41 protein-coding genes, 1 pseudogene and 1 riboswitch are annotated in these 49,926 nt (G+C 74.6%); of the genes and pseudogenes, 22 read left to right on the forward strand and 20 right to left on the reverse strand.

The window, feature by feature from the left end; translation table 11 throughout:
• Positions 1-122: 122 nt before the first annotated feature.
• The 3 genes from ACFVYI_RS36010 to ACFVYI_RS36020 are packed head-to-tail and all read right to left on the reverse strand — an operon-like array spanning position 123 to position 2,879.
• Positions 123-1,271 carry a bifunctional RNase H/acid phosphatase gene (locus ACFVYI_RS36010; protein ID WP_387893436.1) on the reverse strand — a complete coding sequence of 383 codons (1,149 nt, stop codon included), beginning with the start codon at positions 1,269-1,271 and terminating at the stop codon, positions 123-125.
• 4 nt (positions 1,272-1,275) lie between these two features.
• Positions 1,276-2,019, reverse strand: coding sequence for a zinc ribbon domain-containing protein (locus tag ACFVYI_RS36015; RefSeq protein WP_387893437.1), 744 nt, complete (start codon positions 2,017-2,019; stop codon positions 1,276-1,278).
• 23 nt (positions 2,020-2,042) lie between these two features.
• A complete protein-coding gene (locus tag ACFVYI_RS36020; protein ID WP_387893439.1) occupies positions 2,043-2,879 on the reverse strand; it encodes a Nif3-like dinuclear metal center hexameric protein in 837 nt (278 codons plus the stop codon).
• A gap of 529 nt (positions 2,880-3,408) precedes the next feature.
• Here ACFVYI_RS36020 and ACFVYI_RS36025 point away from each other — a divergent pair.
• From ACFVYI_RS36025 to ACFVYI_RS36050, 6 genes are all read left to right on the forward strand, one after another.
• Positions 3,409-6,585: a lanthionine synthetase LanC family protein gene (locus tag ACFVYI_RS36025; protein ID WP_387893441.1), complete on the forward strand. Its 3,177-nt coding sequence runs from the start codon at positions 3,409-3,411 to the stop codon at positions 6,583-6,585.
• Positions 6,582-8,582, forward strand: coding sequence for an alpha/beta hydrolase family protein (locus ACFVYI_RS36030; protein ID WP_387893443.1), 2,001 nt, complete (start codon positions 6,582-6,584; stop codon positions 8,580-8,582). Before ACFVYI_RS36025 ends, ACFVYI_RS36030 begins: the two co-directional genes overlap by 4 nt.
• Before the next feature lie 137 nt (positions 8,583-8,719).
• Complete coding sequence (locus tag ACFVYI_RS36035) at positions 8,720-8,863, forward strand: VenA family class IV lanthipeptide (RefSeq protein ID WP_153882823.1); 144 nt, start codon at positions 8,720-8,722, stop codon at positions 8,861-8,863.
• 210 nt (positions 8,864-9,073) lie between these two features.
• Positions 9,074-10,732 (forward strand): ATP-binding cassette domain-containing protein, encoded by a 1,659-nt coding sequence (locus ACFVYI_RS36040; RefSeq protein ID WP_387893445.1) that lies wholly within the window; start codon positions 9,074-9,076, stop codon positions 10,730-10,732.
• Between the two features lie 278 nt (positions 10,733-11,010).
• Positions 11,011-12,711 carry an ATP-binding cassette domain-containing protein gene (locus tag ACFVYI_RS36045; protein ID WP_387893447.1) on the forward strand — a complete coding sequence of 567 codons (1,701 nt, stop codon included), beginning with the start codon at positions 11,011-11,013 and terminating at the stop codon, positions 12,709-12,711.
• A 160-nt stretch (positions 12,712-12,871) separates the two neighbouring features.
• Positions 12,872-13,051, forward strand: a complete 180-nt coding sequence (locus ACFVYI_RS36050; RefSeq protein ID WP_387893449.1) for a hypothetical protein — start codon at positions 12,872-12,874, stop codon at positions 13,049-13,051.
• 126 nt (positions 13,052-13,177) lie between these two features.
• Here the strand turns inward: ACFVYI_RS36050 and ACFVYI_RS36055 are convergent, their stop codons facing one another.
• Positions 13,178-14,275, reverse strand: coding sequence for an alcohol dehydrogenase catalytic domain-containing protein (locus ACFVYI_RS36055; protein WP_387893451.1), 1,098 nt, complete (start codon positions 14,273-14,275; stop codon positions 13,178-13,180).
• Between the two features lie 154 nt (positions 14,276-14,429).
• On the opposite strand from ACFVYI_RS36055, the gene ACFVYI_RS36060 reads away from it, so the two are divergent.
• From ACFVYI_RS36060 to ACFVYI_RS36080, 5 genes are all read left to right on the forward strand, one after another.
• A complete protein-coding gene (locus tag ACFVYI_RS36060) occupies positions 14,430-15,833 on the forward strand; it encodes a M48 family metalloprotease (RefSeq protein WP_387893453.1) in 1,404 nt (467 codons plus the stop codon).
• Between the two features lie 105 nt (positions 15,834-15,938).
• Positions 15,939-16,592, forward strand: coding sequence for a class I SAM-dependent methyltransferase (locus ACFVYI_RS36065; protein WP_387893455.1), 654 nt, complete (start codon positions 15,939-15,941; stop codon positions 16,590-16,592).
• 236 nt (positions 16,593-16,828) lie between these two features.
• On the forward strand, positions 16,829-18,118 hold the full coding sequence (locus tag ACFVYI_RS36070) for a hypothetical protein (RefSeq protein ID WP_387893457.1): 1,290 nt from the start codon (positions 16,829-16,831) through the stop codon (positions 18,116-18,118).
• A 7-nt stretch (positions 18,119-18,125) separates the two neighbouring features.
• Positions 18,126-19,172, forward strand: a complete 1,047-nt coding sequence (locus ACFVYI_RS36075) for an N-acetylmuramoyl-L-alanine amidase (RefSeq protein ID WP_387893459.1) — start codon at positions 18,126-18,128, stop codon at positions 19,170-19,172.
• Between the two features lie 209 nt (positions 19,173-19,381).
• Entirely contained in the window at positions 19,382-20,326 is a 945-nt protein-coding gene (locus ACFVYI_RS36080; protein ID WP_387893460.1) for a hypothetical protein, read from the forward strand.
• 123 nt (positions 20,327-20,449) lie between these two features.
• Here ACFVYI_RS36080 and ACFVYI_RS36085 read toward each other — a convergent pair whose 3' ends face one another.
• The 3 genes from ACFVYI_RS36085 to ACFVYI_RS36095 all read right to left on the reverse strand — a co-directional run bounded on the left by ACFVYI_RS36085 (position 20,450) and on the right by ACFVYI_RS36095 (position 23,815).
• Complete coding sequence (locus ACFVYI_RS36085) at positions 20,450-21,529, reverse strand: prenyltransferase (protein ID WP_387893462.1); 1,080 nt, start codon at positions 21,527-21,529, stop codon at positions 20,450-20,452.
• Positions 21,526-22,377: a class I SAM-dependent methyltransferase gene (locus ACFVYI_RS36090; protein WP_387893464.1), complete on the reverse strand. Its 852-nt coding sequence runs from the start codon at positions 22,375-22,377 to the stop codon at positions 21,526-21,528. Before ACFVYI_RS36090 ends, ACFVYI_RS36085 begins: the two co-directional genes overlap by 4 nt.
• A 127-nt stretch (positions 22,378-22,504) precedes the next feature.
• Entirely contained in the window at positions 22,505-23,815 is a 1,311-nt protein-coding gene (locus ACFVYI_RS36095) for a glycosyltransferase family 4 protein (RefSeq protein ID WP_387893466.1), read from the reverse strand.
• 236 nt (positions 23,816-24,051) lie between these two features.
• Between ACFVYI_RS36095 and ACFVYI_RS36100 the strand changes: the two genes are divergently transcribed.
• The 7 genes from ACFVYI_RS36100 (at position 24,052) to ACFVYI_RS36130 (ending at position 32,591) form a co-directional block, all read left to right on the forward strand.
• Positions 24,052-24,684, forward strand: coding sequence for a TetR family transcriptional regulator (locus tag ACFVYI_RS36100; RefSeq protein WP_387893468.1), 633 nt, complete (start codon positions 24,052-24,054; stop codon positions 24,682-24,684).
• A 290-nt stretch (positions 24,685-24,974) separates the two neighbouring features.
• A riboswitch (cobalamin riboswitch) is annotated at positions 24,975-25,051 on the forward strand.
• Positions 25,052-25,160: 109 nt separating this feature from the next.
• On the forward strand, positions 25,161-26,450 hold the full coding sequence (locus tag ACFVYI_RS36105) for a prenyltransferase/squalene oxidase repeat-containing protein (RefSeq protein WP_387893470.1): 1,290 nt from the start codon (positions 25,161-25,163) through the stop codon (positions 26,448-26,450).
• A gap of 59 nt (positions 26,451-26,509) precedes the next feature.
• Positions 26,510-27,328 (forward strand): SCO2322 family protein, encoded by an 819-nt coding sequence (locus tag ACFVYI_RS36110; RefSeq protein ID WP_387893471.1) that lies wholly within the window; start codon positions 26,510-26,512, stop codon positions 27,326-27,328.
• 434 nt (positions 27,329-27,762) lie between these two features.
• On the forward strand, positions 27,763-28,893 hold the full coding sequence (locus ACFVYI_RS36115; RefSeq protein WP_387893473.1) for an energy-coupling factor transporter transmembrane protein EcfT: 1,131 nt from the start codon (positions 27,763-27,765) through the stop codon (positions 28,891-28,893).
• Entirely contained in the window at positions 28,890-30,500 is a 1,611-nt protein-coding gene (locus ACFVYI_RS36120) for an ABC transporter ATP-binding protein (RefSeq protein WP_387893474.1), read from the forward strand. The genes ACFVYI_RS36115 and ACFVYI_RS36120 overlap by 4 nt, the downstream gene beginning before the upstream one ends.
• Positions 30,497-31,405, forward strand: coding sequence for an ECF transporter S component (locus ACFVYI_RS36125; RefSeq protein ID WP_387893475.1), 909 nt, complete (start codon positions 30,497-30,499; stop codon positions 31,403-31,405). Before ACFVYI_RS36120 ends, ACFVYI_RS36125 begins: the two co-directional genes overlap by 4 nt.
• A 190-nt stretch (positions 31,406-31,595) precedes the next feature.
• Complete coding sequence (locus ACFVYI_RS36130) at positions 31,596-32,591, forward strand: RICIN domain-containing protein (RefSeq protein WP_387893476.1); 996 nt, start codon at positions 31,596-31,598, stop codon at positions 32,589-32,591.
• An 80-nt stretch (positions 32,592-32,671) separates the two neighbouring features.
• Here ACFVYI_RS36130 and ACFVYI_RS36135 read toward each other — a convergent pair whose 3' ends face one another.
• From ACFVYI_RS36135 to ACFVYI_RS36145, 3 genes are all read right to left on the reverse strand, one after another.
• Positions 32,672-33,082, reverse strand: coding sequence for a hypothetical protein (locus tag ACFVYI_RS36135; protein ID WP_387893478.1), 411 nt, complete (start codon positions 33,080-33,082; stop codon positions 32,672-32,674).
• A gap of 166 nt (positions 33,083-33,248) precedes the next feature.
• Complete coding sequence (locus ACFVYI_RS36140; protein WP_387893479.1) at positions 33,249-33,404, reverse strand: hypothetical protein; 156 nt, start codon at positions 33,402-33,404, stop codon at positions 33,249-33,251.
• On the reverse strand, positions 33,401-33,592 hold the full coding sequence (locus ACFVYI_RS36145) for a hypothetical protein (RefSeq protein ID WP_387893480.1): 192 nt from the start codon (positions 33,590-33,592) through the stop codon (positions 33,401-33,403). Before ACFVYI_RS36145 ends, ACFVYI_RS36140 begins: the two co-directional genes overlap by 4 nt.
• A gap of 778 nt (positions 33,593-34,370) precedes the next feature.
• Between ACFVYI_RS36145 and ACFVYI_RS36150 the strand changes: the two are divergent.
• Positions 34,371-35,143: pseudogene (locus ACFVYI_RS36150) on the forward strand (helix-turn-helix domain-containing protein).
• Between the two features lie 16 nt (positions 35,144-35,159).
• Here the strand turns inward: ACFVYI_RS36150 and ACFVYI_RS36155 are convergent.
• The 3 genes from ACFVYI_RS36155 to ACFVYI_RS36165 form a co-directional block, all read right to left on the reverse strand.
• Positions 35,160-36,056, reverse strand: coding sequence for a helix-turn-helix domain-containing protein (locus ACFVYI_RS36155; RefSeq protein ID WP_387893482.1), 897 nt, complete (start codon positions 36,054-36,056; stop codon positions 35,160-35,162).
• 260 nt (positions 36,057-36,316) lie between these two features.
• Positions 36,317-36,649, reverse strand: a complete 333-nt coding sequence (locus tag ACFVYI_RS36160) for an antibiotic biosynthesis monooxygenase family protein (RefSeq protein WP_387893483.1) — start codon at positions 36,647-36,649, stop codon at positions 36,317-36,319.
• A 94-nt stretch (positions 36,650-36,743) separates the two neighbouring features.
• Positions 36,744-37,154, reverse strand: coding sequence for a cupin domain-containing protein (locus tag ACFVYI_RS36165; protein ID WP_387893485.1), 411 nt, complete (start codon positions 37,152-37,154; stop codon positions 36,744-36,746).
• A 61-nt stretch (positions 37,155-37,215) separates the two neighbouring features.
• On the opposite strand from ACFVYI_RS36165, the gene ACFVYI_RS36170 reads away from it, so the two are divergent.
• Positions 37,216-37,719 carry a MarR family winged helix-turn-helix transcriptional regulator gene (locus tag ACFVYI_RS36170; protein ID WP_387893487.1) on the forward strand — a complete coding sequence of 168 codons (504 nt, stop codon included), beginning with the start codon at positions 37,216-37,218 and terminating at the stop codon, positions 37,717-37,719.
• Positions 37,720-37,757: 38 nt separating this feature from the next.
• On the opposite strand, the gene ACFVYI_RS36175 is transcribed toward ACFVYI_RS36170, so the two are convergent.
• Positions 37,758-39,833, reverse strand: coding sequence for a DHA2 family efflux MFS transporter permease subunit (locus ACFVYI_RS36175; RefSeq protein ID WP_387893489.1), 2,076 nt, complete (start codon positions 39,831-39,833; stop codon positions 37,758-37,760).
• 321 nt (positions 39,834-40,154) lie between these two features.
• Here ACFVYI_RS36175 and ACFVYI_RS36180 point away from each other — a divergent pair, with 321 nt between their 5' ends.
• Positions 40,155-41,225, forward strand: a complete 1,071-nt coding sequence (locus ACFVYI_RS36180) for a hypothetical protein (protein ID WP_387893491.1) — start codon at positions 40,155-40,157, stop codon at positions 41,223-41,225.
• Between the two features lie 90 nt (positions 41,226-41,315).
• On the opposite strand, the gene ACFVYI_RS36185 is transcribed toward ACFVYI_RS36180, so the two are convergent.
• From ACFVYI_RS36185 to ACFVYI_RS36200, 4 genes are all read right to left on the reverse strand, one after another.
• A complete protein-coding gene (locus ACFVYI_RS36185) occupies positions 41,316-41,903 on the reverse strand; it encodes a TMEM165/GDT1 family protein (RefSeq protein WP_387893493.1) in 588 nt (195 codons plus the stop codon).
• A 208-nt stretch (positions 41,904-42,111) separates the two neighbouring features.
• Entirely contained in the window at positions 42,112-42,891 is a 780-nt protein-coding gene (locus ACFVYI_RS36190) for an ABC transporter permease (protein WP_387893494.1), read from the reverse strand.
• 3 nt (positions 42,892-42,894) lie between these two features.
• Positions 42,895-44,520: a dolichyl-phosphate-mannose--protein mannosyltransferase gene (locus ACFVYI_RS36195; protein WP_387893496.1), complete on the reverse strand. Its 1,626-nt coding sequence runs from the start codon at positions 44,518-44,520 to the stop codon at positions 42,895-42,897.
• A 150-nt stretch (positions 44,521-44,670) separates the two neighbouring features.
• Complete coding sequence (locus ACFVYI_RS36200) at positions 44,671-45,966, reverse strand: MFS transporter (protein ID WP_387893498.1); 1,296 nt, start codon at positions 45,964-45,966, stop codon at positions 44,671-44,673.
• 158 nt (positions 45,967-46,124) lie between these two features.
• On the opposite strand from ACFVYI_RS36200, the gene ACFVYI_RS36205 reads away from it, so the two are divergent.
• A complete protein-coding gene (locus ACFVYI_RS36205) occupies positions 46,125-46,685 on the forward strand; it encodes a MarR family transcriptional regulator (protein ID WP_360628675.1) in 561 nt (186 codons plus the stop codon).
• Positions 46,686-46,893: 208 nt separating this feature from the next.
• Here the strand turns inward: ACFVYI_RS36205 and ACFVYI_RS36210 are convergent, their stop codons facing one another.
• Complete coding sequence (locus ACFVYI_RS36210; protein WP_387893500.1) at positions 46,894-48,702, reverse strand: glycosyl hydrolase family 18 protein; 1,809 nt, start codon at positions 48,700-48,702, stop codon at positions 46,894-46,896.
• Between the two features lie 299 nt (positions 48,703-49,001).
• Positions 49,002-49,646 (reverse strand): hypothetical protein, encoded by a 645-nt coding sequence (locus tag ACFVYI_RS36215; RefSeq protein ID WP_387893502.1) that lies wholly within the window; start codon positions 49,644-49,646, stop codon positions 49,002-49,004.
• Between the last annotated feature and the right edge of the window lie 280 nt (positions 49,647-49,926).

Here is a 49,926-nt window from a genome sequence, read left to right on the forward strand (position 1 = left end):
TGTTTCTTTTTTTTTTTTTTATACGCCCGCGCCCCGCGGGGGGGGGGGGGGGGGGGGGGGGCCCCCCCCCCCCCGGGGGGGGGGGGGGGGGGGGGGGGGGGCCCCCCCCCCCCGCCCGGACGTCAGCGCAGGTGGCCGGTGTCGTTGAGCAGCCGCACCGAGGCGTTGCCGTCCGCGTAGTACTGGACGGCGCAGAGCGAGGCGGCGGACAGCTCCATCCGGTAGAGCGAGTCCGGCGGGGCGCCGAGTGCCAACCGCACCAGGGTCTTGATCGGGCTGACGTGCGACACCACCAGGACGGTCCGGCCGTGGTGGCGGGCCAGGATCTTGTCCCGCGCGACGCCGATCCGGTGGGTGAGCGTGGCGAAGCTCTCGCCGCCGCCGGTCGGCTTGGCCTTGGCGGAGCCGAGCCAGGCGTCGAGGTCGGCCGGGTGGCGTTCCTGCACCTCGGCGAAGGTCAGCCCCTCCCACGCGCCGAAGTTCACCTCGCGCAGCCCGTCCTCGTAGCGGACCTCCAGGCCCAGGCGGGCGGCGACGGTCTCGGCGGTCTGCCGGGTGCGCAGCATCGGGGAGCTGACCACGGCCTGGACGGAGCCGCGCGCGGCCAGCGCCTCGGCGACGCGCTCGGCCTGCCAACGGCCCTTCTCGGAGAGCTCCGGGTCGCTGCCGCCACTGCCGGAGAAGCGCTTCTCCGGGGTGAGGTGGGTCTCGCCGTGGCGGAGCAGGACGAAGGTGGTCGGCGTCCCGAGGTCGGCGGCGGCCGCCCAGCCGGCCTTGGGGGCGGTGGTCTCCAGCGGGGGCTCGTCGACGGCCGCGGGCGTGTCGGCCTTCGGCACCCTGGGCTCCCACTGGCGGCCGGCCTTGCCCGCGTCCATCGCCTCGTTGGCGAGCCGGTCGGCGTCCTTGTTCCGCTCGCGCGGGATCCAGGTGTACTTGACCTGGCCGCGCGGCAGCACGGCCCGGGCCTCGGCGGCGAGCGGCTGCATGTCGGGGTGCTTGATCTTCCAGCGCCCCGACATCTGCTCGACCACCAGCTTGGAGTCCATCCGGACGTCCACCGAGGCGTCCGGGTCGATCTCCCGGGCCGCCTTCAGACCGGCGATCAGGCCCTTGTACTCGGCCACGTTGTTGGTGGCGTGGCCGATGAACTCGGCGGCCTCGGCGATGATCAGGCCGGTGTCGCCGTCCCGGACCACCGCGCCGTAGCCGGCCGGCCCCGGGTTGCCCCGGGAGCCGCCGTCGGCCTCGACGACGAACCTGCGCCCCGCCATCGGATCAGATGCCCGACTCGGCGGTGCGCACCAGGATGCGGCCGCAGTTGTCGCAGCGGACGACCGCGTCCTTCGGCTCGGCCTTGATGGCGTTCAGGTCGGAGACGGCGAACTCGACCCGGCAGCCCTCGCAGCGGCGCTGGTAGAGACGGGCCGCGCCGACGCCGCCCTGCTGCTCGCGCAGCCGGGTGTAGAGCTTCAGGAGGTCGGCGGGGACGACGGCGACGACGGCCTCGCGGTCGCGCTTGACCTTCTCGGCCTCGGCGTCGATCTCGGCGAAGGCGGCGTCCCGGCGGGACTCGGCCTCCGTCAGCACGACCGTGGAGTGCTCCAGGCGCGCGGTCAGCTCGGTGACCCGGGTCTGGGCGGACTCCAGACGCTCCATGATCTCCAGGACGACGTCCTCCAGGTCCCCCTGGCGCTTGGCCAGCGAGCCGATCTCGTGCTGGAGGTTCTCCAGGTCCTTCGGCGAGGTGATCGCGCCGGAGTCCAGCCGCTGCTGGTTGCGGGCGGACCGGGCACGGACCTGCTCGACGTCCTGCTCGGCCTTGGTCAGCTCGCGGGTGGTGTCGCCGTGCTGGGCCTGGGCGGCCACCACGAGGTCCTTGAGCGCGGTGTGGTCGGCGGTGGCCTTGTCGATCTCGGCGTGCTCGGGCAGGCTGCGACGCCGGTGGGCCAGCTGGTCGAGCTTCGAGTCGATGGCCTGGAGGTCGAGCAGGCGGATCTGGTCGGCGGGCGCGGCGTTCAAGCGGAGGGCTCCTGTGAATCGGGTCAGGCGGTGAAGGACATGGGGGCGTGCGCGGTCCACGGGTCGGTGACCCGGTGGGAGACCTTCGTCTCCACGGCCCAGCCCCGCTGCTCGGCGGCGCCGTGCAGCGCCCGCTCGGCCAGGGTGAGCCAGGGCCACTCGGTGGCCCAGTGCGCGGCGTCGACCAGCGCGACCGGCGACGCTTCGGCGGCCTCGGAGGCCGGGTGGTGGCGCAGGTCGGCGGTGACGTACGCGTCGACACCGGCCGCCCGCGCCTCGGCGAGGAAGCTGTCACCGGAGCCGCCGCACACCGCGACCCGGCTGATCAGCCGGTCCGGGTCACCGGAGACCCGGACGCCGGCGGCGGTGGCCGGCAGGCCCTCGGCGACCCGGGCGGCGAACGCGGCGAGGGTCAGCGGGGGCTCCAGCAGGCCGATCCGCCCGCTGCCGCGCCGGCCCAGCGGGTCGGTCGGGTCCGGCACCAGCGGGCCGGTGACGCGCAGGCCGACGGCCTCGGCCAGCGCGTCCGAGACACCCGGGTCGGCGTGGTCGGCGTTGGTGTGCGCCACGTGCAGGGCGATGCCGCCGCGGATCAGCGTGTGCACGACCCGGCCCTTGAACGTGGTGGCCGCGACGCTGGTGGTGCCGCGCAGATAGAGGGGGTGGTGGGTGACCACCAGGTCGGCGCCCCACTCGACGGCCTCGTCGACGACCGCCTGCACGGGGTCGACGGCGAAGAGCACGCGGCGGACCTCGGCCTGAGGGTCTCCGCAGACCAGGCCGACGGCGTCCCAGGACTCCGCCCACTGCGGCGGGTAGACCTCTTCGAGCGCGGTGATGACGTCGGACAGTTTCGGCACCTGTCGAGACTACCGTGCGCGCGGGGGCGCCCGGGCCGCCCGGGCCGGGCCCGGGGGTGCGCGGCCGGGCGTCAACCTGCGGTTCCGGGCGTTCGAGAGGCCGCCGGGGCGCGCTGCCGGGCTCGTCCGGCGCCCTCGGGGCGCCCGCCGGGGCGGTCGCGGGCCGGGACGCGGGCCGTGCGGGCGTCGCGGACCCCCGGGTACGCGGGGGCGCCGCTCACAGCGGGCCGCTCGCACATATTCGAAACCGCGCCCAGGTCACCCTTACGAGTGAAGTGACCCGCTACGCGTTGAGCCCGCCCGGAAACCGAAAGTAACTTCACTCCTGCGAACGGGAGTTGCCTCGACCGGGGGGTCGGGAAGGCACTCCGCCGGCATGCGGGCCCAGGCAGGACGGGCCGTCGGCGGACGCGGCCGAGGCCGCGCTCCCGTACTTCCGAGGAACCGATCAGGCCGTCGGCGTGCGCCGCGGGTGCCGGAGCAGTGGGCACCCGCGGACGCCGGCCGAGACGAAGGGATGTGAATGCGGATGGGGGCGGGCACATCGCTGCGTACGGCCGGGGGGAACGGATCGGCGGGCCACCGGCCGGGTGCGGCCGGCGGATGGCCGGAGGTGGCGCGGGCGGCGCTGACCGGCGCCGGAGGCCGGGGAGGCGGCGGCGACTGGAAGGTCACCGCCGAGGGCTTCTGGTGCACGGTCGGGCCGTCCGCGGCGGAACTGGCCGCGGAGGGCTGGAAGATCCATGTGAGCGCGGCCTCGGCGGTCGGCGGCGCCGTCCTGGCCGCCGTCGCCGAGGTGTTGGCCGACGACCCGTGCACCTTCAAGTTCGCCGCCGGACCGGAGCAGTTGCACGAGATCAACTCGCGCAACAGCGACCGGGGTTCGGCGGGCAAGTTCATCACCGTCTACCCGGAGGGCGAGGAGCAGTTCCGGCGGCTGGCCGCCGCGCTGCACCGGGCGACGGACGGTCTGCCCGGGCCGGTGGTGCTCTCCGACCGCCCCTACCGGCCCGGCAGCCGCGTGCACTACCGGTACGGCGCCTTCGCGGCCCGCGCCGAACTGGGCAACGACGGCGGCTACCGGTCGATGCTGCGCGGCCCGGACGGCGAGCGGGTCGAGGACGTGCGCGGCGCCTCGTACCGCTGCCCGCCGTGGGCACGCGACCCGCTGGCCGACGGGCCCGGGGGGCCGACGCAGGCGGTCCGCGGGGAGGCGGCGCAGGGCCGCGGACCCGGGGCGGCCCGGCCCCCGGCACCCAGGCGCGGCTCCGGCGGGGTGCTGCTGGCCGGGCGGTACACCGTCACCGGGGCGATCCGGCACAGCGCCAAGGGCGGCGTCTTCCTCGGGCGGGACACCGAGGGCGGCGCCGAGGTGGTGGTCAAGCAGGCCCGCGCGCACATCGAGGTGGACCGGTCCGGCACCGACGCCCGGGCGGCGCTGCGGCACGAGGCCGCGCTACTCGCGCGGCTGGAAGGACAGGACCTGGCCCCGCGGCCGGTCGAGCTGATCGAGCAGGACGACTCGCTGTTCCTGGTGCAGGAACGAATCGCCGGACAGCCGCTCGGCAGCTGGGTGGCGGCCCGACTGCGCCGTGACGGCAGCCCCGATGTGGACTGGGCCGAGGCCGGACCGCTGGTGCGGGCCCTGTTCGACCTGGTCGAGCGGGTGCACGGGCTGGGGCTGGTCCTGCGCGACCTCTCCCCCGGCAACGTGCTGGTGCGGCCCGACGGGTCGCTGCGGCTGGTCGACCTGGAGCTGGCCGCCGAGGCCGGGCGGGCGGCCGGCTCGGCCGGCACCCCCGGCTACCGGGCTCCCGAGCAGGGGCCGGGGCGCCTCGCGCTGGTCACGGGCGGCGCGACCGGCACGGGCGCGGACCGGTCGGGCCGGGACGGGTCGGCCTGTCCCGGCCCGGGGAGGGACGCGCTCGGCCGGGACAACCTGATCGGCACCCGCGTACTGCCGGAGGGCACCTGCGTGGCCGAGCCGGCGGTCGACCTGTACGCCCTCGGCGGGCTGTTCTTCCTGCTGGCGACCGGCCACGATCCGCTGCTGCCCGAGGACCTGCCGCAGGCCCGGCCGGTCGCCGACCGCCTGGGCCGCTGGCTGACCCTCGCCGCCCGCTCGGGCGGCACCGCGCGGCGGCTCGCGCCACTGGTGCTCGGGCTGCGGGCCGAGGAGCCGGAGCGGCGCTGGAGCCTGTCCCGGGCGCGGTACGCCCTGGTCGGCGCACCCGACGACACGGACGCGGGCGCGACGGGCGCGGGCGACACGGGCGCGGGCGCGGGCAGCACCGCCGGCACGGCGGCCCCGGACCCGGCACGGGCGGGCGAAGGCACCGCGGCGGGCCCGACCGGTCCCACCGCCCTCGTCGACCGGGTCCTGCACGACGGGCTGCACCACCTCGCGCTCACCGCCACGCCGCTGCGGCGGGACCGGCTCTGGCCCGCCGTCCCGGCCGGGCAGTGGTCCGACCCGTGCAACGTGCAGCACGGCGCCGCCGGCGTCCTCGCCCTGTTCGCCCGGGCCGCGCTGACGGACGGGCTGCCCGAGGAGGTCCGGGAGGAGTCCCGCCGGACGGCTCGGACGGCCGTCGAGTGGATCGAGCGCCGGTGCGCCGCCGAACCGGTCGTCCTGCCGGGGCTGCACTTCGGCCGCTCGGGCGCCGCCTGGGCGCTGCTGGACGCCGCCGAGGCACTGGGGGACCGTGCGCTCGCCGAGCGCGCCGCCGCCCTCGCCCGCCGGATAACCGTCGAGTGGCCCAATCCGGACGTCTGCCACGGCGCGGCCGGCGCGGGCTTCCTCCACCTGCGCCTCGCCGCCGACCCGCCGGCGGGCGGCGGGGAGTTCCTGGACCGGGCCGCCCGCTGCGGGCACGGCCTGCTGGCCGCCGCCCGGCCCACACCGGAGGGCGTGGTCTGGCCGGTACCGAAGGAGTTCGACTCGGCGCTCGCCGGGATCACCCACCTCGGGTTCGCCCACGGGGTCGCGGGCGTCGGCGCCTTCCTGCTGGCCGCCGCCGGGGCCACCGGCGACCGGGCACTGCTCGACGGCGCGACCGAGGCCGGGCGCACCCTCGCGGCCACCGTCCGCCGCGAGCACGGCGGGCGCTACCGCGGGCAGCACAGCGGGCCGTTCGACGGGCCGAACGACGGCTGGTACGGCGAAGGGATCGCGGCCGGGGGCGACGCCGACGCCCGCCCGACGGCCTGGTGGCCGCAGGGCGCGGGCGACCCGGAGCACGTCCGGCTGGCCCACTGGTGCAGCGGGTCCTCCGGCGCGGGGACCTTCCTGCTCCGGCTCTGGCAGGCCACCGGTGACGACACCGCGCACGAGCTCGCGCTCGCCGCCGGCCGGGCGGTCCTGGCCGGACGCTGGCACTGCGGCGTCAGCGCCTGCCACGGACTGGCCGGCAACGGCGAGTACCTGCTGGATCTGGCCGCCGCCACCGGCGAGCCGGAGTTCCGCACCGGAGCCGAGGAGTTGGCCCAGCTGATCGCCGCCAGGTCGGCCCTGCGCGACGAGCTGCTGGTGCTGCCCGACGAGACCGGCACCGGCTGCGCGGCCGCGTACGGGACGGGCACGGCGGGTGCGCTGGCCTTCCTGCTGCGACTGCGCCACGGCGGCCCCCGGCTCTGGGTGGACCCGGTGCCGCCCACCCGGCCCGGCGAACTGCCGCCCGGGGCCGGCGGGGTGAGTACCTCATGAACGTGGCCGTCCGCTCCGCGACGCAGGCCCTGCGCCGCCTCAGCTTCACCTTCGCCACCGACGGCAGCCATGCCGCCTGCCTCGCCTCCGCCGCCGACGGCGGCTGGTACGCGGAGAGTTGGGCCCTGCCGGCGTCCGGTCCGGCCACCCCGACCGCACTGGCGCTGCCCGGTCACCGGTCCGAGAGCCTGCGCTGCCAGCTGATCGCCCTGCCGGACGGCTCGGTGCTGGTCTGCCGGCACGACGGCGAGCGGCACGACCTGGTGGAACTCTCCGCCGCCGCGCCCGGGAGTGGACCAGCCACCGTGGAACGGCCGTTGGGCACGCTGCGGCGCCCCGGGCTGCGCCTGCTGCCGCTCCCGGCGGCGGCGTCCGACGGCACCCGCACCCCGGTCGCGCTGGCGCTCGGCACCGACACCCGGCCGGGCACCACCGCCTGGCTGGTGTACGCCGACGGCGGCGAGCCCCGACAGGTCGCCGAGATCCCCGGCCTGCACGGCGGCGGCGTCTGGCTGGACCGCACCGGCGCCCTGCTGGCGCTCGACCGGGTCGACGCGGGCATCGTCCGCAGTGTCGTCCTGGACCTGCGCACCGGCGCGGTCACCCCCCTGCTGGAGATCGGCGAGCGCAGCAACGACCGGCTGGTCCTGTTCGATCCGGAGAGCCGCTTCGCGATGGTGCGCAGCGACGCCCCCGGGGTCGACCGGCTGGGCTGGGGCGTGCTGGGCGGCGGCGAGCCTCTGCGGTTCCCGGAGTGCCTGCACGTGGCGGGCGTGTTCCTGCGGCCGGTGGCACTGCGCGCCACCCCGGACGGGGCGCGGGTGGTCGTCCAGATCGACCACGGCGCCGGCTCGGCGCTGGCACTGTGGCGGCCGGCCGCCGGGCGACTGGATCCGCTGCCGGTGCCGCCCGGTCGACTCGGCGCGGTCGGACACTGGTCGGACGCGGGGCTGCGCATGCCGTACTCCTCGCCCGAGCACCCGGCGGCGCTGGCCACCCTGGACGTGGACACCCTGCTGGCGAACGCTCCGACCGCCGCGGCGCCCGGACCGGTGCCGCTGCCACTGCAGTTGGCGCCGCTCGGCTCCGGCCTGCCCGGCCCCTGGCGGGACACCGTGCTGCCGTGGCAGCCCGGCGGGCCGCGGGTCTCCCGCACCGCGCCCCCCGGCTGGCAGCTGGACGGCAGCTCCCCACCGGGGGACGGCGGGCGCTGGCACTCCGCGCAGAGCATCGAACTCGCCGGACCGGCCGGCCCGTTGGAGGCCGTGGTGTACGGCGGGGACGCCTGGCTGAGCAGCCCGCACCTGGTCCTCGCCCTGCACGGCGGACCGGCCGACGCCTGGCGGCTGGAGTTCGACCCCGCCCTGCAGCGGATGGCGGCCGAGGGCCTGGCCGTGATCGCGCCGAACCAACGCGGCTCCACCGGCTACGGGGTGGCGCACGCGATGGCCATCCGCGGCGCCTGGGGCGGACCGGACCTCGACGACGTCCTGTACCTGCTGGACGGCATCGCGGGCCAGCGCGCCGCACTCGGCCTGGAGGCGCCGGCCCTGTTCGGCGTCAGCTACGGCGCGTTCCTCGCACTGCTGGCGGCCGCGCACGCGCCCGCCGAGCAGGTCGCGCGCTGCGCGGTGGTCGCACCGTTCCTGTCCGGCGCCCGGCTGCTGGCCGAAGCCGCCGCCCCGGTACGGGCGTTGACCACCCGGCTGGGCGGCGGCGAACCGATCGCCGACGCCCGCGGCCCGCGCGACGTGCTCCAGCTCGCGCACCGGCTCCGCGCACCCCTACTGGTGGTGCACGGGGACCGGGACGAGACCGTCCCGGTGAGCCAGTCCCGTGCGCTGCGCCACGAGTTGCTGCGGATCGGCCGCACCGAGGGCGCCGACTTCCGGTACGTGGAGGCCGCCGGTGCCGGGCACGAGGTGCTGGCCGAGGACGGCGCCGCAGTGCTGCACGAGCTGCTGGCCGGCTTCCTGCGCACCGGCCGGCCGGGCTGACGCCCCGGCCCACAGACTCCCGGGCCGCTACGGCCCGGGGCGGTACCTGCGACGGCGGATGGAGGCCGTCGCGGGGAGAACACCCGACGCCCGTACCGCAGATCGCGGCGGGCGGAACATCAGGGGAGGACCCGATCATGGAGAACATGGTGGACTTCGAGACCGACCTCGCGGCGCTGCAGGAGCTGCCCGAGACCGAGTCCGTCGAGCTGACCGGCCACGGCGGCGGCTGCCAGTACACCTGCCTCATCCTGACCTGTCTGATCTTCACGATCAGCTAGTCGCGGGGCCGGTCGACCGGTGAGACCGCGGGCGCCGCTCCCGCCTGTCCGGACAGGCGGGGGCGGCGCCGCCCTTTCCCCGCGCGCCGCCCCTTCTGCCGCGCGATGCCCTCTCCCCTTACTACTGCTTACTACTGCCCCCGGTCGTCCGACCGCCTCCGACGCCCCACCCACCCACCGCCCGATCTCCGCCCCGACGGGAGCCCGCCCATGCCCCGCCGCCCCACCGACTGGACCCTCGCCCTGGCCGTCGCCCTGCCCGTCGAGGCCGTCACCGCACTCGCCCTGCCCGCGGCACTCGCCGGAGCCGTCGACGCCGCGCTCGACCGGAGCGCCGGACGCTCGGCGGTCCTCCTGCTCGCCCTCGTCCTCGGCGCCGCCGCCGGCGCCAACGCGCTGGCCGCCGCGGCCGGTCCGGCCTGTGCGGCCGAGGCCACCGCCGCCCTGCGCGGGCGACTGGTCCGCCATCTGCTCTCCCTCGGGCCCGGCGGCCGCGTGTGGCTGAGCGGCCCGCCACCCGGCGACCTGACCGCACGGCTGGCGGGCTCCGCGGCCGACGCCGGCGGTCGGCTGCCCGCCCTCCTCGGCGCGGCCACCGCGCTGCTCACCTCGGTCGGCGCGATCGTCGGGCTCGGGGTCCTGTCCCCGTGGCTGGCGCTCGCCTTCTTCGGCGGTGTGCTGCCCGGGGTGGTGCTGATCCGGCTGTTCCTGCGGGAGGCCGGGCAGGTCTTCGTCCGTTACCAGGAGGTGCAGGCGGACCTCGCCGCCCGGCTGACCGGCGCGCTGACCGGGCTGGGCAGCATCCGGGCGGCCGGTGCCGAACGGCCCGAGGCGGCCCGGGTCCTGGCGCCGCTGCCCGCGCTGTCGGCGGCCGGGCACGCGCTCTGGTCCGCGCAGCGGCGGACGGCCTGGCAGGCGACGCTGCTGATCGCCGTGGTCGAGGTGGCGGTGCTGGCGACCGCGGGCACCCTGGTGGCCACGGGCACGCTGGCACCCGGGGCGCTCGCCGCGGCGGCCGGCTGGGCGGCCCTCGGGGCGGGGCTCTTCGAACAGGTCGAGGCACTGGTCGGGGTCGCGCACGCGGGCGCCGGGCGGTCCCGGGTGGACGAACTGCTGGCGCTCACCCCCGCCCCGGCCGGCACCTCCGCCCTCCCGGCGGGCGGCACGGGCGAACTCGCCTTCCGGGGCGTGCTGGTACGGGAGGGCGACCGCGTCCTGCTCGGGCCGCTCGACCTCACCGTGCCCGGCGGCGGCACCGTCGCCCTGGTGGGTCGCTCCGGCAGCGGCAAGTCGCTGCTGGCCGCGCTGCCCGGACGGCTGCGCGACCCGGACGAGGGCCGGGTGCTGATCGACGGCGTGCCGGTGACCGAGCTGACCGCCCCCGAACTGCGCCACGCCGTCGGCTACGCCTTCGAACGGCCGGCGCTGGTCGGACGGACGGTCCGCGAGGCGCTCGACGGCGCCGGCCCCGACGAAGCGGTGTCCGCCCGGGCGGACTCCTTCCTCCGGGGGCTGCCCGCCGGGTGGGACACCCCGCTCGACGACCTTCGGCTCTCCGGTGGCGAACTCCAACGACTCGGCCTGGCACGGCTGCTGGCCGCGCCGGTCCGCCTGATGGTGCTGGACGACGCCACCTCGGGCCTCGACCTCGCCACCGAGTACCACGTCACCGAGGCGCTGGACCGGGCCACCCGGGGGCGGACCCGCCTGGTGGTCGCCCACCGCGAGGCCGCCGCCGCCCGCGCCGACCTGGTCGCCTGGCTCGACGGCGGGCGGCTGCGGGCCCTCGCCCCGCACACCGACCTGCTCGCCGATCCCGACTACCGCGCCACCCTGGCCGGCGCCGCGCTCGAAGCGGCCGGCGCCTGATGGGCCGCCACAGCGCCCGGCCCGGCGCGCCGAAGGCCGACCCGCCGCTCCCCGACCCCTCCCTCCCCCGCCCGTCGCGCCCCGAGCCGCCACAGGCCGACCGGTCCCTTCCCGACCCTCCGCAGGTCGGGCCCTTCGAGACGGCCGCACCTCCACCCCACGCACAAGGTCGGCCCCGTCGACCTCCCACTCCTCGGTGGTCGCCCGGCTGGGTCCTGCTCGGACGTCGACTCGGCGCCGCCCGGGGGCCGTTGTGGCGGCTGCTGGCCTGGTCCGGGGTGGAGGCGCTGCCGGCGCTGCTGTCCGGGCTGCTGGTCTCGGCCGCCGTCGACCAGGGGTTCCTGGCCGGGCGGCCGGGCGTGGGAGCGGCCTGGCTGGCCGCCTTCGGGGCGGTCACCGCCGCGCGCGCGTACGCGGCGCGGGCCGGGTTCCCGTACCTGGCGGCCGTGGTGGAGCCACTGCGGGACGCCCTGGTGGAACGCGTCGTCCGGGGCGCGCTCGCCCGCCCGCACGCGGACCCGGCCGAGGTCGCACGGCTGACCGAACAGGTCGAGTCCGCACGGCAGTTGACCGCCACCCTGCTGCGCACCCTGCGCGGTGTCGGGGTCACCCTGGCCGCCGCGCTGGTCGGCCTCGCCCTCCTCGCGCCTCCCGTCCTGCCACTGGTGCTGCTCCCCCTGCTCGCCGCCGGTCTCCTCTTCGCCCGGCTGCTGGGCCCGCTGGTCGACCGGCGCCGAGCCGTCGTCCTCGCCGAGGAACGGCTGACCGCCGAGGCCGGCGGCGCCCTCCACGGGCTGCGCGACATCCAGGCGACCGGCGCGCAGCAGCGGACGGCCGAGACGCTCGCCGTCACCGCCGAGGACAGCGCCGCCGCCTCCCGCGCCCTCGGCCGCGCCGCCGCGCTCCGCGCCCTGGTCGTCGCGCTGGGTGGGCGGCTGCCCGTCCTGGCGGTGGTCGCGGCCGCACCCTGGCTGCTCGGCGACGGCGGCCTCAGCCCGGGCGAGCTGCTCGGCGTGGCCACTTATCTGCTGCAACAACTCGACCCGGCGGTCCGGACCTTGGCCGGCACCGTCGGCGGCTGGCTGCTGAACCTGACCGTCGTGCTCGACCGGCTCGCCACCAGCTACCCGGAACCGGAACCGGCCCCGGTACAAGACCCGGACCCCGGCCCCGGGCATGAGCCCGTCGGCACCGAGCGGCCGGGGCGCGCCCCCACCATCCGCCTCACCGCCCTCCGGTACGCCCACGGCCCGTACGCCGCCCCCGTCCTCGCCGGTCTCGACCTCACGACCGCCCCCGGCGAGCACCTGGCCGTGGTCGGCCCGAGCGGCACGGGCAAGTCCACCCTCGCCGCGCTGCTCGCCGGCCTGCTCACCCCGCTCGACGGCGAGGTCACCGTCGACGGCGTCCACCCGCACCTCCTCCCCGGCCCCGAGCGCGCCCGCCTGGTGGCCCTGCTCCCCCAGGAGGCGTACGTCTTCCCGGGGCCGGTCCGGGCCAACCTGTGCTGGCCCGGCCCGCCCGACGCGACCGGCCCCAGCGACACCCGGCTCCTCGACACGGCGGCCCTGCTGGGCGCGGACGAGCTGGTCACCCGGCTCGGCGGGCTCGACGGCGTGATCGCCGATCCGGGCACGCTCTCGGCCGGCGAACGCCAACTGCTGGCGCTGGTCAGGACGTACCTCTGCACCGCGCCCGTCGTGGTGCTCGACGAGGCCACCTGCCGGCTGGACGCCGCCGCGGAGGAACGGGTCGAGCGGGCCTTCGCCGCCCGCCCCGGGGCGCTGGTCGTGGTGGCGCACCGGATCAGTTCGGCGCTGCGGGCCGACCGGGTCCTGATGCTCGACGGCGGCCGGGGCGTGCTCGCGCGCCACGGCGACCTGCAGGTCCTGTCGCCCCGTTACCGCGAACTGGTCGGCCACTGGCTGGGCTCGGCGGGCCCGCGGGCAGCCGAGCCGTTCGCCGGGCGCCCGTCGTGATCTCGATAGGATCTCGCCCGTCCCGGCCGTTATGGTGGCCGGGGCACGGGCCGCGATCACCGGCTCTGGCGCAGCTCAGGCGCCTGATCACGGGCCCGACCGCGCCCGCGGTGCCAGCCGGCGCCGAAGCACCCGCACCCTCGCACGGAAGACGATTTTGATGTCCCACACCCTCACCGACACCACCGGACCCGCGACCGCCGGGACCGACGCCGACGGGACCACGGCCGGGGACACCGCGTCGCACGGTCGCCACCGGGGCCCTTCCGCCGCCGACGACAGGCCCGAGGCCGACCCGCACGGCCGGCACCGCCTCGGCCTGGGCCGCGAGCAGGGCTGACGCCGCGTTCGTAGTCCTTCACGGCAGGGCCCGCCGGGTGCACCGGCGGGCCCTGCCGCGTCCCGGCCGGCGCCCGCGGCGCCCTCCCGACCGACCCGACCGACCCGGGCGCCTTCCGCCCGGCGCTCAGTCCAGCGTCACGACCGTCCGCAGCGCCTCGCCGCCCCGCATCTGCGCGATGGCCTCGTTGACGTCCGCCAGCCCGACCCGGTGCGTGACCATGCCCGCGAGGTCGATCCGCCCGGCCCGCCACAGCTCCACCACCAGCGCGATGGTGCGCGGCACCGGCGCGCCGCCGTACAGCGAGGGCAGCAGCCGCTTCTCGTTGAAGAAGAGCTCGCCCATGGTGAACTGCGCGAGGTCGTCCTGCGCCCCGGCGCCGATCACCACGACGGCGCCCCCGCGCCGCGTCGCGTCGTACCCGGCCCGCACGGTGGCCGCGCGGCCGACCGCCTCGAAGACGTAGTCGAACCCGCCGCCCGGCAGGGCCTTCGCGGCGGCCTTCAGCTCCTCCGGCGCGAGCGCCTCGGTGGCGCCGAAGGCCAGCGCCCGCTCGCGGCGCGAGACCACCGGGTCCACCACGGCGATCCGGCCGGCGCCGCAGACCCGGGCGCCCTGCACGGCCGCGACGCCCACCCCGCCCGCGCCGATCACCGCGACCGAGGCCCCCGGCTCCACCCGGGCGGTGTGCACGGCGGCTCCGATGCCGGTGGTCACCCCACAGCCGATCAGCGCGGCCAGCTCGTACGGCAGGTCGGCGGGGACGGTGATGACGGCGTCGCGATCGACCACCACCTCCTCGGCGAACGTGCCGGTGCCGTAGAAGCCGGAGGCCTCCACGGGCCCGCCGGCCGACTCCCCGCCGCCGAACCGGAACCCGGGCGCGCCGAGCCGGCGCAGGCTGGCGACACAGAGGTGGCCCCGGCCGCGCTCGCAGTGGGCGCAACGGCCGCAGGGAGCCATCCAGCAGAGCACCACGCGGTCCCCGACGGCGACGCCGGTCACGCCCTCGCCGACCTCCACCACGTCGCCGGCGCCCTCGTGGCCGGGGACGAACGGCGCGGGCTGCGGCAGGACGCCGCTCATCGCCGACAGGTCGGAGTGGCAGAGGCTGGCCGCCCGCAGACGGACCCTCACCTTGCCGGGGCCGAAGCCGGTCGCGACCACGTCGTCGCGGACGTCGAGCGTGTCCTGGCCGGTCTTGTGCAGGATGGCTGCGCGCATGGAGCTTGCTCCCGGTTCGCCTCGGGTCGGTGGTCGGGGCCGATTCTGACACGACCCACCCGGGGGGAGTAGAACACGTTCCATTCGCCTCCTCGGCCTCCGGCCCGTGTAACGGCTGGTCACCGGGGCCGCCGCACTGGCATGATCACCCGCCGTGTCCACACCTGTCAGACCCACCCCAGCCCCGGTCACGCTCACCGCCACCGCCGCAGACGCGCCCGCCACCACCGGTGCCGAACCGCAGGACTGCCCGTGCTGCGGCGCCCGGATCGACGCCGACCCCCGGTTCGCCATCTGGTGCCCGCAGTGCGAATGGAACCTCTCCCCCGAGCCGGCGGACGTTCCCGCCGCCGGCTCCCGCCGGGCCGCCGCCGCGGACGCCCGGCACGAGGCGGCCGCGATCGCCCGGACCGACCGGCTCTACGAGGACATCGCGGCCGGCCGACCGGCCGGCGTCGGGCTGCGGGCCTGGCTGGCCGCCTCGGCCATCGCCGCCGTGGTCCACCTGACCACCGCGGCCCTGTGCGCCTGGGGCCTCTGGCTGCTCGTCACCGGCAACACCCCGCTGCGCTGCCTCGGCGCGCTCGCCCTCCTCCTGGTCGTCCTGCTCCGGCCCCGGCTCGGCCGGACCCCGCGCGGCGAGGACGTGCTGGACCGTGCCGAGGCGCCCGCCCTCTACGCGCTGGCGGACCGCGTCGCGGCCGAGGTGGGGGCCGGGCCGGTCGGGGTGATCCGGGTCGACTGCGCGTTCAACGCGACCATGGGCGCGGTCGGGCTGCGCGGACGGTCGGTGCTCACCCTCGGTCTGCCGCTCTGGGAGGTGCTCGACGATCAGGAGCGGGTCGCCCTGCTCGGGCACGAGTTCGGCCACCGGGTCAACGGCGACCACCGGCAGGGGCTCTGGCTCGGCTCCGCGATCCACGCGCTCGCCCACTGGTACGACCTCGCCCGCCCGCGCGGCCACTACCGGCACGCGGTGGGGCTGCAGCTGCTGTTCCAGCTCACCGACCTCGTCCTCGCTGTGCTGCTCGGCGGCGTCGCCCGGCTGCTGCTGGCGGTGGTCCGGCTGCTCGACCGGCTGACCTCACGCGCCGGGCAGCAGGCCGAGTACCACGCCGACGCACTGGCCGCCCGCACCGCGTCGACCGGGGCGGCGCGGCGCCTGCTGCGGACCCTGATGCTCGGCCCGGCCGTCGGCACCGCGACGGCCCGGGTGCGCGCGGAGCTGCGGAGCCGGCCCGCGTCGCGCCGCGGCCCGCGGCCCGCTCCGGGGGCGCCGTCCCCGCAGACGACCGCCGCCGAGGCGTTCTGGGAGCGGCTGCGCGACCAGGTCGCCGGCGTCCCGGCGCTGGAACACGAGCGTCTGCTGCGCCGCTCCGCCCTGGAGCGGGGCGCGGTGGACCCCACCCACCCGCCGACCCACCTGCGGCTCGCCCTCCTCGACCGGGGCCCCGACCTGCCCGCCGCCGTCACGGCGACTCCCGCCGAGGCCGCCGCCATCGCCGCCGAGCTGGCGCCGCACCGCACCCGCATCGCGCACACCCTCCTGGCCGGCTGAGGGATCCGCCCCGCCCCGGGCCCGGGGCGGGCGCCGCGGTCTACCGTCCAGTAGGGTCCGACGGCGAACACGAGCGCCACAACCACCCGGCAAGGGAGCCGCACCATGTCCGACCTCCTGGAGAACCCGCGCCCCGCACCCGAGGTGCTGGCGGCCTTCGAAGGCGCGACCGGGTTCATGCCGGTGGACGAGGGGCTCGCGCTGTACGCGGCGGCGCTGACGGCGGCGCGGCGGACGGGGCTGCCGGTGCTGGAGATCGGCACGTACTGCGGGCGGTCGGCGATCCTGCTGGCCGCGGCCGCCCGGGAGGCGGGCACGGTGGCGCTCACCGTCGACCACCACCGGGGCTCCGAGGAGCAGCAGCCCGGCTGGGAGTACCACGACCCGACGCTGGTGGACCAGGAGGTGGGCCGGATGGACACGCTCCCCCGGTTCCGCCGCACCCTGCACGCGGCCGGGCTGGAGGACCACGTGGTCGCCCTGGTCGGCCGGTCGCCGCAGATCGCGGCGCTCTGGGGCGGGCGGCTCGGCCTGGTCTTCATCGACGGCGGCCACACCGACGAGCACGCCACCGGTGACTACGAGGGCTGGGCCCGGCACCTGGCCCCCGAGGGCGTGCTGGTGGTGCACGACGTCTTCCCCGACCCGGCGGACGGTGGCCAGGCGCCCTACCGGGTCTACCTGCGGGCGCTCGCCGAGGGCTTCGAGGAGGTCTCGGTGACCGGCTCGCTGCGCGTCCTGCGCCGGGCCTCCGTCTGATCCGACCGGGCCCGAGCCCCTCCCTCGAACGGCGTGCTCGAACGCCGCGCTCGAACGGCGCGGCGGCCCGACGAGATCACCGGACCCGCCCCACAGCCGATCACGGATGCTCTAACGTCGTGCCGGGGCTGTCGGGCGGGGGTTCGAACGGTACGGTGTCCGCGCGGCGCACGCGCGCCGGGGACAGCGGCACAGCGCCACGCAGAGCGACCGGGCAGACGGTGGGGGCCAGCACGATGAGCGACCAGCAGAACACCGCTCCGGCGGTCTGGGACCCGACCGCGCGCGGCGGCGCCGGCGGCTGGGTGCGCGGCCCGCAGCAGCCCGCCCCCGGAGCGGCCCAACCCCACGCTGGCCAGCCCCCTGCGGCCCAACCGGTTCCACCCGCACCCGACCGGCCCGGCGAGGCCCCGCAGCCGCCCGCGGCGGGCGGTGTCGGCGACCAGGGCCCGCCCCTGGCCGCCCGCCCGTACCTGGCCGCCGGCGGCCAGGGCTACGACGCCGCGACCGCTCCCGCCTTCCCGGCCGCCGCACCGCCGCCCGCCGGCCCGCGGCCGGCGGCGCCGCCCGCGCCGGGCTTCCCGGGCCACGCGACCCCCCAGGGCCCGGCCGGCTACGGCTACCCGCCGGCGCCCCCGGCCCAGCCCCAGCCCGCCCAGCCCCCGTACGCCGCCGCCCCGTACCCCCAGCAGTACCCGGCCCAGCCAGCCCAGCCGTACCAGCAGCCGTACCAACCGGAGTACCAGCAGCCCTACCAGCCGGACTACGCGGCGGGCTACGAGGACCTGGACGCCGAGGACCGCCCGGCCAACCGGCGCGCGCCGCTGCTGATCACCTTCGCACTGCTGTTCGTGCTGGCCCTGGGCGGCGGCATCCTCTGGGCGGTCAAGGGCAAGGGCGACTCGGCCGACCAGGCCGCCGCCCCCACCTCCTCGGCGACCACCGCCGACCCCGGCACCACCGGGAACCCGCCGCCCGCCCCGGCCCCCGACGGAACGACCGGCACCCCGAGCCCCACCGACACCGCGTCCGCCACCCCGAGCCCGACCGCCGGTGCGGCCGGCCCCAACGCGCAGGCCCAGGCCAAGGCCCTGGACGAACTGCTGACCCAGGGCGAGAGCGCGAAGGCCCCGATCGGCAGCGCGGTCGCCAAGGTGAGCAGCTGCCCCGCGAAGGCCGACATCGACAGCGCCGCCCAGGTCTTCGACAGCGGCGCCAAGCAGCGCGACCAGCTGATCGCCAAGCTCGCCACCCTGACCGTCACCGACCTGCCCGGTGGTGCGGACGCGGTGCAGTCGCTGAAGTCCGCCTGGCAGCTGTCCGCCGACATCGACCGGGCGTACGCGAGCTGGGCCCGCGCCGTCTCCGCCCAGGGCTGCTCGGGCTCGGCCCCGAACACCGCCGACAAGAAGCACGCGGACGAGCTCAACCCGCAGGCCACCCAGGCGAAGAAGGACTTCGTGGCGAAGTGGAAGACGATCGCCGACCCGTACGGCCTGACCGCGCGCACCCAGGACAGGATCTGAACCACCCGTGACCCGCACCACCTCCGGTCCGCACGACGAACCGCCCCGCCGCTCCCGCCTGCTGCGCGCCACCACCCTGGCCGGCGCCCTGGTGCCGCTCTGCCTGGCCGGCTGGCTGGGCTGGCAGGCCGTCGCCGACCACGGCCGGGACGACAGCGCACCGGCCCACGCCGCCGAGGCCGCCGCCCCGCCGTCGGGACCGCTCGCGGCATCCTCCTCGACACCGTTCTCGGCATCCTCCTCGACGCCGGTGGACGCCTCCCCCTCGGCCGACGCCCCGGCGGCCTCGCCGAGTGCCGGCCCGTCCGCCCCGGAGACCGCCGCCCCGGGCACGACGACCGGCACCGCGACCGCCTCCTCCACCGCCGGCGCGGCCTCCACCGTGATGGCCGGGCGCACCGTCCTGCTCGACCCCGGCCACAACCCCGGCAACGCCGCCCACAGCGCCGAGATCAACCGCCAGGTCGACATCGGCAACGCCCGCAAGGAGTGCGACACCACCGGCACCTCGACCAACGCCGGCTACAGCGAGGCCGAGTACTCCCTGGACGTCTCCCGCCGGGCCCGCGCGATCCTGACCGCCCGGGGCGCCACGGTGGTCCTGGCCCAGGACGGCGACCGGCCCTGGGGCCCGTGCGTCGACGAACGCGCGAGGGCGGGCGCCGCCGCGCACGCCGACGCGGCGGTCTCCGTGCACGGGGACGGCGGCCCGCCCGGCGGCAGTGGCTTCCACGTGATCATGCCCGCCAAGGTGGTCGCCGGTAAGGCGAACAACGCCGCGATCGTCGAACCCTCGCACCGGCTCGGCCTGCTGCTGCGCGACAGCTTCCACGCGGCGACGGGCGAGCCGTACGCCGACTACATCGCCAGCCAGGGCCTGGACACCCGGTCCGACCTCGGCGGGCTGAACCTCTCGGCCGTGCCCAAGGTGTTCATCGAGTGCGGTAATATGCGCAATTCGACCGACGCCAAGCGGATGACGGACCCTCAGTGGCGCCAACAGGCCGCCCAGGGGATCGCCGACGCACTGACCGCGTTTCTGACCACGCGGTAGGCGGTCGGGGCCGAGCCGCCCGCCCCGCCGGAAGGTGGACAGCAAGGGGTCGGGGCCGCGCAGTTTGCAACGACTTCGCCCCATTCCCGAGCCCGCTGTGCACCCGCGAGGCGGTTGGCCCTAGGCTTCTGGTCCGTTCGGAGTTTTCCGGGCCGGTCAGCCGACCGCGAAAAACCGCCGTCCACGACACACCAACGAGGGGAACGTTAGTGAATCTGCGCGCTCTCACCAGGGGAGACGCCGCCGTCGCAGGTGCGGCCGTCCTGCTCTTCATCGCCTCCTTCCTGCCGTACTGGACCGTGGACTGCAGTGGCAGGTACTGCGGTGACACGTCGCAGAACGCCTGGGACAGCGTCCTGTTCCCCGTCCTGCCCTCGGTCTTCCTGCTCGGCATCCTCGCCGCCGTGCTGATCCTGGTGCAGCGCTTCCAGGGCGCCGCCGCCGCCACCCGCCAGGTGCTCGGCCTGCGGCTGGACCAGTGGGGCACCGCGTTCGCCGTGGCCGCGCTCTGGACCTCGATCTGGTCCCTGGGCGGTGGCCCGAAGGGCCTGGACCACGGCTTCGGCGCCTGGCTGGCCGTCATCTCGCTGCTGGTGCTCGCCGGTGCCGCCGCGGCCGGCCCGCTGGTGCCCGCGCTGAAGGCCCCGCTGGTCACCGACAAGCCGGCCGTCCCGCAGGGCTACCCCGGTGGCTACCCGGCCCCGCAGGCGGGCCAGCCCGGCCAGTACGGCTACCCGGCCCCGGGCCAGGACCCGCAGCAGGTGCAGTCGCCCGCGTTCGGCGGCCAGCCCGGCGGCTACGGCTACCCGGCCCCGCACGCCGGCCAGCCGCAGGACGCCGCCCAGGCCGCGGCCCAGCAGGCCGCTCAGCACGCCGCTGCGCAGCAGGCCGCCCACCAGGCGCCGGCTCCCACCCAGGCGCAGCCCGCCCAGGCCCAGGCGGCCCCGGCGCCCGACTTCGCGCCGTTCTGGTTCGCCGTCCCGGCGCCGCGTCAGCTGGCCCCCAAGGACAACCCGGCCGGCGCTCCGGTCGGCGAACTCGTCCCGGGCACCTGGTACCTGGCGGTCGAGCAGCGCGGTGCCGCGCTGGTCGCCCAGCTCCAGGACGGCTCCCAGGGCGTGCTGGTCGACACCACCGGTATCCAGCGCGGCTGACACACCGGCAGGCAACACCGAAGGGGCGGGACCGGATCACTCCGGTCCCGCCCCTTCGTCGTCGGTTCGCCCCGTTCGCCGGTTCGCCCCGGCCGGTGGTCCGCCCCGTTCGCCGGGCGGGCCTCAGCAGCAGTCCTGGACCACCAGCCCGGTGGGCAGTTGGTCGCCGCCGAAGACCGTCACCGTGGCCGGGTCGCCACCGAGTGCGGCGACGGCCAGCAGCAGCGCTCCCGCCGTCCAGGTGGTGCGCTCCTCGGGCCAGATGGCGTCGTCCTCGAAGACGTAGCCGGTCCAGTAGGAGCCGTCACTGTGCCGCAGGTGCTTCTGGATCCAGCGCAGGATCTCGACCGCGCGGTCGGACTCGCCGACCGCCCAGAGCGCCATGGCCAGTTCGGCGCTCTCGCCGCCGGTCACCCAGGGGCGGTCGCTGACGCAGCGCACCCCGAGGCCGGGGACGACGAAGCGGTCCCAGTCCCGCTCGATCCGCTCCAGCGCGGCCGGGCCGCGCAGCGCGGTGCCGAGCACGGGGTAGTACCAGTCCATCGAGTAGCGGTCCTTGTCCAGGAACCGCTCGGGGTGGTGCGCGATGGCGTGCCGCAGCCGGCCGGCCGCCAGCTCCCAGTCGGGCTGCGGCTCCTCCAGGTAGTCGGCGACGGCCAGGCCGCAGCGGAGCGCGTGCAGGATGCTGGAGGAGCCGGTCAGCAGCGCCTCGTCGGGCGCCTCGCCGTGCTCGTCGACCCGCCAGGAGATCGGGCCGCCCGGCAGCCGCAGGCCGACGATGAAGTCGAGGGCGCGCCGCACGACCGGCCAGATCCACTCCAGGAAGGCGTCGTCCCCGGTACTGAGGTGGTGGTGCCAGACGCCGACGGCCACGTAGGCGCAGAAGTTGGTCTCCTTGGCGTGGTCCGTGACCGCGCCGTCGGTGCCGCCCTGGCCGTACGCGTAGGCGGCGTACCAGGAACCGTCGGGGTTCTGGCGGGCCGCCAGCCAGCGGTAGGCGGCCTCGGCGGCGGCGTGCTCGCCGGCCGTGTCCAGCGCCATCGCGGCCTCGGTGTGGTCCCACGGGTCCAGGTGGTGACCGGTGAACCACGGTATCGCGCCGTCGCTCTGCTGCTCGGTGAGGATGCTGCGGACGGTCCGGGCGGCCTGCTCGGCGTCGAGCACCCCGTCCAGCAGCAGCACCTCGGGGACGGCGGCGGTCACTCTCCGGCCCGCCCGGCCTCGGTCTGCGTGGCCTCGGTCTGCCCGGCCTCGATCAGCTTCGACTCGGTCTGCCCCGACTCGGCGCGGTCCGGCGTGGCCTCGGCGCGGTCCGGCGCGGGTTCGACGCGGTTCGGCTTGGAGGCGTAGGCGACGAAGCTCTTGCCGATCACCGGGTTGAGCGCCTTCTCCGCGGCCTTGGTGAGCTTGCTGATCACCGGGGTGCCGACGATGTCCCAGACCAGCAGCTGGTGGTAGGCCTTGACCGGCAACGCCTTGTCGTTGTCCACCCCGACCGCGCACTTGATCCACCAGTACGGCGAGTGCAGGGCGTGCGCGTGGTGGGTGCCGTACGGCTCCAGGCCGGCGTCCTTGAGCTTGTCGAGCAGCTCGTCGCCCCGGTAGATCCGGATGTGACCGCCCTCGACCTCGTGGTACTCGTCGGAGAGGGCCCAGCAGATCTTCTCGGGAAGCCAGCGCGGCACGGTGACGGCCAGCAGCCCGCCGGGCTTGAGCACCCGGAACATCTCGTTGAGCACGCCCTTGTCGTCGGGGATGTGCTCCATCACCTCGGAGATGATGATCTTGTCGAAGTACTCGTCCTCGAACGGCAGGGCCAGCGCGTTGCCCTCCATCGCGACCGCCGACGCGCCCTCGGGAGCCTCGCCGGCCTCCGCCATGGCGGCGAACCACTTCTTGACCTCGGCGATCTCGTCGGCGCTCTGGTCGAGGGCGGTCACATTGGCCCCGCGCCGGTAGCACTCGAACGCGTGCCGCCCCCCGCCGCAGCCCAGGTCGAGCACCCGGTCGCCGGGGGCGAGCGGGAAGCGCGAGAAATCAACGGTCAGCACTGCGGGCTCCCATTCCTCTGGTACCAAACGTTTGTGACGCCGAGCCGGACCCGACCGGGCCGGCGGAGTCCGAGAAGCGTCGGATCCACCCGCGGGCAGGTCCGACCAGGACGGGTCCGACGACCCGTCAGGCCACGTACCGCCAGCCCGGGCCGGACCGGGCCCGCCGCCCGACTCCGGTGGCGATCGCCGCCCGGTAGCTGTCGGCGGTCAGGGCGGCGGCCCGCTCCCAGGTGAACCGTGCGAGCACCCGCTCGCGCCCGGCCTCACCGAGCGTGCCGCGCAGCCGCGGATCGTCCAGCAACCGGCCCAGCGCCGCGGCCAGAGCGCCCGCGTCACCCGGCGGCACCGCGAGACAGGTCTCGCCGTCCGGCCCGGCCACCTCGGGGATCGCCCCGCCGGTGGTGGCCACCAGCGGGGTGCCGGTGGCCATCGCCTCGGCGGCGGGCAGCGAGAAGCCCTCGTACAGCGACGGCACGCAGGCCACCTCGGCCGAGCGGTACAGGTCGACCAGCTCGTCGTCGGTCAGGCCGTGGCGGAACTCGATGAACTGCTCCAGGCCGAACCGGCGCACGGCCTCGGCGACCGGCCCGTGCTCCTTCTGCGGCTTGCCGACCACGACCAGGTGCGCGTCCCGCTCGGTGCGAACCTTGGCCAGTGCCTCGACCAGGTGGACCAGACCCTTGAGCGGGACGTCGGCGCTGGAGGTGGTGACGATCCGACCGGGCACCCGGGCCACGCGGTCGGACGGCGACCAGAGCCGGGTGTCGGCACCGATCGGCACCACCGAGATCGCGCCCGGCGCGGTGCCCAGGTGCTCGGCGATCTCACGCTTCGAGGTGCCGGAGACGGTGATGATGTGGTCCAGCCGGGCGGCCACCCGGCGCTGCATCCGGGTGAAGGCGTACCAGCGGCGCAGCGAGAGGCGGCGGCCCAGGCTCGGGGCGGCGTCCAGTTCCAGCTGCCGGTCCACGGTGATCGGGTGGTGGATCGTGGTGACCAGCGGGAAGCCGTGCCGCGCGAGGCCGAGCAGGCCGTACCCGAGGGTCTGGTTGTCGTGCACCACGTCGTAGCGGCCCTTGTGCAGGGCGAGGTACCGGCGGGCGCGGAGCGAGAACGTCAGCGGCTCGGGGAAGCCGCCGGTGCGCATGGTGGCGACCTCCAGCACGTCCACCGGGCCCCGGTACTCGGCCAGCCCCGGGGTGCGGAACGGGTCGTCGGCGCGGTAGAGGTCCAGGCTGGGCAGCTCGACCAGGCGGACCGAGCCGGGGCCCTCGACCTCGTCCAGCACCGGGTACGGCTGGGAGCCGATGACGTCCACGTGGTGGCCCAGGCGGGCCAACTCGCGGGAGAGGTGCCGTACGTAGACGCCCTGGCCGCCGCAGAACGGGTCGCCGCGGTACGACAGCAGGGCAATCCGCAGCGGCTGCGCGGTCATCGACGGCTCCTGTCCTTGCTGAAGTCTGTGCTGCCGGTCGCTAAAGTAGATCAGGTTTCAGTGTGGTGTGGAGTTCGCCAGTGACCATGTGAACAATGAGAGACCTCGAAGATACCGGCCCGTAGCGACTCCTCAGGTGCCAGGGCTGGTGATTCACGCCACGCCGGGACCACCTGCCGGAGCACCGGCCGGACCAGCCGGAGCACCCCCGTCACTCTCGCGCCCCGGGAGCACCCTTGCCACCGCCCGCCACCTCCGTGCCCGCCGCCGCCCCAGGCTCCGCCGGGCAGCCCGCCGACCCTCCGCTGACCGCCCGCCAGGCCGAACGGCGGCGGCGGATCCTGCGGGCCGCCACCGGGCTGGCCGCCCGCGGCGGGTACGAGGCCGTGCAGATGCGGGAGGTCGCGGAGGGCGCGCAGGTCGCGCTCGGCACCCTGTACCGGTACTTCCCCTCCAAGGTCCATCTGCTGGTCGCGGTCATGCTGGAGCAGTTGCAGGGCCTCCAGGAGCAGGTCCGGCGGCACCCGCCGGCCGAACGGGACGAGGCTTCGAGGGTCGCCGAGACGCTCACCCGGGCGTTCCACGCGCTCCAGCGCGAGCCGCTGCTGGCCGAGGCGATGGTCCGTGCGCTCTCGTTCGCGGACCGCTCGGTCAGCGCCGAGGTGGACCAGGTGAGCATCGCCACCGGGCAGCTGATCCTGGACGCGCTCGGCCAGTCCGGGCCGCCGACCGACAACCAGCGTGCCGCCGTCCGGGTGATCGAGCACACCTGGCACTCGGCCCTGGTCTCCTGGCTCTCCGGGCGCGCCTCGATCGCCGAGGTCCGCGCCGACCTGCACACCGCCGCGCGGCTGCTCACCCTGCCCTGAGCGCGCACCCGGCCGGGACCGGAGGTGAAGTGGAACCTGTTCTCGGTTGCGCCCGCGTTCTCGGCGGCGTGCCGTGTCCCGGTGCCTCGGGTGCGGTGGCTGGGGTACCGGCGGCTCGGGCCTGGCGGCTCGGGTACCGGCGGCTCGGGTACCGGCGGCTCGCGGGTGCGGTGGCCGGGGTGCGGTGGCTCGGGTACCGGTGGCTCGGGCGTGGCGGCCGAAGTCACGGCGGCTAGAGTCGCGGCGGCTAAAGTCGACGGGCAGGACAACTCCATCCCGCTTCTCCTCCGGGGAAAGCCGGTGCGAATCCGGCACTGACCCGCAACCGTGAGCCCGGCGCTGGACGGCCGGGGCAGTCGGAATGCCCGGGGCGAGGCGAGCGGCCTGACCGGGCACACCCGTACCCGGCACCGTCGAGGTCTACGGAACGGCTCACCCGGGCCACCACACCGCTCATCGAAAGGCTCATCCCCACCATGCTCACCGCCGCCCGCCTGGGCGCCGCCGCCCTGTCCGCCGCCCTGCTGGCCGGCGCCGCCGCCGCACCGGCCCTCGCCGACAGTCCCTCGACCGGCGCCACCGCGCCCGTCCCCGAGGGCCTCTACGGCAAGGGCGACCCGACGTACGACGGCGTGTGGCGTCAGTCCCTCGCCCTCACCGCGCTGGCGGGCGCCAAGGTGACCCCGGCCGACTCCGCCGTCTCCTGGCTCACCGGCCAGCAGTGCGCGGACGGCGGCTGGCCGTCCTACCGCGCGGACGCCTCGGCCGCCTGCGACGCCAAGACCGAGGACAGCAACGCGACCGCCGTCGCCGTCCAGGCCCTGGTCGCGCTCGGCGGCCACCAGGACACCGTCGACAAGGGCGTCCAGTGGCTCAAGGCCAACCAGAACGCGGACGGGAGCTGGGCCTACAACCCCGGCAGCCCCGGTGACGCCAACTCCACCGGCCTGGCCGTGAACGCCCTGCTCGCCGCCAAGCTGGACCCGGCGGGCGTGGCCAAGTCGGGCCGCAGCGCCTTCGACGGGCTGGCGCTCTTCCAGCTCGGCTGCGCCGCCCCCGCCGACCAGCGCGGGGCCTTCGCCTACCAGCCGGACCCGGCCGGCGCGCTCGCCCCGAACGCCCTGGCCAGCGCCCAGGCCTCGCTCGCCGCGGCGGGCGGGAAGCTGCCGGTGACGAACACCAACCGGACGGATGCCGCGCCCAAGGCGCTGCCCTGCGCGAACGGCTCCACGGAGCCGCTCGTGCCGCGCGCCGACTCCGCCGAGGCAGCCGGCGCCTACCTGACCGCCCAGCTCGCGGCCGGCGGCCAGCACCTGACCCTGAACATGCCCGGCGCCACCCCCACCCCCGACTACACCGCCACCGCCTGGGCCGCGCTCGGCCTGATCCAGGGCGGCCACCCGCAGCAGGCCGCCGGCGCGGTGGACTGGCTGGCCAAGGAGGGCGGCACCTGGACCAAGGGCGGCACCGACGCCTCCGCCACCGCCACCCTGCTGCTGGTCGCCCAGGCCGCCCAGCGCGACCCCGCCACGTTCGGCGGCGACCTGGTCGCGCAGCTGACCGCGCTCGGCCCGGCGCCCAAGGCGACCGCCCCGGCCTCCGCCACCGCCTCCACGGCACCGGCCGAGAAGAAGAAGGACGACGGCCTCAGCCAGTGGTGGCCGATCGGCATCGGTCTGCTGATCGGCGTCGGCGGTGGCCTGGTTCTGAGCCTGCAGCGCAAGCGGGGCCAGGCGCAGGGCCAGAAGCGGGGCCAGAAGCGGTGACCGGTCCCGGCACCCCCCGGGGCGGGTCGGCGGGCGCCGGCGGGTCCGCGGACGCGGGCGTGCCGGTGCCCACCGGGCCGGGCGCGACCGACGTCGCCGCGCCTCGCCGCAGTGGGGCGGCGAGCGGTGGGGCGACTGGTAGGGCGGCGACCAGTGGGGCGGCGGGCGGCACCACCCGTCGTGCCCGCTCGGCCGGTCGTCTCTGTGCCGACCCCCAGCGGCGCCGGCGGGCGCTGGCCGCGGCCGCCCGGTTCGTCGCCGGACTGATCGCCGGGGTGTTGATCCTGCTGGTGCTCGGAGCGGCGCCCGCACAGGCCGCCGGGTACCGGTACTGGTCGTTCTGGAAGTGGTCCGACGGCGCCTGGGCCTACCAGCAGCAGGGCCCGGCCGTGTACGTGCCGCAGGACGGCGGCGTGGACGGCTGGCGCTTCGCCGTCAGCCCCGACGGCGGCCAGGACGCCGCGCGGCCCGGCCCCGCCGGGGACTTCGCCGCCATCTGCGGCGGTACCGCCGAACAGCCGGGGCGCAAACGCGTCGCCGTGGTCCTGGACTTCGGCACCGCCGCGGACTCGCCCGGCGAGACCCCGCCCGAGCCCCGCACCGCCTGCGCGGTCGTGCCGGGCAATGCCAACTCGGCCGAGGTGCTGGCAGCCGTCGCCCCACCCTTGCGGTACGACACCAACGGGCTGCTCTGCGCCATCGCCGGCTACCCGCGGGCGGGCTGCGGCGACCAGCTCGGCGCGGCCAACCGGCCGGCCACGACCGGGGCCGACGACGGCAACCACAGCAGCGGCCCCGACATCGGACTGATCGCGGGGGGCGCCCTGGTCGCCGTCCTGGCCGGCGGCGCGATCTGGCAGGCGCGCCGTCGCCGCTAAGTTCAGGCCGAATATGTAGACCGATCCACCTATGTAGACCGGTCTGCATATTCGGAGCCCGGTCCACAGTCCCACCCGCGGCCCATGCACGAACCCGCCGACAGCACCACTGATAGCCCCGGTCCGTCGAAGGGCCAAGCTCTCTATACCGACCGGTCTACATACGAACTGTCCCTCTATACCGACCGGTCTACTTATACCGACCGGTCTACAGACAACGCGCCACCCAGAGCAGGAACAGCAACAGGAACAGCCCCGAAGGAACACCGGGAGCAGGAAGTCGGCCCACCCGACTTCCCACTCCCCACCACCAGCTCCACACCTCTCGACCCGCGCCACCCCCAATCCGACCGGGCCCCCGCCCCACCCCCGCCCGGCCCCAACTCAGCCCGCCCGGCCCACCCTCGCCCGCCCCGACCTGGATCCCCCTCCCCGTGACCACACCCCGCGCCGCCAGCCCGCCCCGAACCCCGCGTTCCCGCCGCCCCCCGCTCGGCCCCCGCCAGCTGCACCCCGGGGCCTGGTGGCTGTGGGCACTCGGCCTCGGCGCGGCGGCGACCCGCACCACCAACCCGTTGCTGCTGCTCCTGCTCGCCGCCGTCGCCGGCTACGTCGTCGCCGCCCGCCGCGGGGACGCGCCCTGGTCACGCTCGTACGGCGCGTTCCTCCGCCTCGGCCTGCTGGTGCTCGGCATCCGCCTGGTCTTCGCGGTCCTGCTCGGTTCCCCGATCCCCGGCACCCACGTCCTCTTCACCCTGCCCGAAGTGCCGCTGCCCGCCTGGGCCCAGGGCGTACGGATCGGCGGCCGGGTCACCGTCGAGGGCGTGCTCGCCGCGTTCTACGACGGGCTGCGGCTGGCCACCCTGCTGGTCTGCGTCGGCGCCGCGAACGCCCTCGCCAGTCCGACCCGCCTGCTGCGCGCGCTGCCCGGCGCGCTCTACGAGGCGGGCGTGGCCGTGGTGGTGGCGATGACCTTCGCGCCCAACCTGGTCGCCGACGTGCAGCGGCTGCGCGCCGCCCGCCGTCTGCGCGGGCGCACCGACCGGGGCGTGGCCGCCGTGCTGAGCGTCGGGCTGCCCGTCCTGGAGGGCGCGTTGGAGCGTTCGGTGGCGCTCGCCGCCGCGATGGACACCCGCGGCTTCGGCCGCACCACCGATGTCCCGCCGCGCCTCGCCCGCACCACCGCGGCGCTCACCCTGGCCGGCCTGCTCGGGATCTGCCTCGCCGCGTACGGGCTGCTCACCGCGGGCGGCGCCGGCTGGGCGCTGCCCCTCCTGCTGCTCGGCCTGGCCGCGGCCTTCGCCGGCCTGCTGCTCGGCGGCCGACGCTCCCCCCGGACGCGCTACCGCCCCGACCCGTGGGCCCTGCCCGAGTGGCTGACCGCCGGATCGGGCGCCGCCGTGGCCGCGTTGACGATCTGGCTCTCCGCCCGCGATCCCGCCGCCTTCGCCCCGACCGTCGTCCCGCCGACCGCCCCCGCCCTGCCGCTGACCGCCGTCCTCGCCGTACTGGTCGGCCTGGTACCGGCGTTCGCCACCCCGCACCCGCCCCGGAGGGCCTCGTGATCACCTTCGAGCAGGTCTCCGTCCAGTACGCCGACACCGAGGCCCCGGCGCTCAGCGGCGTCGACCTGACCGTCCCCGAGGGAGAGCTCTGCCTGCTGGTGGGCCCGTCCGGCTCCGGCAAGTCCACCCTGCTCGGCACCGTCAGCGGCCTCGTCCCGCACTTCACCGGCGGTGTGCTGCACGGTCGGGTCACCGTCGGCGGGCGCGACACCCGGGAGCACCGCCCGCGCGAGCTCGCCGACCTGGTCGGCACCGTGGGGCAGGACCCGCTCGCCCACTTCGTCACCGACACGGTCGAGGACGAACTCGCCTACGGCATGGAGTCGCTGGGCCTGGCGCCGGACGTGATGCGGCGCCGGGTCGAGGAGACCCTCGACCTGCTCGGCCTCGCCGACCTGCGGGACCGCGCGCTCGGCTCGCTCTCCGGCGGCCAGCAACAGCGCGTCGCCATCGGCTCCGTGCTCACCGTCCACCCGCGCGTGCTCGTCCTGGACGAGCCCACCTCGGCACTCGACCCGGGCGCCGCCGAGGAGGTGCTGGCCGTCCTGCAACGCCTGGTCCACGACCTGGGCACCACCGTACTGATGGCGGAGCACCGGCTGGAGCGGGTCGTCCAGTACGCCGACCAGGTCCTGCTGCTGACGCCCGGCGCGCCGCCGGTCCTGGGCGAGCCGGCCGAGGTGATGGCGCACTCGCCGGTCCATCCGCCCGTGGTCGGACTCGGGCGGCTCGCCGACTGGCGGCCGCTGCCGCTCTCCGTGCGCGACGCCCGCCGCAAGGCCGCCCCGCTGCGCGCCCGACTGGACGGCCTGCGTCCCCCCGCCACCCCGAGCACCACCGGCGCCCCGATCGCCACCACCGAACGCCTCGCCGTGAAGCGCGGGCCCGTCCCGGCCCTGCGCGGCGTGGACCTCGCCCTGCACCCCGGCGAGATCACGGCGCTGATGGGCCGCAACGGCGCCGGCAAGTCCACCCTGCTCGGCGCCATGGTCGGCCTGCACGCGCCCGCCGCCGGCAGCGTCCGGGTCGGCGGGCGGACCCCGCACCGCACCCGGCCCGCCGAGCTGATCCGCCAGGTCGGCCTCGTCCCGCAGGACCCGCGCGACCTGCTGTACGGGGAGAGCGTCACCGCCGAGTGCGCCGCCGCCGACGGCGACGCGGGCGCCGAACCCGGCACCTGCCGCGCCCTGGTGGAGCGGCTCCTGCCCGGCATCGCCGGGGCCACCCACCCCCGCGACCTCTCCGAGGGCCAGCGGCTCACCCTGGCACTGGCCGTGGTGCTCAGCGCCCGGCCGCCGCTGGTGCTGCTCGACGAACCCACCCGCGGCCTGGACTACGCCGCCAAGGCCCGCCTGGTGGAGATCCTGCGCGCGCTCGCCGCCGAGGGGCACGCCGTCCTGCTCGCCACCCACGACGTCGAGCTCGCCGCCGAACTCGCCCACCGCACGGTGATCCTGGCCGACGGCCAGGTCGTCGCGGACGGCCCGACCCCGGAGGTGGTGGTCTCCTCCCCCACCTTCGCCCCGCAGGTCTCCAAGATCCTCGCGCCCGGGCCCTGGCTCACCGTCCACCAGGTCGAACGGGCTCTCGACGGGAGCGCCGGATGAACCGCGCCCCGCGACAGAGAAGCGGCCCCTTCTCCCTGGGCCGCCCGGGATCCCCCAGCCGGCCGGGGCCCCTCGGCCGCCCGGTGTCCCTCGGCCGCCGCTCGATCGCGACCCTGCTGCTCACCTCGTGCGTCGGCGTGGCCGCGTTCGGCTGGCCACTGCTGGCCTCGACCAGGTCCGCCCTGGTCGGCCACTCCACCGACGCCCCCTGGCTGTTCGCCCTGCTCCTCCCCCTCCTGCTCGCCGTGGTGATCGCCCAGATCTCCGAGGGCCGGACGGCCGGTGGCGGCGCACCCGGTCTTGACGCCAAGGCGGTCGCCCTGCTCGGCGTGCTGGCCGCCGCGGGCGCGGCGCTGCGCCCGCTCGGCGCGGGCACGGCCGGGTTGGAGCCGATGTTCTTCCTGATGGTGCTCGCCGGGCGGGTCCTCGGCCCGGGCTTCGGCTTCGTCCTCGGCTCGCTCTCGATGTTCGCCTCCGCGCTGCTGACCGGCGGGGTCGGCCCCTGGCTGCCGTTCCAGATGCTCGCCATGGGCTGGGTCTGCCTGGGCGCGGGCCTGCTCCCGGGCGCGGCCACCCTGCGCGGACGCCGCGAACTCGTGCTGCTCGCCGGCTACGGCGCCGTCGCCTCACTGCTCTACGGCACGATCATGAACCTCCAGGGCTGGCCCTACATCGCCGGCCTCTCCGGCTCGATCTCCTTCGTCCCTGGGGACGAGGTGAGCGCCAACCTGGTCCGCTTCGCCGCCTACTGCCTCACCACCTCCCTCGGTTGGGACCTCCCCCGGGCGGCCCTCACCGTCGTCCTCTGCCTGACGCTGGGCGCCACCGTCCTGCGCGCCCTGCGCCGCGCCACCCGCCGCGCGGCCTTCGCCGCCCCGGTGGAGTTCAACCCGCCGAAGAGCTGACCCGGCGTGCCCCCGGGACGGCTCCGGGGGCGCCGGGCATGGACCATGCGGCGGCGGACCCTGCGGTGAACTCCCCCCTTCCGGGTGAACCGCGCGGCGCCGGGCGTGACCTCCGCCCTCCGCCCTCCGTCCGTACACAAAGATCTCGACCGCACACCCACCGCGCCTTCCAGGAAGTGGAGTCGAGTTCGTGAGTTCCCTCAAGCGAGGCCTTGCCCGTACGGCCACCGTGGCCGTCACAGCCCTGACGCTCGCCGGCGCGTTCGTCTCACCGGCCGCCGCCGTGACCTTCGTCGGACGGGACGCACCGACCACCGTGACGATCGCTCCCGGCGGAACGGCGGCGGTGCCGTGGACGTACCAGAACACCGGCGGCCCCGGCCTCCTTCCCCCCTCCGGCATGACAGCCGTGTTCACCGCGCCGGGCAACACCACCTTCGCCCCGCAGAGCACCGTCCCCACCGAGTACAGCGGCAACGGCTCGGCCTGGACCGGCAACAACGTGGGCCTGCGGAACTGCGCACTCGGCAACGCCAACCGGACGCTCACCTGCGAGGGTTACGGACTCAACGGCGGCAGGAGCAGCTGGCCGTCCAACGGCTACTTCCGCTTCTCCCCACAGGTCACCGTGGACGCCGGCGCACCCGCCGACACCACGCTCCCGCGCGGCAACGGCAGCTTCCGGTACCGCGACCCGAACAACGGGACGGAGTACACGATCGCCGACGGCACCCTGAACGTCGCCACCCCGCCCCGGGTGCCGACCGGGATGTGCCTGGACATCGGCAACACCCGCTTCAACGCCGACAACGCCAGGATCTGGCGGTGCCTCGACCACACCAACCAGCGCTTCGTCCTCGACGAAGGCCGGGTCAAGGTCGCCGACACCGTCGGCAGCAGCCCGGAGATGTGCCTGGACGCCGACAACACCGGCTTCGACGGCGACAACGTGCGCATCTGGGCGTGCGAGGACACGCCCGAGGGCACCGCCAACCAGACCTGGCAGCTGCGCCGAGGGGCGTTCGTCCTGGAGTCGACACTCGGCACGGCCCACGAGATGTGCCTGGACATCGGCAACACCCGCAACAGCGGCGACAACGCCTTCATCTACCGCTGCGGGGCGGGCAACCCCAACCAGCAGTTCCTCGTCGAGGACGGCTACATCAAGGTCCGAGACACCCTGTGACATGACTGGGCTCGACCCCCGCCCGCCTTTCGCCGGCCCGCGAAGGGCGGGCGGGGTCAGCCGACCGACTCGACTCGGGGTTATCCGATGAGGTACTCCGGGCTGTCCAGCCACGGACGGTGCTCCCCGACGGCGGTCACGGTCATGCCGAACCGCGTGAGCTCCGGCCTGCCCTCGCGGACCCACCAGGTGTGAGCAGCAGTCACCTCGTCCCACAGGGAACGTGGGCCGGATTGCGACACCGCGTGCCCGCCCTCCCAATCGGCAAGGCGGCAATGGGCGTACGACACCCCGTCCCAGACCTCGAAGCGGCCCGTGCCGAACCGGTCGTAGCCGGCCCACACCTCCTGTCGGAACAGGTCCGGCACCCGCAGGCCGACGGCGAAGGCGGCGTGCGACTGCTCGGCCACCTCGACGGAGTCGATGCCGGAGGCGCCGTACCGCACGTCCTCGATGTCGAACTCGCCGCTCTCGGGTCGCTGGTCGCGCACCCACATGAACGACACGTCCTCGACGAACGGGCCGCTGGCCGACCGGCCGTCCTCGGCTTCCCGTCGTCGCCCGATCCTCCGCCGTGCTTCCCCATGCGTGTTCCCTCCTACGGATTCAGTCCTGACATGACCCCGAGTGAAGGTCACGCCTCTCGGGTGCAAGCGGTCAGTTGCCCGGCAGACAGAGCAGCAGCATCGCGGTGACGACCACGAGCCCCGCCAGGGACACTGCGAAGGCGGACGTGAGTCGCCGCAGATCCCGGATCCCCTGACGACGCCGCTCGACAACGTCCCGGGAGCCGTCCATGCCGTCGTCCGTCACGGATGGGCCTGTCCGTGGTGACGACGCATCCGTACGCGGACATCCACGGCTGCCGAACGGTCGAAGGTGTCCTCGGCCGTGCGGGCCAGCGTCGTGAGCCGCGCGCACTCGGCGCACCCCGTGACCGGATCCGGCACGGGCAAGGCATCGTGGAACAGGTGGCTCGCCCGGTGGTGTGCGATAGCCATCAGTTCGGCTCCCCCTCGGGCTCCATCACCCATGGCGTCACCACGACGTGTCCGTAGCTCCGGTGGCCCTGATGCTCGCGCAGGTGTGCGGCGGGCCAGCGCTGCGCCGTATCGAAGTCCGCAACCAGGAGCCCCTCCGCTCCGCACGGTCGACCGCCCTCGTACTCCCCGGCACACCGGTAGCGGTGCAGCGCCGGCGGCCGGTCGCACGCGAGGTCGATCCGGAGGGTCCAATTCAGGAACTTGAACAGCCCTCTGGCAGGTCGGACCGGAGGCGGTTCACTGCTGGCCCGCTGCACGTCCAGACCGAGCCTGACAGCCCGCGCCAGCCCGTGACGGGGAGTTTGGAGGAGGCGGTCCCACGGATCCACGGGCTCCAACTTGTCGGCCGCACTCACTCCGTCGCCGCCTCCAGCGCTCTCCGCGACTCGCAGGCACCGCACGCGCAATGCGCAAGGATCGCGGCCTTGCTCAGCACCTCGGCGGCGCTCGGGGTCTTTGCGTTCGCTTTGGCGGCCAGGTAGTCGCTCAGGGAGCTCCCTGCGGGCGGCGGCTTCTCGAAGCCGGCCATTGAGCGAGCAATGGGTCCCCCGGGGCCGATGTGCGCGGGCAATGACGCCACGGGTCACCCCCTCCCGGTCCGAGTGGTCCTGGATGGGCAGGACAAATCCTCCTCCGCCGAACTGTGGCTACGTAACGTCACCGCGGCGTCACTCCGGCCAGTTGCAAGGCGTCATTTCGGTGTCATATGGCCGCGTCACGTCCTACATTTGGAGACATGACGACACCGAACGAGGCATTCCGCGCCGTGCGCAGCGGCCTGCGCCTCAGTCAGGACGAGTTCGCCCGTCGTCTGCGGGATGCGGGCGATGCCCTGGGTGAGCCCAATGACGCGAACAAGCGGCTCGTGCGGCGCTGGAGTCGGGGGAGGTCCGCACACCGCGCCCCGTGTACCTTCGGGCATTGGAAGTCGTGACTCAAGTCCCCTCGGACCGCCTGGGGTTCCAGTCCATCCTGCCGCCTCATGTCGCGAGCGACGGAACCGGAGGGCACGACATGACCGCTCGCCGCTCAATCCCATCCACGCAGCCTGTTCCCGCCGCATCAGGCGACGACTACAGCGGCGTGTGGGTGAGTCACTACGAGTTCTTCAGCAGCAGCCGTGAGAACACGTACTCCGGGCTGCACCACGTCGTACTGACGCACCACGGCAACCGCATTGTCGCGGAGTCGCTCCCGGGGGCCTCGTCCAACCCCGGCTCTCCGCTGACGCTCGACCTCACCGTGGACCGCAACGTCGTCACGGGCACGTGGACCGAACAGACGGCGGAGGACGGCTACTACCAGGGGGCCCGCTACCACGGCGCGATTCAACTTCTCGTGGACCCCACCGGCCGGCGCATGTCGGGAAAGTGGGTGGGATTCGGGAAGGAGTTCGATGTCAACACGGGCCCCTGGGAGCTGAGGCTGCTGGACCGGTCGACAGCTGACGAAGTGCTGCGCAGGTACAGCGCAGTGCCGCCTGCACCGGAGGCTGAGCGTCAGCCCTGAGTCTGTCGCCAGGCCTTCAGCGCTGCGATTCCTCGGACACCGCTTCGACGCTTTCACCCTCCGCCGTCCGGCACATCCGACACACCCCGGGCCGCGTCTTGCCCGGGGCCCGACAGACGTCACAGTCGTACGTGACGCGCGGAGTCGGTGCAGGAGCCGCTGCTTCGGCCGGCCGCTGGGCGGGCGGAAACGGCGGCACGTTCGACAGTCGGCCCGCGAGGATCGCGCCCACGCTTCGGGTGATCTTCTCCGGGAGCGGGGCAGCGAGGACGCCCGTCAGCGCCTCCCACGTCCAGCCGCCCGTGAGCAGGCCCTCCACGCGGGCGGCCTGGTCCGTCAACGGCTTGCCGGCGAGCGCCATTCGCGGGTCACGGCGGCCCAGTTCGAGCAGGAGCGCCATACCTTCGGTCATGCGCACCGGGCCCGACGCCCGAGCCTGCTCAGCCGTAGCCCCGGGCGGATGGACGGAAGGTCCTTCAACTTCCTTCCCCATCACACTCCTTACCCTCAAGGAGGGGCTTCCCGCCTTCCCGGCGCCTGCCGCGCCGACTCCAGGGCGACCGGCGGCCGGGGATACGGGAAGCGGCGGCAGCGTGTGAGCCGCCTTCGCCGTCAACGGGACTTCATGGACCGAAACCGTCGTCCGGACCTGGCCGGTGACCGGGTCGCGGCTGGTCCGGCGGACGTAGTGACCCGCTTCCTCCAGCTCGCGGAGCGCGCGAGCCACGGTCGTGCGCCCCTCAACGCTCTTCGCCGCCAAGGTCCGTACGTCTTCCCGCGCACCGTCGGGCAGACTCAGCAGGTAGCTCAGCAAGCCTCGGGCGGCCCACGACAGCTTGTGCTTCCGGATGACGTGGCCGTTGTCCAGGATCGTGTACCCGGGGCCATGCTTGGGGATACGATGAATCTGCATTCGGAGTTCTTCTCTCCCAGTGCCAAACCCCGGGGTGTTCCAGCACCGCCGGGGATTATCTCGTTTCGAGACATCCGCCAACAGGGCTGTCACGCCGCCCAGTTGATCGCAGGATCACCGTAGGTGCGGCCGATGGGCAGACAAGCCCGAATCCCACCAGGATCACCCGAACAGGGGGCGCGCGAGCGCACAGGCGCGCGCAGCACAAAGCGGCGCGCCCCGGACGGATCCGGGGCGCGCCGCGCCGAAATGAGCAGCCCTCAGGCCTTCGGGCCCGTCGACTGCACGACCTCGAAGGACCACAGGGTCGAGCCGGACGCCGCCGGGCGCTTGGGCGCCTCGCCCTCGGCGGCCGGCGGTCCCTGACGGTGGGCTGCCTGCATCGGGCCCTCCATCCAGGCCTTGAACGCGTCCTCGTTGGCCCACCGCGTGTAGACGAGGTACTGGTCGGTCCCCTCGACCGGGCGCAGCAGCTCGAACCACTCGAAGCCGTCCGAGTTCTCCACGGACCCGGCCCGCGAGGCGAACCGCTTCTCCAGCTCCGCCCGCTGCTCGGCCGGAACCGTCAGCACATTGATCTTCACGACGGCCACGCCGCACCTCCTCGTCCGCCGGGGCCCGCCGAGGGCCCCGGCCCTGTTCGTTGCGAGCAGTCTGCTACACCTGACACCCCGCATCCGCCCGAGGTCAGGCGATCCACGGCGGAACGACGCGGTCGGCGTCCCTCGGCGCCAGTCCGCAGGCGCCCTCCGGGGTGACGGCGTCCGGGTTGTAGGCCACCGACGGGGTGGGCGAGGCCACCACGGCGGTGAATCCGGAGTCGGTGCGCACCTGGCGGGCCGCGTCCGCCGGCAGGACGAGGGTGTCGCCCGCCCCCACGGTGAGCACCTCGCCGGCGAGGTCGACGGTGGCGTCACCGGTCAGGAAGGTCCAGATCTGCTCGGTGCTCATGGCGTGCAGCGGGCCCTCGCGCCCCGGCACCATGTCGACGTGCCACATCGCGAGTCCGGTGCCGCCCTGGGTGGGCGAGGCGAGGGTGGTCATGGCGGCGTTGGGCGTCTCGGTGCGGCGGGCTTCGGTACTGCGGACGACTGACATGTGTGGCGGCCCCCTAGAATGGTCAATGACGTTGTCTATATGGTCAATGAGGTTGTCTATCATGTCAAGCGACTCCCCTCCGAGCGGCTCTCCGAGCGACTCCGCTCCCCCCGGCTACGAGCTGCCCCTGCGCCTGCTGCTCGCCTTCCGGCTGATCATCGACGAGCTGCACGAGCGGATCGCCCGCGAGGGCCACCCCGACCTGCGACCGATGCACGGCTTCGTCTTCCAGGCGATCGGCCCGGACGGCACCACCGCCGTCGAGCTCGGCCGCCGCCTCGGCGTCTCCAAGCAGGCCGCGGGCAAGACCGTCGAACAGCTCGAACAGCTCGGCTACGTCGAACGCGGCAGCGACCCCGCAGACGCCCGCCGCAAGGTGGTCCGGCTCACCGCGCGCGGCGTCGACTGCCTGGTCCGGTCCGCCCGGATCTTCGACGAGCTGCGCGCCCAGTGGTCCGACACCCTCGGCGAGGAGCGACTGCGCGCCCTGGAGGCGGACCTGCGCGCGCTGGCCCCCGGCGACCCGTTCCGGCTCGACACCCCGCGTTGGTTCGGCACCCCCTGAGGGAGCGCGGGCACCAACGGGCGCACCGGCGAGGAGGGCTAGACCGGCCGCCGTTCCCCGTACTGCTCGTGCCCCGGTCCGGTCCGGTCCGGCCGGTCGCGCTCGTCCGCGCAGAGGGCGGCGGAGAGCTTGGTCAGCAGCTCGGCGAGGTCGGCGTACTGCTTCTCGTCCCAGTCGCCGAGCAGTTCGGAGAGCTGCTCGCGACGGGCGGCCACCAGCCGCAGCGCCGCGGCCTCCCCCGGTTCGGTGAGGCGCAGCGGGAGGCCGGCGGTCCGCGAGGCCAGACCCCGGCTCTCCACCTCCCGGGCGGCTTCCTCGATGACGGCGACCGGCACCACCCGGCGCTCGGCCAGGTCGGCGGGATCGGCCGAGCCGTGGTGGTGCATCTGCAGCAGCAGCCAGCTGGACGCCGGCTTGAGGTCGAGCCCGGCCGCCGCGGTGATCCTCCGGAACAGGTCGCGCCGGGCCTCCCGGGTGGTCAGCACCGACAGGGCGCGGGCGATCTCGTCCAGCGAGGACCGCTCCACCGGGTTGAGGCCGATCGACTCGCTCAGGTCGGGTGCGGTCACCGTCGAGCGCAGCTTCTGCTCGCGCAGGAAGAGCGACAGCACGAAGGCGACCACGACCACCGGCACCGCGTACAGGAAGACCCGGGTGATCGACTCGGAGTACGCGTGGTGGATCGCGTCCTGCGTGGCGGCCGGCAGCCCGGCGATCATGCGCGGGTCGGAGCTGATCGTCCCCGGGTCGAAGCCGGGTGGCAGCGGCACCCCGGACGCCAGGGCGTCGGACAGCCGGCTGTTGAGCCCGGAGGCGAAGACGGTGCCGAAGATGGAGACGCCGAACGACGCCCCGATGGACCGGAAGAAGGTGGCGCCGGCGGTGGCCACCCCCAGGTCCTGGTAGCCGACGGAGTTCTGCACGATCAGCACCAGCACCTGCATCACCAGGCCCAGGCCGAGGCCGAAGACGAGGAAGTAGCAGCTCATCTCGAAGGTGCTGGTGTGCTCGTCCAGTGTGGAGAGCAGCAGCAGGCCCACCGTGGTGACGGCCGTCCCGGCGATCGGGAAGATGCGGTAGTGACCGGTGCGGGCGACGATCTGGCCGGAGCCGATCGAGGTGAGCAGCATCCCGAGGACCATCGGCAGCATGTGGATGCCGGACATGGTCGGCGAGACCTCCATGACCACCTGGAGGAACGTCGGCAGGTAGGTGAGCGCGCCGAACATCGCGAAGCCGACCACGAAGGAGATGACGGCGACCAGGCTGAACGTCCGGGAGCGGAACAGCCGCAGTGGCAGGACCGGTTCGACCGCGGTCCGTTCGACCTGCACGAAGGCGACCAGCAGGACGAGGCCCAGCACGCCCAGTCCGACGATCTGCCAGGAGCTCCAGCCCCAGGTCGTCCCGCCGAGCGAGGTCATCAGCACCAGGCAGGTGGCCACCGAGGCGATCAGCACGGTGCCCAGGTAGTCGATCCGGTGCCGGCGCTTCACCTCCGACCCGTGCAGCACGGCGGCGATCACCACCAGGGCGACCACGCCGATCGGCAGGTTGATGTAGAAGACCCAGCGCCAGCTGAGGTTGTCCACGAAGAGGCCGCCGAGCAGCGGTCCGAGCACGCTGGTGACGCCGAAGACCGCGCCGAACAGGCCCTGGTACTTGCCGCGGTCCCGGGGTGAGACCAGGTCACCGACGATGGCCTGGGAGAGCACCATCAACCCGCCGCCGCCGAGGCCCTGGAGGGCCCGGAAGGCGATCAGCTCGCCCATGTTCTGGGCGATGCCGCAGAGCACCGAACCCACCAGGAAGATCACGATCGAGGCCTGGAAGAAGCGCTTCCGGCCGTACATGTCGCCGAGTTTGCCCCAGAGCGGGGTGGCGGCCGTGGAGGCCAGCAGGTAGGCGGTGACCACCCAGGAGAGGTGCTCCAGGCCGCCGAGGTCGCTGACGATGGTGGGCAGGGCGGTGGAGACGATGGTCTGGTCGAGCGCGGCCAGCAGCATCGCCAGCAGCAGGGCGCCGATCGGCACCCAGAGGTTGGGGACGGTGACCTCCGGCGGGCCGGGCTCGCTCGCCGGGCTGCGGTCGGACGCGGCGATCGGATCCGTCATCGGGTCTCCGTAGGGGTCGCGGGCCCCGGTCGGCGGGGTCCGTGCGGATGATCACTCCCAGCTCACCATGCTGTCAGAAATGCCCTGGTTTGCGCCGTTCAGTTGAGCCGAACGTAAGAACGGCGGCCATTCGGGGGACGCCACCGTCCCGCCGACCGTTCATCGGGTCACAACCGTCACCAACCGTCACAACACCCCCGCGGGTGCCCGGACCCCCCTGTCCACCCCTGGGACCGTCCTGCATAATCAGGCGCGTTCGCCCCCGGGAACACACGTCCGAGGGCGGGCGGGAAACGATCCGAGACCGAGGAGGACCGGCCGATGCCGGACCAGCACTGCCCGACGTGCGGCACCGCACGCTCCGCCGGGTGCAGGTGCCTCCCGGATCCGAGCCTGACCGAGACCGCCGTCCTCCCGCACCTCGAAGGCCCGCCGCTGGTCCGCCCGTACGTGCCGCAGGCCGTCGGCCGGATCGTGGACATGCCGCCGGTGGACGTTCCCGCGGACCCGTTCGCCACCACCGTGCTGCCGCCCGCCCAGGGCCCCGGGATACCGCCGGCCGGGCCGGACGCGGACGCCTACGCGACCACCGTGCTGCCCCCGGTGATGTCGGTCCCCCCGCCGGGCCCCCGCCCGACGGTGGAACAAGCCCCGGCCGAGGACGCGGAGATCGGCTACTTCCCGTTCGACGGGGCGGCGCCCGGCGCCGCCGGTGGCCGGGCCGCCCGCCGCGCGGCCGAGCAGGCCGAGGGGGGCGGGCCGGCCCGGCGCAAGGGCCTGCTGGTGGCGGGCGGCGCCGCGCTGCTGGTGCTCACCGTCGGCCTGGCGTACGCGGTGACGCCCTCCGCCGAGCCGAACGACCGGGCGCAGCCCGCGCCCTCCACGACCCTGGCCCCCGCGCCGGTCGACCCGACCGGCCCGGCGGAGCCGAGCCCGAGCGCGCCGCCGTCCACCAGCGCGGCGCCGAGCCCGTCCCCGAGCAGGACGGCCAGGTCGAGCCCGAGCAAGGCGGCGACCCCGAGCGCCACCGCGGCGACGACCGCCCCGGTCGCACCCGCTCCCCCGGCGCCGGCCACCACGCCGCCCGCGCCGACGCCGACGCCGGTCACCCCGACGCCGACGGCGACCACACCGACGCCGACCCCGACCGTGCGGGTGCTGGAGCGCGGGATGACGGGGCCCGACGTCAAGGACATGCAGCTGCGGCTCGCCGCCACCTCGTGCGGCTTCGTCGACAAGTCGATCGCCACCAGCACCTTCGACTGGTGGACCCAGACCGTGCTCGGCGACTACCAGCGCACCTTCAAGATCAAGGGCGAGACCGGGTCGAACGGCGCCTTCTACGGCCCCAAGACCCGGGCCGCCCTGGAGAGCGACCCGGGGACCTGCTGACGGCCCACCACCTGCCGACCGCACGCCGGCCGGCGATCGTGCACCACCGTGCACCACCCGGCCGGCCGCTCGTCAGCCGATGACCGGACGTCAGCCGGTGACCGCCTGGAAGATGCTGAACCCGGCCATCAGCACCATGATGCCGGCCGCCACCCGGATGATCATCTTCATCGGGACGTGCTTCAGCAGCTTCTGCCCGCCGAGGATCGCGATCCCGGCGACGGCGCACAGGGCCAGCCAGGCGCCGATGCCGACGGCGAGCGGGTCGGCGTACTTGGCGGCCAGGTTGGCGGTCATGATCTGGGTGAGGTCGCCGAACTCGGCGATCGCGACGACCACGAAGCTGGCCCCGGCGACCTTCCAGAAGCTGTTCGCGGAGGGCTCCTTGGCGGCGTGGCCGTCCTCGTCGTCGCCGCCGCCGTGGAAGAGCAGCATCGCGGCCCCGGCCAGGAACAGCACGCCGGTGACGCCCTCCACCCAGCGGTGCGGGAGCAGCGAGAGCAGGTGCCCGGCGACCAGGGCGATGCCGACCTGGAGGGCGAAGGCGGCGGCGATGCCCGCGAAGACATAGCTCGCCCGGTACTTGGCGCCGAGCATCAGGCTGGCCAGGGCGGTCTTGTCCGGCAGTTCGGACAGGAAGACGATGCCGAAGGTGATCGCGGCTACGGTCAGGCTCATCGGGGGTTCGGTATCCCTCGGGTCGGGCTGCCGGGCCTCGGCAGCTCCGCGAGGGGACGCTCCGGCCCGACAGCGCTGGTCAGAACATCACAGCACTGCGGCCGAAGGTCTCGCCGGCACCCTGCTACGGATGCCCCGGGCGCCGGGCCCCTGGGGGCCAGTATGTCGACGGTCCGGTGGAGGGCTACTCCCCTTCAACGCGCCAAGCCTACCCGATGGCTCCGGGCGCCGCGGTGCCCACCAGCCCCCGGGCGACCAGTTCCAGCACCACCACGACCGCCACCGACTCCACCGCCAGCAGCCCGATCAGCACGAACAGCTGCACCGCGCCCGCCTGCACCGGGGAGGCGCCGCCGAGCAGCATGCCGACGAACGCGCCGGGCAGTGTGACCAGGCCCACCGTCCGGGTCTGGTCGAGCGCCGGGACGAGCGAGGTCGCGGCGGCGGTCCGGCAGACCTCCAGCCGGGCGTCGCGCTCCTCGAAGCCCAGCGCGAGCGCCGCCTCCACCTCGCCGTGCCGCTGGCGCAGCTCGTCCAGGGCGCGCCGGCCGGCCAGCGAGGTGGCGGTGAGCGCGCCGCCGATCAGGATGCCCGCCACCGGGATGATCGAGAGGCCCTTCGGCGGCAGCAGCCCGACGGCCAGCAGCAGCGCGAGCACCGGCAGCACTGCGGCGCCGATCGGCACGGCCGCCCGGATCCACTGCGGTCCGGCGGTCATCCGCCGGCCGGCCGTCCGCACCGCGACGGTGAACATCAGCAGGACGAACAGCGCCGACCACCAGAGCGAGCCGACCACCCAGGTGATCACCAGCGCGACGGCGGCCAGCTGCACCACCGCGCGCAGCCCGGCCCGCAGCACCGCGTGCCCCTGCCCGAGCAGGCCCCAGCCGGCCACCGCCACGGCGGCGGCCAGCAGGACGGCGGTGACCACTCCCAGGGTGGGGGTGACCGGCAGCAGCTGGTTCTGCGCGGCCGCCGAGAGCGCCACGCCTCAGATCCAGCTGGTGAACCACATCCGGTCCTGCCAGGACGTCATGGGGATCACCTCCGCCGTGTAGAGCGGATAGAAGAAGGCGAAACAGGCCACGATCGCCAGCACGATCAGCCCGGCCCCGGCCGCGCCGATCCGGCGCCGTTCGGGTGAGCAGCCCTGCGGCCCGAGCATCGCGCCGAGCATCTGCGCGACGGCCAGGCAGAGGAAGGGGACCAGCACCACCATGTAGAAGGAGAAGACCGTCCGCTCCTGGTACTGGAACCAGGGCAGGTAGACGCCGGCGACGCCGCACAGCACCGCGCCCGAGCGCCAGTCCCGGCGGAAGAACCAGCGCCAGAGCAGGTAGACCAGGGCGAAGCAGGCCGTCCACCAGAGCAGCGGGGTGCCGAGGCCGAGGATCTGCGCGGCGCAGCCGCCGGAGGCCGTGCAGCCCTGCTGCCCGTTCGGCACCTGCTCCCAGTACATGGAGACCGGGCGGCCCTGGACGAGCCAGCTGAACGGGTTCGACTGGTAGGTGTGCGGGGTGCTCAGACCGGTATTGAAGTCGTACATCTGCGCGTGGTAGTGCCAGAGGCTGCGCAGCGGGGCCGGTACCCAGCTCATCGGGACCTGCGGCAGCGGGACACCGAGGAAGCTGTCGGCGGAGAGCCCGGCCCGGCCGTCGGCCCAGTGCCGGTCGTACCCGCCGCCGCTGCGGCCGCCGGCGGCGAGCCAGCCGGCCCAGGAGCCGACGTACACCACCAGGGCCGAGCCGACCATGGCGAGCAGGGCGGGCAGCGCGTCCCGGCGCAGCATCGAGCGCCAGGGGCGGCGGGCGCCGGCCCAGCGGCGTCCGGACTGGTCCCAGAGCACGGTGAGCAGGCCGAAGGCGGCGAGCACCGGGGCGCCGTTCCACTTGACCGCGCAGGCGGCGCCGAGGGCGACACCGGCGGCGATCCGCCAGGGGCGCGGGCCGAGGCGGATCCGGTCGCCGTCCGGCTCCCCTCCGTCGCGGGCGGCCGCCAGCCGGGCGCGGGCGTGGTCGCGGTCGATCAGCAGGCTGCCGAAGGCGGCGAGGACGAAGAACATCTGGACGCCGTCCAGCAGGCCGACCCGGCTCATCACCAGTTGGAGGCCGTCGACGGACATCAGCAGGGCGGCGGTGCAGCCGATCAGGGTGGAGCCGAAGAGCCGGCGGCCGATCCGGGCCAGCATCAGCACGGTGACGGTGCCGAGCAGGGCGGTCATGAACCGCCAGCCGAAGGGGTGCAGGCCGAAGCCCCACTCACCGAGCGAGATGACCCACTTGCCGAGCGGCGGGTGGGCGATGAACTCGGGCGAGGCGGTGAGCGGGATGTGCTGCGGCACGCCCAGGATGTCGGCGTTGGCGCTGTCCGGCCAGGTGCCCTCGTAGCCCTGTTCGAGCAGCGACCAGGCGTCCTTGGGGTAGTACGTCTCGTCGAAGACGAAGGCGTTGGGGTGGCCGAGGTTCCAGAACCTGAGCAGTCCGGCGAAGAGCGCCACGCCGATCGGCCCGAGCCAGCCGGCCCGTTCGGCCACCCACCGCGGCAGCCCCCGACGGGCCGGTGCGGGGGCTGCGGGGGCCGCTGGTGCGGGTGGGTGCATGAGCGCCGCTTGCGTCATTTCCTCGCCGATTCGCCTGTCTCGCCTGTGCCGGCCGGGGCCGCGCGGTCAACAGCCACTGACACTATGTGCCGGTGGTCGCGAATCCAAGCGCGACGGGCGCCGTCCAGGTGACCCGGACGGCGCAGTCGCCGCATGTCAGGGCGGGCGTCACGCGGCGGTCTGGAGCTCCCGGACCGGGATGGTCGTGCGGACGACCGCCGGGGCGGCGTTGTCCTGGGCCGCCGTGAGGTGGGGCCGCAGCCGCAGCGCGAGGACCACGATCAGCACGGTGGAGCCGGCCATCGCCGCCAGGTAGAGCGGCCAGGTGCCGGAGCCGACCAGCAGCACGCCGACGGCCGGGCCGACCGCGATCGCGACCTGCTTCACCAGGGCGTACCCGGAGTTGTAGGTGCCGAGCAGCCGGGCCGGGGCGAGATCGGCGACGATCGGCCCCAGGGTGGGGGCGAGCAGCGACTCGCCGACCCCGAACAGGGCGTAGATCGAGACGATCGCGACCGTGGCGGCCATGGTCTCGGTCCGGATCAGACCGGCCACCAGGGCCATCGCCCAGGCACCCAGCCAGACCACGCCGGCCGCGGCCATCGCGGTGGTGCGCCGGCGGCGGGCGGTGATCCGCACCATGAACATCTGCAGCACCACGATGGTCAGCGCGTTGGCGCCGATGGCGATGCCCAGGGTGGAGGGCGCGGTGCCGACGGTGTCGGTGGCGAAGGCCGCGACGCCGGACTCGAACTGGCCGTAGCAGGTGAAGAAGATCAGCCCGGCGAGCACGCAGAGCCGCAGCATCGCCTTGTCGGCGACCAGCGCACGCAGGCCCTGGGGGCCCTGCGCCGCCCCCTGGAGCAGGACCGGGGCGGCGTTCGGGATCCGGGCACTGCCGGTGACCAGGGCCAGGCCGAGGAAGGTGACGGCCTCGATGGTGAACAGCCGGGTCAGGCTGGCCGGGTCGGCGACGTCGACGATCTGGCCGCCGACCAGCGCGCCGATGCCCATGCCCAGGTTGATCAGGGTGAACTGCAGCGCGAAGGCGTGCGACCTGGTCGCGGCGGTCGAGCAGCGGACGATCATCGTGGCGAGCGCCGGCTGGCAGGTGGTGACACCCGCGCCGAACAGGAAGGACGAGACCAGCAGGGCCGGAGTGCCGGTGGCGTGGCCGAAGGCGAACGCGCCGGTGGCGGCGAGCGCGGCGCCGGCGAGCAGCACCGGGCGCGGGCCGTACCGGTCGATGCCGCGTCCGGTGAAGGGGAGCACGGCGAGCGCGGCCAGCGCGAAGACGGTGAACACCATCCCGGCGGCCAGCGAGCCCAGGCCCCGCACCTGGTCCACGTACACGAACATGTACGGCATCGTGAACCCGCTGCCGAACGCACTGAGCGCGTTGCCGATCTGGACGCGGCGCAGCGGGCCGCCCGCCCCATGACGCTGCTGCCTCTGCTGCTTCACCGTGCCGGTCACCGTGCACACCCCTTCACTGGGTTTCGATGGATACTCTTAAGCCCAGAAGATTTAAGAGCTAAAGTCTGCCGAGATAAAGTCTTAGCACCGGAAGAGTGTGGAGTCAAAGGCTTAAGGTGTGCACCCCACGTGCGACACTGGTCCGCATGACAGCAGACAAGCCCGCGACGGCCGCCCCCGACGAGCTGGGCATCGCCGAGCAGGTGGCCGTCTACCAGCGGGAATTCCCCACCGTGGACCCGCAGGTGGAGACCATCGTGCAGACCCTGTCCCGGGTCGCCCGGCGGATGGGTGTCGCCTACAGCCGGCAGCTGACTGTGCTCGGAATCACCTCCGCCGAGTGGGAGGTGCTCAAGGCCCTGGTGGTCGCCGGCAGCCCGTACCGGCTCGGGCCGGGCGAGCTGGCCAAGCGGCTCGGGCTCACCCCCGCCGCGATGACCCACCGGATCGACCGGATGGTCGCCGAGGACCTCGTCACCCGGGAGCGGGACGAGACCAACCGGGTCCGGGTGATCATCGAGCTGACCGAGAACGGCCGCGACAAGTGGCTGGAGTCGATGCGGATGGCCGCCGTCTTCGAGGAGGAGCTGCTCCAGGACGTCGTCGGCGAGGACCGCACCGTCCTCTCCGGGATGCTGGCCCGCATGCTGCGCCGGATCGAGGAGAGCCAGCCCGACGCGCTCGGGCGCACCGACGACCTGGCCTGAGCGGCCGGTCCGGCGCGGGCAGCGTGGGAACGTGGAAAGTCCGGCCCGCAGGGGGATCGTCCCCCGGCGGGCCGGACTCGTCTGGCGCGAGGGTCCGTCAGGCCCTCAGGTACTCGGGTGTTCAGGTACTCGGGTGTTCAGGTGCTCGGGTGTTCAGGTGCTCGGGCACTCGCGTGTCGCGGTGCCCGGGCGGTCGACCGGTACGGCCTCAGCAGGGGCCGTTGTCGGTCCAGACGCCCCACTGACCGGTGGTGGCGGGGTCCTCGCCCTTGGTCCACCACTTGTTGGTGTAGTAGTGGCCCTTCCAGGAGACCTTGGTCGAGGTGGCGTAGGTGGTGGCCGCGTCCCAGCTCGGGGCGGCGGAGCAGCCGGCCGGAGCGGTCGGGGTGGCGGTCGCCGTCGGGGTCGCGGTGGCGGTGGCCGTCGCGGTCGGGGTCGGCGTGGGGGTCACCGTCGGGGTCGGGGTCGGGGTGGGGCTCGGCGCGGCCGGGCAGGCGGCGGCGGAGCCGTTGGTGGCCTCGACCATCTTGTCGAACAGCGCGGTCTTGGTACCCAGGTCGTACAGCGAGAAGGCGAAGGAGCCGCCGAGGCCGTTGCAGTGGGCGTAGTCGACCTTGGCCTGGATCGACCGGGTGTCCTCACCGCTCCAGAAGGTGGAGCCGTCGTAGAAGTACGTGGTCTTCGCCGTGTCGTCCCAGAAGGTCCTGGCCGGGTTGTCGACGAAGCCCGCGAGCTCCTTGTACATCTGGATGCCGGGGACGTTGCCGGACATCGCCGCACCGGCGGCCGGGCCCGTGGCGGGCTGGAAGAGGCCGTTCTTGCCGTTGTTCTGGACTCCGGTCCAGCCGCGGTAGTAGAACGGGACACCCACGTTGATCTTCTTGGCGGGGAAGCCGCCCGGGATGCCGTAGTCGGTGTCACCGGCGGTGTACGCCTTGATCGCGGCGTCGACCGAGTACTTGCCGTTGCCCGGCTTGGCCGGGGTCATCGGGTCGTCCGGACCGGAGTAGATCGGGGCCTGGTGGTTGGTCGGGCCCTTGGCGTCCCACGCACCGTGCATGTCGTAGGTCATGATGTCCAGGAACGTGAGGTACTGGCCGATCTTGTCGGTCTCCACGTTGCGGATCTTGTCCTGGCCGGCGCCGACGGCCGCCGCGGTGGCGTAGGTCTTGCCGTCGACCTTGCCCTGGGCGTCCAGCTGCTCGCGCAGCTCCTTCAGCAGCAGGGTGAAGTTCTGCTTGTCGTTCGGGCTCTCCAGGTTGCCGGTGTGGCCACCGCCGCCCGGGTACTCCCAGTCGATGTCGACGCCGTCGAAGATGCCGGCCGCCGAGCCCGGGCCGCCGTAGCCGGCGTCCACCGGCAGGTTGCCCTTGATGAACATGTCGATGCAGGACGAGACCAGCTTCTTGCGCGAGGCGTCCGTGGCGGCCGCCGCCGAGAAGTACTTGGAGTACGTCCAACCGCCCAGCGAGATCAGGATCTTGAGGTTGGGGTTCTTCGCCTTCAGCTTCTTCAGCTGGTTGAAGTTGCCCGCGATCGGCTGGCCCCAGGCGTCGCCGACGCCGTCGACCGAGATGTCCGGACCGAAGCTCTTCTGGTAGTCGGCGAACGCGTCACCCGCACCGTCACCCGCGTTCGGGTTGTTGTCGTCCTGGCTCGCGGCCTTGGTGGCCTCGAAACAGTTGAGGTTGGTGGGGTGGATGTTGGCGAACGAGTAGATCAGGTAGTCCAGCTTCCCGGCGACGCCGGTGTCCTGGATCGTCTTCGGGTAGTACGCGTTCGCGTAGATCGACCACTGGTCGAAGTAGGCGACCTTGATGCCACCGCTGGTGGCGGGCGCGCCGGTGGAGTTGGTGACGGCCGCGCTGGCCGAGGCGCCGCCGGTGAGGGCGAGGCCCGCGCCGAGCAGCAGGGAGGCGGTCGTGCCGACCGCGAGGGCGGCCAGGCTCTTCGGGCGCCGGCGGCGGCCGCCCTCCTGAGCCGGGGTCCCGGCCCTTTCGATACGTGAACGGAGCATGGGTGCGTGACTCCTGGTTGTGGGGGATCCGCCGCGCCTGGCGGGCTCGCACGGGGTGGGGCCGTGCGACCAGGGCATGACAGAACGGGGGAAGGGAATCGAGCGGGAACATGCCTTGACGGACACCGGGATATGCCGAACCGGCGCCCGCGGCCACAGACCGCTGACGCCGGTTCAGGGGCTCCCTGCACCTGTGGATTAAAATGGACTAGACCAACTCCCCCGTCAAGGGGTGATGTTGAGGCTTGAGTCGCCCTTAAGGTTGCGCCCCCGCCGCGCCGACCGCGCTGACCTGCGGATCAGTACCTGACGGCATTGGCCACCACGACCTTGACCGTGCCGGAGAGGTCGCGGTTGCTGCGTGCCGTGGCCTGCGCACTCTGCCCGGCGCCCACGTCCGGAACGGTCACCGCCGTCGCGTCCAGCACGTTGCCGGAGTCGTCGGTGAAGTTGACCTGGATCACGTACCGGTTGGCCTGCTGCTCGTGGTTGCTGACGGTGAGCGTCGCCTCGGCCTTGCCGTCCGAGGCGATCGTCACCGCGCCCGCGGTGACGTCCCCCTTGGCGTCCAGCCCGCCCTTGACGTTCGCGACCGCCGAGGAGGCCGCCGCCTCCGCCGAGGAGGCCACCGAGGCCACGGCCGAGGAAGCGGCCGAGGAGAGCCCGCTCGCGGCGGAGGCCACCGCCGAGGCGGCGGCGGAGGCCGCGGCCGACACCCCCGACTCCACCGCGCCGGCCGCCGAGGAGACGGCCTTGCCCGCCGTGCTGTCGGAGGAGCAGCCGGCCAGGGCCGTCGCGCCCAGGACGGCCGCGGCCAGCGCACCGGCCACGGCCCGGCGCGGGCGGCGGACCACCGGAGCGGTGACGTCCTGGGCGGTGGTACGGGTGGGGCGGTTCGCCCCGGTCGGCGGCTGGCGGTCCATGGTGTCCTCGTTTCTGCGCATCGGCGTCCCTTCACTTCGGTGTCCGCGCGCTTCGGCGGCTCTGCGCTCCGGCTCGGCGCCGGGCTGCCCGGCACACCTCACGCCCACCCTCCGAGGCCGTGGCCGGGCCCGCCAACAGGGCTGATGCATCCGGGTGAGGGCCCGCGCGGGCCGCTCGCGCGGGCGGGGGGGGGGGGCGGGCGCGGGGCGGGCCCGGGGCCCCCCCCCCCGCCACCCGGTCGGCCCGCACCCGGCGCAGCGCGTCCCAGGTCAGTACCGCCAGCGCGGCCCAGACCAGGGA

It is taken from the genome of Kitasatospora sp. NPDC058218 (genome assembly GCF_042882445.1).
GTDB lineage: Bacteria > Actinomycetota > Actinomycetes > Streptomycetales > Streptomycetaceae > Kitasatospora.

Bases quoted from the DNA above. Each gene is read 5' to 3' on its own strand.
- ACFVYI_RS36195 (WP_387893496.1), bottom strand. From the start codon at position 44,520: ATGACGCAAGCGGCGCTCATGCACCCACCCGCACCAGCGGCCCCCGCA.
- ACFVYI_RS36055 (WP_387893451.1), bottom strand. From the start codon at position 14,275: ATGCGCGCAGCCATCCTGCACAAGACCGGCCAGGACACGCTCGACGTC.
- ACFVYI_RS36095 (WP_387893466.1), bottom strand. From the start codon at position 23,815: ATGACCGCGCAGCCGCTGCGGATTGCCCTGCTGTCGTACCGCGGCGAC.
- ACFVYI_RS36065 (WP_387893455.1), top strand. From the start codon at position 15,939: ATGTCCGACCTCCTGGAGAACCCGCGCCCCGCACCCGAGGTGCTGGCG.
- ACFVYI_RS36205 (WP_360628675.1), top strand. From the start codon at position 46,125: ATGACAGCAGACAAGCCCGCGACGGCCGCCCCCGACGAGCTGGGCATC.
- ACFVYI_RS36175 (WP_387893489.1), bottom strand. From the start codon at position 39,833: ATGACGGATCCGATCGCCGCGTCCGACCGCAGCCCGGCGAGCGAGCCC.
- ACFVYI_RS36010 (WP_387893436.1), bottom strand. From the start codon at position 1,271: ATGGCGGGGCGCAGGTTCGTCGTCGAGGCCGACGGCGGCTCCCGGGGC.
- ACFVYI_RS36030 (WP_387893443.1), top strand. From the start codon at position 6,582: ATGAACGTGGCCGTCCGCTCCGCGACGCAGGCCCTGCGCCGCCTCAGC.
- ACFVYI_RS36050 (WP_387893449.1), top strand. From the start codon at position 12,872: ATGTCCCACACCCTCACCGACACCACCGGACCCGCGACCGCCGGGACC.
- ACFVYI_RS36185 (WP_387893493.1), bottom strand. From the start codon at position 41,903: ATGAGCCTGACCGTAGCCGCGATCACCTTCGGCATCGTCTTCCTGTCC.
- ACFVYI_RS36180 (WP_387893491.1), top strand. From the start codon at position 40,155: ATGCCGGACCAGCACTGCCCGACGTGCGGCACCGCACGCTCCGCCGGG.
- ACFVYI_RS36145 (WP_387893480.1), bottom strand. From the start codon at position 33,592: ATGGCTATCGCACACCACCGGGCGAGCCACCTGTTCCACGATGCCTTG.
- ACFVYI_RS36070 (WP_387893457.1), top strand. From the start codon at position 16,829: ATGAGCGACCAGCAGAACACCGCTCCGGCGGTCTGGGACCCGACCGCG.
- ACFVYI_RS36125 (WP_387893475.1), top strand. From the start codon at position 30,497: ATGAACCGCGCCCCGCGACAGAGAAGCGGCCCCTTCTCCCTGGGCCGC.
- ACFVYI_RS36040 (WP_387893445.1), top strand. From the start codon at position 9,074: ATGCCCCGCCGCCCCACCGACTGGACCCTCGCCCTGGCCGTCGCCCTG.
- ACFVYI_RS36210 (WP_387893500.1), bottom strand. From the start codon at position 48,702: ATGCTCCGTTCACGTATCGAAAGGGCCGGGACCCCGGCTCAGGAGGGC.
- ACFVYI_RS36215 (WP_387893502.1), bottom strand. From the start codon at position 49,646: ATGCGCAGAAACGAGGACACCATGGACCGCCAGCCGCCGACCGGGGCG.
- ACFVYI_RS36155 (WP_387893482.1), bottom strand. From the start codon at position 36,056: ATGCAGATTCATCGTATCCCCAAGCATGGCCCCGGGTACACGATCCTG.
- ACFVYI_RS36170 (WP_387893487.1), top strand. From the start codon at position 37,216: ATGTCAAGCGACTCCCCTCCGAGCGGCTCTCCGAGCGACTCCGCTCCC.
- ACFVYI_RS36165 (WP_387893485.1), bottom strand. From the start codon at position 37,154: ATGTCAGTCGTCCGCAGTACCGAAGCCCGCCGCACCGAGACGCCCAAC.
- ACFVYI_RS36105 (WP_387893470.1), top strand. From the start codon at position 25,161: ATGCTCACCGCCGCCCGCCTGGGCGCCGCCGCCCTGTCCGCCGCCCTG.
- ACFVYI_RS36025 (WP_387893441.1), top strand. From the start codon at position 3,409: ATGGGGGCGGGCACATCGCTGCGTACGGCCGGGGGGAACGGATCGGCG.
- ACFVYI_RS36035 (WP_153882823.1), top strand. From the start codon at position 8,720: ATGGAGAACATGGTGGACTTCGAGACCGACCTCGCGGCGCTGCAGGAG.